Annotated in this window: 56 protein-coding genes, 1 tRNA gene and 1 pseudogene (1 of these 58 cut by a window edge); 20 read left to right on the top strand and 38 right to left on the bottom strand. The window is 66.0% G+C overall.

The window, feature by feature from the left end; all coding sequences use genetic code 11:
- Both QA609_RS09820 and QA609_RS09815 read left to right on the top strand, forming a co-directional pair.
- A protein-coding gene (locus tag QA609_RS09820) for a hypothetical protein (protein ID WP_278302426.1) crosses the window boundary here: on the top strand, positions 1–286 show its end. 536 nt of this gene lie to the left of the window's left edge; the window shows 286 of its 822 coding nt (coding positions 537–822); its start codon lies beyond the left edge, outside the window; its stop codon occupies positions 284–286.
- A 1230-nt stretch (positions 287–1516) separates the two neighbouring features.
- Complete coding sequence (locus tag QA609_RS09815) at positions 1517–2716, top strand: orc1/cdc6 family replication initiation protein (protein ID WP_278302425.1); 1200 nt, start codon at positions 1517–1519, stop codon at positions 2714–2716.
- A gap of 24 nt (positions 2717–2740) precedes the next feature.
- Here the strand turns inward: QA609_RS09815 and QA609_RS09810 are convergent, their stop codons facing one another.
- Together QA609_RS09810 and QA609_RS09805 are read right to left on the bottom strand one after the other, a co-directional pair.
- A complete protein-coding gene (locus tag QA609_RS09810; protein WP_278302424.1) occupies positions 2741–3097 on the bottom strand; it encodes a hypothetical protein in 357 nt (118 codons plus the stop codon).
- Positions 3098–3229: 132 nt separating this feature from the next.
- Positions 3230–3778: an S-layer protein gene (locus QA609_RS09805; protein ID WP_278302423.1), complete on the bottom strand. Its 549-nt coding sequence runs from the start codon at positions 3776–3778 to the stop codon at positions 3230–3232.
- Positions 3779–3920: 142 nt separating this feature from the next.
- Between QA609_RS09805 and QA609_RS09800 the strand changes: the two genes are divergently transcribed.
- From QA609_RS09800 to lrp, 4 genes are all read left to right on the top strand, one after another.
- A complete protein-coding gene (locus tag QA609_RS09800; RefSeq protein WP_278302422.1) occupies positions 3921–5036 on the top strand; it encodes a tRNA (guanine(26)-N(2))-dimethyltransferase in 1116 nt (371 codons plus the stop codon).
- A 111-nt stretch (positions 5037–5147) separates the two neighbouring features.
- On the top strand, positions 5148–6455 hold the full coding sequence (locus tag QA609_RS09795; RefSeq protein WP_278302421.1) for a YihY/virulence factor BrkB family protein: 1308 nt from the start codon (positions 5148–5150) through the stop codon (positions 6453–6455).
- Between the two features lie 52 nt (positions 6456–6507).
- Positions 6508–7416: a phosphatase PAP2 family protein gene (locus tag QA609_RS09790; RefSeq protein ID WP_278302420.1), complete on the top strand. Its 909-nt coding sequence runs from the start codon at positions 6508–6510 to the stop codon at positions 7414–7416.
- Between the two features lie 237 nt (positions 7417–7653).
- Positions 7654–8115 (top strand): HTH-type transcriptional regulator Lrp, encoded by a 462-nt coding sequence (gene lrp / locus QA609_RS09785; protein WP_278302419.1) that lies wholly within the window; start codon positions 7654–7656, stop codon positions 8113–8115.
- 11 nt (positions 8116–8126) lie between these two features.
- Here lrp and QA609_RS09780 read toward each other — a convergent pair whose 3' ends face one another.
- The 5 genes from QA609_RS09780 to QA609_RS09760 form a co-directional block, all read right to left on the bottom strand.
- Positions 8127–10055: an ABC transporter ATP-binding protein gene (locus tag QA609_RS09780; protein WP_278302418.1), complete on the bottom strand. Its 1929-nt coding sequence runs from the start codon at positions 10053–10055 to the stop codon at positions 8127–8129.
- Positions 10056–10134: 79 nt separating this feature from the next.
- Complete coding sequence (locus tag QA609_RS09775) at positions 10135–10275, bottom strand: hypothetical protein (RefSeq protein ID WP_278302417.1); 141 nt, start codon at positions 10273–10275, stop codon at positions 10135–10137.
- Between the two features lie 51 nt (positions 10276–10326).
- Positions 10327–10815 carry an isoprenylcysteine carboxylmethyltransferase family protein gene (locus tag QA609_RS09770; protein WP_278302416.1) on the bottom strand — a complete coding sequence of 163 codons (489 nt, stop codon included), beginning with the start codon at positions 10813–10815 and terminating at the stop codon, positions 10327–10329.
- A gap of 133 nt (positions 10816–10948) precedes the next feature.
- Positions 10949–12604, bottom strand: a complete 1656-nt coding sequence (gene thsB, locus QA609_RS09765) for a thermosome subunit beta (protein WP_278302542.1) — start codon at positions 12602–12604, stop codon at positions 10949–10951.
- 213 nt (positions 12605–12817) lie between these two features.
- Positions 12818–13573: an SOS response-associated peptidase gene (locus QA609_RS09760; protein WP_278302415.1), complete on the bottom strand. Its 756-nt coding sequence runs from the start codon at positions 13571–13573 to the stop codon at positions 12818–12820.
- A gap of 156 nt (positions 13574–13729) precedes the next feature.
- On the opposite strand from QA609_RS09760, the gene QA609_RS09755 reads away from it, so the two are divergent.
- Positions 13730–13855: a hypothetical protein gene (locus QA609_RS09755; protein WP_278302414.1), complete on the top strand. Its 126-nt coding sequence runs from the start codon at positions 13730–13732 to the stop codon at positions 13853–13855.
- A 226-nt stretch (positions 13856–14081) separates the two neighbouring features.
- On the opposite strand, the gene QA609_RS09750 is transcribed toward QA609_RS09755, so the two are convergent.
- The 6 genes from QA609_RS09750 to sepF form a co-directional block, all read right to left on the bottom strand.
- Positions 14082–14162: transfer RNA gene (locus QA609_RS09750), tRNA-Ser, on the bottom strand.
- 47 nt (positions 14163–14209) lie between these two features.
- On the bottom strand, positions 14210–14455 hold the full coding sequence (locus tag QA609_RS09745; protein WP_278302413.1) for a hypothetical protein: 246 nt from the start codon (positions 14453–14455) through the stop codon (positions 14210–14212).
- Positions 14456–14501: 46 nt separating this feature from the next.
- Entirely contained in the window at positions 14502–15713 is a 1212-nt protein-coding gene (gene ilvA / locus QA609_RS09740; RefSeq protein WP_278302412.1) for a threonine ammonia-lyase, read from the bottom strand.
- 246 nt (positions 15714–15959) lie between these two features.
- Positions 15960–16397 carry a gamma-glutamylcyclotransferase family protein gene (locus QA609_RS09735; protein WP_278302411.1) on the bottom strand — a complete coding sequence of 146 codons (438 nt, stop codon included), beginning with the start codon at positions 16395–16397 and terminating at the stop codon, positions 15960–15962.
- Positions 16398–16476: 79 nt separating this feature from the next.
- Positions 16477–17625: a citrate synthase gene (gene citZ / locus QA609_RS09730; protein ID WP_278302410.1), complete on the bottom strand. Its 1149-nt coding sequence runs from the start codon at positions 17623–17625 to the stop codon at positions 16477–16479.
- 147 nt (positions 17626–17772) lie between these two features.
- Positions 17773–18141, bottom strand: coding sequence for a cell division protein SepF (gene sepF, locus QA609_RS09725; RefSeq protein ID WP_278302409.1), 369 nt, complete (start codon positions 18139–18141; stop codon positions 17773–17775).
- A gap of 170 nt (positions 18142–18311) precedes the next feature.
- Here sepF and QA609_RS09720 point away from each other — a divergent pair, with 170 nt between their 5' ends.
- From QA609_RS09720 to QA609_RS09710, 3 genes are read left to right on the top strand one after another with little or no spacing between them, the layout of a single operon-like run.
- Entirely contained in the window at positions 18312–19841 is a 1530-nt protein-coding gene (locus QA609_RS09720) for a S8 family peptidase (RefSeq protein WP_278302408.1), read from the top strand.
- A 48-nt stretch (positions 19842–19889) separates the two neighbouring features.
- Positions 19890–20639 carry a DUF1028 domain-containing protein gene (locus tag QA609_RS09715; protein WP_278302407.1) on the top strand — a complete coding sequence of 250 codons (750 nt, stop codon included), beginning with the start codon at positions 19890–19892 and terminating at the stop codon, positions 20637–20639.
- Positions 20640–20641: 2 nt separating this feature from the next.
- Positions 20642–21109: a pyridoxamine 5'-phosphate oxidase family protein gene (locus tag QA609_RS09710; RefSeq protein WP_278302406.1), complete on the top strand. Its 468-nt coding sequence runs from the start codon at positions 20642–20644 to the stop codon at positions 21107–21109.
- Here the strand turns inward: QA609_RS09710 and QA609_RS09705 are convergent.
- Positions 21106–21585 carry an RNA-binding protein gene (locus QA609_RS09705; protein WP_278302405.1) on the bottom strand — a complete coding sequence of 160 codons (480 nt, stop codon included), beginning with the start codon at positions 21583–21585 and terminating at the stop codon, positions 21106–21108. The genes QA609_RS09710 and QA609_RS09705 overlap by 4 nt on opposite strands.
- Before the next feature lie 123 nt (positions 21586–21708).
- On the opposite strand from QA609_RS09705, the gene QA609_RS09700 reads away from it, so the two are divergent.
- Together QA609_RS09700 and QA609_RS09695 are read left to right on the top strand one after the other, a co-directional pair.
- Positions 21709–22002 (top strand): hypothetical protein, encoded by a 294-nt coding sequence (locus tag QA609_RS09700; protein ID WP_278302404.1) that lies wholly within the window; start codon positions 21709–21711, stop codon positions 22000–22002.
- A 49-nt stretch (positions 22003–22051) separates the two neighbouring features.
- Positions 22052–23335: a ribonuclease R family protein gene (locus tag QA609_RS09695; RefSeq protein WP_278302403.1), complete on the top strand. Its 1284-nt coding sequence runs from the start codon at positions 22052–22054 to the stop codon at positions 23333–23335.
- Positions 23336–23568: 233 nt separating this feature from the next.
- Here QA609_RS09695 and QA609_RS09690 read toward each other — a convergent pair whose 3' ends face one another.
- The 6 genes from QA609_RS09690 to mutL all read right to left on the bottom strand — a co-directional run bounded on the left by QA609_RS09690 (position 23569) and on the right by mutL (position 31656).
- Positions 23569–24021, bottom strand: a complete 453-nt coding sequence (locus QA609_RS09690; RefSeq protein WP_278302402.1) for an Hsp20/alpha crystallin family protein — start codon at positions 24019–24021, stop codon at positions 23569–23571.
- 82 nt (positions 24022–24103) lie between these two features.
- Positions 24104–25561: an NAD(P)/FAD-dependent oxidoreductase gene (locus QA609_RS09685; RefSeq protein WP_278302401.1), complete on the bottom strand. Its 1458-nt coding sequence runs from the start codon at positions 25559–25561 to the stop codon at positions 24104–24106.
- A gap of 46 nt (positions 25562–25607) precedes the next feature.
- Positions 25608–26564: a bifunctional 2-dehydro-3-deoxygluconokinase/2-dehydro-3-deoxygalactonokinase gene (kdgK1, locus tag QA609_RS09680; RefSeq protein ID WP_278302400.1), complete on the bottom strand. Its 957-nt coding sequence runs from the start codon at positions 26562–26564 to the stop codon at positions 25608–25610.
- Between the two features lie 91 nt (positions 26565–26655).
- A complete protein-coding gene (gene rtcA / locus QA609_RS09675) occupies positions 26656–27735 on the bottom strand; it encodes an RNA 3'-terminal phosphate cyclase (RefSeq protein ID WP_278302399.1) in 1080 nt (359 codons plus the stop codon).
- Between the two features lie 63 nt (positions 27736–27798).
- Positions 27799–29043: a S8 family serine peptidase gene (locus QA609_RS09670; RefSeq protein ID WP_278302398.1), complete on the bottom strand. Its 1245-nt coding sequence runs from the start codon at positions 29041–29043 to the stop codon at positions 27799–27801.
- Positions 29044–29466: 423 nt separating this feature from the next.
- Positions 29467–31656 carry a DNA mismatch repair endonuclease MutL gene (gene mutL / locus QA609_RS09665; protein ID WP_278302397.1) on the bottom strand — a complete coding sequence of 730 codons (2190 nt, stop codon included), beginning with the start codon at positions 31654–31656 and terminating at the stop codon, positions 29467–29469.
- Between the two features lie 186 nt (positions 31657–31842).
- Here mutL and QA609_RS09660 point away from each other — a divergent pair, with 186 nt between their 5' ends.
- Both QA609_RS09660 and QA609_RS09655 read left to right on the top strand, forming a co-directional pair.
- A complete protein-coding gene (locus tag QA609_RS09660; RefSeq protein ID WP_278302396.1) occupies positions 31843–32607 on the top strand; it encodes a hypothetical protein in 765 nt (254 codons plus the stop codon).
- Positions 32608–32697: 90 nt separating this feature from the next.
- Positions 32698–33534 carry a YihY/virulence factor BrkB family protein gene (locus QA609_RS09655; protein WP_278302395.1) on the top strand — a complete coding sequence of 279 codons (837 nt, stop codon included), beginning with the start codon at positions 32698–32700 and terminating at the stop codon, positions 33532–33534.
- Positions 33535–33540: 6 nt separating this feature from the next.
- Here the strand turns inward: QA609_RS09655 and QA609_RS09650 are convergent, their stop codons facing one another.
- Together QA609_RS09650 and mutS are read right to left on the bottom strand one after the other, a co-directional pair.
- Positions 33541–33948 carry a response regulator gene (locus QA609_RS09650; RefSeq protein ID WP_278302394.1) on the bottom strand — a complete coding sequence of 136 codons (408 nt, stop codon included), beginning with the start codon at positions 33946–33948 and terminating at the stop codon, positions 33541–33543.
- A gap of 151 nt (positions 33949–34099) precedes the next feature.
- A complete protein-coding gene (mutS, locus tag QA609_RS09645) occupies positions 34100–36757 on the bottom strand; it encodes a DNA mismatch repair protein MutS (protein ID WP_278302393.1) in 2658 nt (885 codons plus the stop codon).
- A gap of 208 nt (positions 36758–36965) precedes the next feature.
- On the opposite strand from mutS, the gene QA609_RS09640 reads away from it, so the two are divergent.
- Entirely contained in the window at positions 36966–37772 is an 807-nt protein-coding gene (locus QA609_RS09640; RefSeq protein WP_278302392.1) for a universal stress protein, read from the top strand.
- Between the two features lie 137 nt (positions 37773–37909).
- Here QA609_RS09640 and QA609_RS09635 read toward each other — a convergent pair whose 3' ends face one another.
- From QA609_RS09635 to QA609_RS09620, 4 genes are all read right to left on the bottom strand, one after another.
- On the bottom strand, positions 37910–38734 hold the full coding sequence (locus tag QA609_RS09635) for a hypothetical protein (protein ID WP_278302391.1): 825 nt from the start codon (positions 38732–38734) through the stop codon (positions 37910–37912).
- 92 nt (positions 38735–38826) lie between these two features.
- Complete coding sequence (locus QA609_RS09630; RefSeq protein ID WP_278302390.1) at positions 38827–39573, bottom strand: universal stress protein; 747 nt, start codon at positions 39571–39573, stop codon at positions 38827–38829.
- The gene (locus QA609_RS09625) at positions 39570–40985 is read right to left on the bottom strand and encodes an APC family permease (protein WP_278302389.1); all 1416 of its coding nucleotides are present in this window, start codon (positions 40983–40985) and stop codon (positions 39570–39572) included. The genes QA609_RS09630 and QA609_RS09625 overlap by 4 nt, the downstream gene beginning before the upstream one ends.
- A 72-nt stretch (positions 40986–41057) precedes the next feature.
- Entirely contained in the window at positions 41058–41393 is a 336-nt protein-coding gene (locus QA609_RS09620) for a tRNA-binding protein (protein WP_278302388.1), read from the bottom strand.
- A gap of 107 nt (positions 41394–41500) precedes the next feature.
- On the opposite strand from QA609_RS09620, the gene QA609_RS09615 reads away from it, so the two are divergent.
- Positions 41501–42697, top strand: coding sequence for a PQQ-binding-like beta-propeller repeat protein (locus QA609_RS09615; RefSeq protein ID WP_278302387.1), 1197 nt, complete (start codon positions 41501–41503; stop codon positions 42695–42697).
- A gap of 12 nt (positions 42698–42709) precedes the next feature.
- Here QA609_RS09615 and thiD read toward each other — a convergent pair whose 3' ends face one another.
- The 4 genes from thiD to QA609_RS09595 form a co-directional block, all read right to left on the bottom strand.
- Positions 42710–44014, bottom strand: coding sequence for a bifunctional hydroxymethylpyrimidine kinase/phosphomethylpyrimidine kinase (gene thiD / locus QA609_RS09610; RefSeq protein ID WP_278302386.1), 1305 nt, complete (start codon positions 44012–44014; stop codon positions 42710–42712).
- A 348-nt stretch (positions 44015–44362) separates the two neighbouring features.
- Complete coding sequence (locus tag QA609_RS09605) at positions 44363–44785, bottom strand: DUF2237 domain-containing protein (RefSeq protein WP_278302385.1); 423 nt, start codon at positions 44783–44785, stop codon at positions 44363–44365.
- Between the two features lie 136 nt (positions 44786–44921).
- Complete coding sequence (locus QA609_RS09600; RefSeq protein WP_278302384.1) at positions 44922–45713, bottom strand: PHP domain-containing protein; 792 nt, start codon at positions 45711–45713, stop codon at positions 44922–44924.
- 70 nt (positions 45714–45783) lie between these two features.
- On the bottom strand, positions 45784–47193 hold the full coding sequence (locus QA609_RS09595; protein WP_278302383.1) for an ATP-binding protein: 1410 nt from the start codon (positions 47191–47193) through the stop codon (positions 45784–45786).
- A gap of 109 nt (positions 47194–47302) precedes the next feature.
- Here QA609_RS09595 and QA609_RS09590 point away from each other — a divergent pair, with 109 nt between their 5' ends.
- Complete coding sequence (locus QA609_RS09590; protein WP_278302382.1) at positions 47303–47671, top strand: universal stress protein; 369 nt, start codon at positions 47303–47305, stop codon at positions 47669–47671.
- A gap of 2 nt (positions 47672–47673) precedes the next feature.
- Complete coding sequence (locus QA609_RS09585; protein WP_278302381.1) at positions 47674–48237, top strand: GNAT family N-acetyltransferase; 564 nt, start codon at positions 47674–47676, stop codon at positions 48235–48237.
- Positions 48238–48433: 196 nt separating this feature from the next.
- On the opposite strand, the gene QA609_RS09580 is transcribed toward QA609_RS09585, so the two are convergent.
- Together QA609_RS09580 and QA609_RS09575 are read right to left on the bottom strand one after the other, a co-directional pair.
- Positions 48434–48892, bottom strand: a complete 459-nt coding sequence (locus QA609_RS09580) for an ester cyclase (RefSeq protein ID WP_278302380.1) — start codon at positions 48890–48892, stop codon at positions 48434–48436.
- Positions 48893–49126: 234 nt separating this feature from the next.
- Positions 49127–49585, bottom strand: a complete 459-nt coding sequence (locus tag QA609_RS09575) for a universal stress protein (protein ID WP_278302379.1) — start codon at positions 49583–49585, stop codon at positions 49127–49129.
- 148 nt (positions 49586–49733) lie between these two features.
- On the opposite strand from QA609_RS09575, the gene QA609_RS09570 reads away from it, so the two are divergent.
- Positions 49734–50180 (top strand): universal stress protein, encoded by a 447-nt coding sequence (locus QA609_RS09570; RefSeq protein ID WP_278302378.1) that lies wholly within the window; start codon positions 49734–49736, stop codon positions 50178–50180.
- Between the two features lie 50 nt (positions 50181–50230).
- Positions 50231–51475 carry a phosphohydrolase gene (locus QA609_RS09565; RefSeq protein WP_278302377.1) on the top strand — a complete coding sequence of 415 codons (1245 nt, stop codon included), beginning with the start codon at positions 50231–50233 and terminating at the stop codon, positions 51473–51475.
- A 56-nt stretch (positions 51476–51531) separates the two neighbouring features.
- Here QA609_RS09565 and QA609_RS09560 read toward each other — a convergent pair whose 3' ends face one another.
- From QA609_RS09560 to QA609_RS09535, 6 genes and pseudogenes are all read right to left on the bottom strand, one after another.
- Positions 51532–52005: a MaoC family dehydratase gene (locus QA609_RS09560; RefSeq protein ID WP_278302376.1), complete on the bottom strand. Its 474-nt coding sequence runs from the start codon at positions 52003–52005 to the stop codon at positions 51532–51534.
- A 29-nt stretch (positions 52006–52034) separates the two neighbouring features.
- Positions 52035–52733, bottom strand: a complete 699-nt coding sequence (locus QA609_RS09555) for a hypothetical protein (RefSeq protein ID WP_278302375.1) — start codon at positions 52731–52733, stop codon at positions 52035–52037.
- Between the two features lie 140 nt (positions 52734–52873).
- A complete protein-coding gene (locus tag QA609_RS09550) occupies positions 52874–53302 on the bottom strand; it encodes a DUF5807 family protein (protein ID WP_278302374.1) in 429 nt (142 codons plus the stop codon).
- Positions 53303–53754: 452 nt separating this feature from the next.
- A complete protein-coding gene (locus QA609_RS09545) occupies positions 53755–54381 on the bottom strand; it encodes a hypothetical protein (RefSeq protein ID WP_278302373.1) in 627 nt (208 codons plus the stop codon).
- A gap of 114 nt (positions 54382–54495) precedes the next feature.
- Positions 54496–55074: an archaellin/type IV pilin N-terminal domain-containing protein gene (locus tag QA609_RS09540; protein WP_278302372.1), complete on the bottom strand. Its 579-nt coding sequence runs from the start codon at positions 55072–55074 to the stop codon at positions 54496–54498.
- Between the two features lie 3 nt (positions 55075–55077).
- A pseudogene (locus tag QA609_RS09535) lies at positions 55078–55294 on the bottom strand (flagellin); the annotation flags it as partial.

Below are 55294 nucleotides of genomic sequence, written 5' to 3'. Positions count from 1 at the left end.
GACCCACGTCGACGCCTTCCTCGTCCCGCTTTGCGATCCCGGCTACGGGACGAGCTACTGGGTCGAGTCGCTGGCCCGCGGATTCGCGCGTCGGCTCGAGGGACTCGAGGTCTCGCTGTCGATCCAGCTTTCGGGAGCGGAGATCGATCCCGGGCGACTCGCCGACGTCACCCGACGGGTTCGGCCCCATGCCGACGAGATCGTCTACGGCACGTACCCCGAAGACCTCGAGACGGTTCGGGAGGCGATCGAACGACTGCGCGAGGAGAAGGCGGCGCCCGTGTGAGCCGGGGCTGTGAGCGGAATCGCCGGGAACCGTGAGTGAGGTCGTCGCTCGGGGACGTCCGGAGATCGACGAATCGACTACGGACGTGGGTGGGCGAGCCGACTGCGGACGTGGGTGGGCGAGCCGACTGCGGACGCGGAAGTGGCAGAGACACACCCCGCGGTGCCGCTGTATAGCTCACGGAGAGGGGGCGGGGTGGAAGACCGGACGGTCGCTGCGTGGAGCCGAAAAACTCCTCTCGAGCGGTTGTGAGACCTACAGCCGATGAGTTGGGTTGTGAGTTCCCGACTGAAGATGTCGATTCGTTCGACCGAACTCTTCTCTACGGATATCACCATACATAAATACTATTACTGAGTCAAAGTCCATTAGCAGTATCGAACGAGACTGCGTTCGATCGTATCGAACGGGGAGACGACTCGAGTCGAATCCGGGGTTCGGAGTCGATCCGGTTTCCGTCTCGGCCACGTCCTTCGGTTCGTCGCTCGAGTCCGGGGCAGAAGTCGCTGTAAGGTTCCTCGCGGTCGAGTGGGTGGTTCCTCACAACCGACTGGGTAGTTCCTCGCGGTCGGACGGGTTTTTTGTTGTGTGGCTATCGACGGCCGTTTCGAGGCATCTGTGATCCGTTTCGGAGGCTGTACAGCATCTCTCGCCAGCATCCCTCGATAATATCGTGCAAGAGTCGAAGTCGGCGTCGGCTATCGCGTCGTCGCGGACGCCAGTTCCCGATCACCCTCCGTTTCGACTCCCCCACCTCCGCCCCGTTACAGCGGCACTGTGGGGTGTGTGTGTATCTATACAGCGGCACCGAGGGGTGGGAGACGAACGAATACGGCTTTCTACCGAACAATTTGTCCACATACAGCGGAACTCCGGTGTGTGCCGACTCCTCGAGCGTTGTCGGCGACAGTTCAGGTTCACCCATCCACTCGCCGATACAGCGGCATCGAGGGGTGTTCTCGACTCCACCTCGCACAGCGCCTCGCTGTGAGAGACCCGTTTATACAGCGGCACCGAGGGGTGTGTCCTGAAGCGCAGTTCGCGGCCGACCGACCGCGAGAGACACACTCATACAGCGGCACTCCGGAGTCCCCGAACGGCCTATACAGCGGCATCGAGGGGTGTCGTTCCCGTTTCTCAGAACGCGACGCAACGAAACCGAGGGAATTACAGCGGCAATCCGGTTCCGAACGTTTACAAGCCACCCCTCCCGATAGTCGGAGTAGCTGAATGTCGGATTCGATGGACTACTTCGGCAGCGAAACCGAGATCTTCCGAAACAAGGAGCTGCTGCAGGTGTCACACCTCCCCGACGGCGACCGCATCATCGGTCGCGAGGACGAGCTGACGAACCTCGCGAACGCGATCAAACCGGCCACGCGGGGGAACACGCCGAACAACGTCCTCGTCTACGGGAAAACCGGGACGGGCAAGTCGCTGTGTTCGAAGTTCATCACGAACCAGGCGATCGACCGCGCCGAGGGCAACGACGTCTCGATCGGGGTCGCCTACGTCGACTGCCTCCAGGAGTCGACCGAAACCCAGGCCGTCCAGTCGACGGCCCACCAGCTCAACGACCAGCCCGAGACGGGGATCTCGATCCCCCACTCGGGGCTGAGCACCGCCGAGTACTACCGACGGCTCTGGCGGATCGTCGACACCGGGTACGACGTTGCGCTGATAATCCTGGACGAAGTCGACAAGATCGAGGACGACGACATCCTGATGCAGCTCTCGCGGGCGGTCGAATCCGGCAAACTCACGGACAGCACCGTCGGCGTCATCGGCATCTCGAACAAAGTCCGGTACAAGGACTCCCTGGACGAGCGGATCAAATCGAGCCTCTGTGAACGCGAGTACGTCTTCTCCCCGTACGACGCCTCACAGATCCGTGAGATCCTGCGCTCGCGATCCGACGCCTTCCACGACGGCGTCCTCGAAGACGGCGTTGTTCCTCGCGTCGCCGCTCTGGCCGCACGCGAACACGGTGACGCCCGGAAGGCGATCGACATCCTCCGTTTTGCCGGCGAGATCGCCGAGGAGGACGACCTCGAGAGGGTCACGGAGGCCTGCGTCGACCATGCCCACGAGCGCGAGGAGACCAGCCGACTGGCCGAGCTCATCTCGAAGAGCCCGAGTCACGCGAAACTCGTCCTCGAGGCGATGGCGCTGCTGACCCAGCAGAAGGAAGGCGAGGACGCCCCGGTGACGACCAACGAGGCCTACGACCTCTACAAGCGCCTCTGCGATCGGGATCGCTCGGACCACCTGAAGCTCCGGCGGGTACGAGACATCCTCTCGGAGCTCGAGTTCCTCTCGATCATCGAACAGGAGCGCAAGTGGGCGGGGAAGGGAAAGGGCAACTACATGGAAAACCGGCTGATCGACGATCCGGAGGTCATCATCGCGGCCTGCAACGAGTCCGACTAGCGCCTCGGCTCCGACGAACGGTTCTCAGAGCAGTTCGCGAACGTCGGAGTACCACATATCGTGGTAGTCGACGTGACCCACCCGGCGGGCGATCGCCACTGCGAGGGAGTGCCAACAGAGCTCGGTCGGATCGTCGTCGTTCAAGTTGTACTCGCTGTCCTTGCAGGTACAGCCACCGTCCTCGACGATGTACTCGTCCTCGTAGCCGACGACGATCGTGAAATCGCGGTAGGACTTGACGCGATGTTCGCCGACCGCCTCGATGGCGCGAACCCCGCGGTCGCCGTGGAGCGTCGAGATCCGGTCGACGATCTCCGGCGTGAGCTCGCCGGTCTCCTCGAGCCGGGCCTGCCAGCGCTCGACGGGGTTCGCTTCCGACACGTTCGAGACTCGGGAACGGACCGTCAAATCGGTTTGGTTGTTCGGCCGACGAGAGAACGCGGGTCCCGGCGGAGGCGTCGCTCGGCGCCCGAAAGACCTCGAGAAAGAGCTTCGGCGCGCGGGACGGACGTGCTACTCGTCGTTCTCGTCGTCCGCTTCGTCCTCGTCGTCGGCTTCACCGTTCTCGTCGTCGGTCTCCCCCTCTTCGTCGTCGGCTTCCTCTTCGCCGTCTTCGTCGCCCGGTTCTTCCTCGTCCTCGAGTTCGGAGTCGGGCGTCGCGCCCTCAAGGACGAGCGTCTCTTCCTCGTCGTCGTCCTCCTCGAGCGTGACGGTCTCCTCGACGTCGTCGAACTCGCCGTCCTCGCTTTCGACGGTGATCGTGTACTCGCCCTCGTGGATGAGGTTGATGTCGGCGAGTTCGCCGTCCTCGATTCCCTCGGCGTAGGTGGAGCTGTAGTCCTCCTCCTCGTGTTCGATCAGGACGCTGAACCCGGTCGAAACCGGTTCGCCGTCCTCGGTCTCGAAGAAGAGCGTGAGCGCGCCGGGGTCGTCCGTCTCGAACGTCTCGTCGTCGCCGTTCTCGTCGTCGCCGTCGTCGTCCGAACAGCCGGCGAGCCCGACCGCGGTCAGGGCTGCGGCGGTCGTCGCGAACTGTCGGCGGGAGAGCGGTTGTCGTTCCATACGATATCACGTTCGGTCCGTGTGATAAAATTTTCAGATTCCCTACCTATTGAGTCTCGATACCATTCGCCACCCCATACGAAAGCCGATGGACCGAACGGAAGATCACGCGCTTTTTCGACCTCCGCCGACGAGAGACGGTATGCGCGTCACCGAGGGCGAGATCGAACTCGAGGTCCCCGGCGAACAGACCGAGGGGATCGAGGAGTCGGTGTTCTACAACCCGCGACAGGAGCTGAACCGGGATCTGACGATCGCGACGCTGCGGGCCTACCGCGAGCGCGAACCGCGTGCCGAGTCCTATCTCGACGCGATGACCGCGAGCGGCGTTCGCGGGACGCGAGCCGCCACGGACGGCTGGGACGTCACCTGCTGTGACGTCGACGAGGAGGCGGTCTCGCTCGCCCGCGGAAACCTCGAGCGAAACGGCTGTGAGGCCACCGTCGTCAACCGCGACGTCAACGCCCTCATGCACGAGGACGTCTTCGACGTGATCGACCTCGACCCCTACGGGACGCCGATGCCGTTCGCCGACGCCGCCTTCGCGAACTGTCGGGATCTGGTCTGTGTCACCGCGACCGACACGGCACCGCTGTGTGGCGCCCATTTCAACAGCGGCGTTCGATCGTACTCCGCGGTGCCACAGAACACCGACTACCACGCCGAGATGGGCGTCCGGATCCTGCTGTCGGCGCTCGCGAGAAGTGGCGCCCGCTTCGACGTCGGCGTCGAGCCGATTCTGACCCACGCGACGAGCCACTACGTCCGAACCTACCTCGAACTCGAGCACAAACCCACCGCGGCCGACGCCACCCTCGAGGAGCTGGGCTACCTCTCTCACTGCGAGGACTGTCTCTACCGCGAGGCGAGTCCGGGACTGATCGCCGACCCGCTCGAGCGCTGTCCGCACTGCGGCGGCACCCGGATCCTCGTCGCCGGCCCGCTCTGGCTCGGCCCGATCCGCGATCGGGCGTTCGTCGCCGACGTTCGCGAGCGCGTTCCCGAGTCGTTTGGCACCGCCGGGAAGGTCCGCGAACTGTGCGAGACGCTCGAGGCCGAACTCGACGAGCCGACCCACTACGACCAGCACAAGCTCTGTCGCAACTGGGGGCTGCCCGCCAACGCGATGGACGATTTTCTCGAGGATCTGCGGAAAGCCGGCTACGACGCCTCGAGAGCACACTACGGTGGCACGACGTTCAAGACCGACGCCTCGGTCGGCGAGATCCGGGCGGCGACCGCGGACTCCCTCGAGTAGCCGATCCCGTCCCGGTTCGCTCTACGAACCATACCCAAACCATCCGCCCGACGAGCGCTGCAGGCCAGTGCCACACAACCGCATATTTGAGTCCGACCCGAACGTACACTCGTGCTCGACTACAGCCGCGCGCTCGAGCTCGGAACACGGCTCGTCCAACTGGCCCGACAGGAGCAGCTGACGCTTCTGGCGGCCGGAGTCGCCTTCTACGCGTTTCTCTCGCTCGCACCGCTGGCACTGCTCTCGCTGGCGATTGCGGCCTCGATCGGCGGGGAGACGCTGGCGGCGCAGGTGACCGACACGACCGACGACGTGCTGACGCCGTCGGCACAGGCACTCCTCACGGAGACGATCGTCGACGAGACGGGCCAACAGGGAGCGACCGTCGTCGGGGCGCTCGGCCTGCTCTGGGGCTCGAGTCGCGTGTTCCGTGGTCTCGATCGTGCCTTCTCGTCGGTGTACGGCACCGTGGCTTCGAAGTCGCTGGTCGATACGTTCTGGGACGCGACGATCGCCGCCGCCGCGATCGTGATCGGACTCTCGATCGTCGCCGGTATCGAACTGGTGGTTCGATTCGTCCCCTTTACCGGACAGCTCGTCCTCGGCCCGCTGTTCGTCCTGCTTGGACTGATCGCTGCCTTCCTGCCGCTGTACATGATCTTTCCCGACGCGAACGTCGACGTTCGTGAGGCGCTTCCAGGAACGCTCCTCGCGGCGGTGGGATGGTTCGTCCTCAGTCGCGTGTTCTCGCTGTACGCGGACCTCGCCGGACAGTACGCCGTCTACGGCGCGCTCGGTGCCGTCTTTCTCGTTCTCGTCTGGCTGTACGCCGGGGCGATCATCCTCGTTTTCGGGGCGACACTCAACGCGGTGCTCGCGGATCGCGAACTGGATCGGCAGCTACAAAGTCCCCGCCCTCGACAGCTTTCGACAGAAGCGATGACTGATGACGCCACGGGTGCCGACGAGGGGACCACGAGAGATCGTCCGGATCCGGACGACACGGATCGGACGAGGACGGACTCGAGCGCCCGCACTCGGGATCGGGCGGACGACGCCGACGCGCTCCGCGAGGAGATCGAGCGGCTCCGCGACCGAATCGACGAGTTCGAGACGTCGGTCGAGCGACGCACCGTCGAGAAGGAGTCGCTCCAGGCCGAACTCAAGCGGTACGTCCGCCGTCGGGTACGACGCGGTCACGCCCACGGCTGGGGTCCGTACCTCGTCTTACTGTACGGAACGGCGATGTCGATCGCGGCGTTTTACTTTCTCAGCGGCGGCTGGGCGATCCTGGCGCTGCTGGTCGTCTTTACCTCGACGCTCGGACTGTACGTCCTGATGGTGTTGCTCGGTGCCGGACTCACACTGCTCGGCGTTCCCGGCCGCCTCCGAAACGTTATCGGAGAGCGACGCTCCTAACCTATTGGACAGAGCGTTGACTATATCCTCGCACCCGCCGTAGTGGCTTCCGATGTGGTTCGAGTCCGCCCAGGTCGAAACCGTCAGGGACGCGTTCCCCGAGTGGTTGGCGTTTCTCGTCGCCTTTCTCTCCCATCTCGGCAGCGTCTGGTTCGTCGCGCCGGCGGTCGTCCTCGCGTTCTGGTATCTCGACCCCCGTCGGTTCGCCTCCTGGATCGGCATCGTGCTGGGGTGTTATGCCGTCATGATCGGACTCAAGGGGTTCTTCGAGACGCCACGTCCCGGCGTCGATCCTGCAGTCGCGGTCGAGTCGCTGCCCCTGCCCGTCGCGGTCGTCTACGCCCCTGCCGTCGAGATCAGCACCTCGAGCTTTCCGAGCGGCCACGCGATGGCCGCGGTAGTGATCTGGACGATGCTCGCGCTCGAACTCGACGTCGGGACGCGACGCCAGCGAGTCGCGACCGCGACCGCGGTGGTCGGCCTCGTCTCGCTCTCGCGGGTCGTCGTCGGGGTCCACTTCCCGATCGACGTCGTCGTCGGTACGCTGGTCGGCCTGGGGTACGTCGCGGCGATGCTGGCGATCCGAAGCCGGATGCGAACTCGAGGCAACCACGCGGCCACGACCGCCGTCTTCGCGGTCAGCGTCGTTCTATCGTTACTCGCGTTAGTGACCGACGGACGGGTCGATACCGCGGCCCTGCTCGGCGGCTCGGTCGGCAGCGTGCTCGCGTGGCGGTACGCGACGCCGCCACGGGAGCCCTGGGACCGCACGCTTCGGGGGTCGCTCCCGGCCGTACTCGGGACAGGGCTGCTCGGCGGGATCGCGCTGACGCTGCTCGTCGTCGACGGCCACCTCGTCTGGTTCCTCGTCGGCCTGGTCGGCGGCGCAGTCGTCGTCGGCCTCCCCGCAGTCGCCGCGGCGCGGTCGTCGGTCGCCGCGTTCCGGCAGCCGGCGAGCTAACGTCGCGTTCCCCGTTCTGCGCGACGAGACGCCGTCTCTCCGTTCGACCGACCTCCGAGCGACGTCGCGCAGTGCGTTCGAAACGAGCAGCGTGGATGTTCCCGCTTGTTAGCTTTCTCGGCTCGCTCCCCGAGCATCCCCATTACTAATTCTCACTGGTTCGATCAAATCACTCGTCTACGGCCCGCAGTTGGATGTTCGTAAACTTCTAAAGGGCGGGATGTGAGGAATTATGTGATGACGTACGAAAATCTCGACGCAAAGCTAGTAAACGCCCTGCTGGGCGACGGGCGGGCGAGTCTCCGGAGCCTCGCGGAGGAGCTCGACGTCTCGGTGACGACGGTCTCGAACCACCTGTCGGACCTCGAGGACGAGGGCGTGATCCAGGGGTACACGCCGCGAGTCAACTACGACGCGGTCGGCTACGACGTCACCGCCGTCATCCAGCTGCAAGTCGAGGGGAACGCACTCCCCGAGATCACGGACACGCTCCGGGATCACCGACAGATGACCAGCGTCTACGAGGTCACCGGCGACTACGACGTCATCGCCATCGGTAAGTTCAGGGATACCGACGGGATGAACGACCAGATCAAACAGCTCCTGACCGATCCGGACATCAAGGCGTCAAACACGAGCGTCGTCCTCAACGCCGTCTCCGAGAACGAGCAGTTCGAACTCGAGATCGAGGACGCCTGACGGACTCGTTTTCAGTCGTCGCCCTCGAGCAGCGCCTCGGCCGCTCGCTCGCGGTCGCCAGCCTGGGCCGCCCAGAGCCGCGCGTACGTGCCGTCTCGCTCGAGCAGTTCCTCGTGGGAGCCTCGTTCGACGACCCGGCCGTCCTCGAGGACGAGGATCAGATCGGCGTCCTTGATCGTCGACAGCCGGTGGGCGATCGCCAGCGTCGTCCGGTTCTCGGTGAGCCTGTCGATCGATCGCTGGATCTCGAGTTCGGTCTTCGTGTCGACGGCGCTGGTCGCCTCGTCCAGGATGAGTACCTCCGGATCGGCCAGCACGGCCCGGGCGAGCGCGACTCGCTGGCGCTGGCCGCCCGAGAGCTTGATACCGCGCTCACCGACGCGGGTCTCGTACCCCTCCGGAAGCTCGCTGATGAACCCGTGGGCCTGCGCTGCCCTCGCTGCGTCCTGAACGGCCTCGTCCGACGCCTCGAAGTGACCGTACCGAACGTTCTCGGCGATCGTCCCGTCGAAGAGGAACGTGTCCTGGCTGACGTAGCCGACGGCCGACCGCAGGTCCGCCAGCGCGACGTCGCGAACGTCGTGACCGTCGATCCGCACCGCTCCCTCCTGGACGTCGTAGAACCGAAGCAGGAGCTTCAGCAGGGTCGACTTTCCGGCCCCGGTCGGCCCGACGAACGCTACCGTCTCGCCCGGCTTCGCCTCGAAGGAGACGTTCTCGAGGACGGGTTCCTCGAACGCCGCGTCCGAATCCCCGTCGGCGTCGGCGTGTTCGGTGTCGGCGTAGCTGAAGGAGACGTCGTCGTACGCGACCCGCCCCTCGACGGGCTCGAGGGCGACGGGATCCTCCGGGTCGGCGACGTGGACCGGGATGTCCATCAACCCGAAGACCCGTTCGCTCGAGGCCTTGGCGTTCTCGTACTGGTCGACGATGTTCGATACCTCGGCGAGCGGGTCGACGATCCGCTGGGTCAGAAAGAGGAAGACGACGAAGTCGCCGACCGAGAGCGTTCCCGTCAGCGGGCCGGGTGCGGTCCCGGTCGTGAGCCAGAGCCCGCCGACGAGGAAGGTCCCGGCGAAGGCGATCCCCGCGAGCAGCTCCATCCCCGGCCGGTAGATGTAGCTCAGCTTCAATACGGCCATCGTGCGATCGAAGAAGTTCCGCGAGGATCGGCGCACCCGATCGACCTCGTGGGCCTCGCTCGAGGTCGCCTTCGTCAGCCCCATCCCGGAGATGGCGTTCTCGAGGCGCGTGTTCAGCCGGCCGACGGCCGAGCGCTGGCTGACGTACCGGGGCTCGGCGGCCCGCATGAACCAGATCGTAAAGGCGACCATCGCGGGCACGGCGAACAGGGTGACGAACGCCAGTTGCCAGTTCAGGTAGAACAGGACGCCGGCGATGCCGCCGACCATCACCAGCAGCCGCGCCGAGTTCATCAGCGCGTCGTCCAGAAACCGCTCTAAGTTCTGCGTGTCGTTGTTCAGGACGGCCATGACCTCCCCGGTCTGTTTCTCGTCGAAGAAGGCCGTGTCGAGCCGCTGCATCTTCTCGAAGCTCTCGACCCGGACGGCGTGCATCACGTCGTGGGCGAACAGGTTGGCCGTGACACCGTAGATCCAGGTGAAGACGGCGACGACCAGAAACGAGCCCGCGATGGCGACGACCGTGAACTGGAACTGCTCGGCGTTCCCGGTCGGCAGCCAGGCGTCGGGAACTACCGGGAGCGAGAACGGCCCCTCGTCGAGGAAGATCGCGTCGATGGCGACCCCGAGGATCAGCGGCGGCACGAGACTCGCCATCCGCGCGACGAAGTTGGCGAGCATCCCCGCCGAGAACCAGCCGAGGCGGCCGGGAGCGTACTCGCGAAAGAGCCGCGAGAGCGGTCGGTCGACCGCCTCCCGATAAGCGTCGAACGGGGTCTCGTCGTCGTGAGTACTCACTGGCGGTGCGCTACCGTTTCGAATCGTAAACGTTCACCGGTTCGAGTCGCGGTGACGCGTCACGTCCCTCCCCAAACCGTCACCGAATATAGAGGACTATCGCCCCGAGTGCGAGCAACAACAGCCCCCACCACAGCGAATCGCCGGGCATGACCTTGAGGATGAGCGTGACGATACCCGAGGAGAACAGCGACCAGCCGATCGTCGTCTGATATGCCATACCCGTCGTACGCCGTCAAGATCAATAGTTCACCGGCCTGCCACCCGCGTCTCACGGTGGTCGCGGGATCCACCGCGGCACCCGCCTCCGGTACTCGTCGTACTCCGCACCGTGTTTCGCCGCCAGATGAGGCTCCTCGTACTCGAGGACTCGGTTGTGGAAACCGAGCCAGCAGCCCGCGGCCCACCAGGCGACCAGCACCGACCGGTATAACAGCGCCTGTCCACCGATACACAGGAGGACGGCAACGTACATCGGATTCCGAACGTAGCGGTACACCCCGCCGGTCACCAGTTCGGGCGGCTCGTCGGCGGGCGACGGCGTCCCGCCACCTTCGTCCGAGAACCGCCACGCGGTGTGGGCGTACAGCGCGATGCCGGCGAGGAGCGACCCGAGGCCCGCGGCTCGAGCGACACTCGACGGAATCGGAAGCGTGAGCTGATCGCGCCGGGCCAGAAACCACGGGACGAGTCCGGCGACGGTTCCCGGAACGAGCGCCGAAAAGAGGCCAGTCTTTAGCAGGACGAACGGTGACGCCATAGTGGACCCTCCACGCGTTGCAGTATAGGGTTACGTACTCACCGGTTCGGAGCGCGACGACACAAAAAACGGGCGTTCGATTGATAATCGGACGGGACGGTCGTTTTCGGGTGTGGGGGCTCGTGAGCCTACTTCACATCGCGCCGCCCATGCCACCCATACCGCCCATGCCGCCCATGCCGCCGCCGGGGGCGCCTTCCTCGTCGCCGCCCTTGTCCGTCGAGAGGTCGCCGGCGGAGATGATGTCGTCGATTTTGAGCACGAGGTTCGCGGCCTCGGCAGCGGAGGTGACGGCCTGCTCCTTGGCGTGAGCCGGCTCGACGACGCCAGCCTCGAAGGTGTCCTCGACGTCGCCCGAGAGGACGTTCAGGCCGGCCGTGATGTCGCCGTCGTCGTGGGCCGCACGCAGGTCGACGAGCGTGTCGATGGAGTCGAGACCGGCGTTTCCGGCGAGCACGCGCGGAACGAGCTCGAGCGAGTCGGCGAACGCTTCGACTGCGAGCTGCTCGCGTCCCGAGACGCTGTCGGCGTAGTCACGGAGTCGCGAGGCGAGCTCGACCTCGATGGCGCCGCCGCCGGCCAGCACGCGGCCGTCGGAGACGGTCTGAGCGACGACGTCGAGCGCGTCGTTGACGCCGCGCTCGAGCTCGTCGACGACGTGGTCGGTCGAGCCCCGCAGCAGCAGCGTGACGCCGTGGGCGTCCTCGCCCTCGACGTAGAACAGCTCGTCCTCGTCGTCACGGGTGACGTCGCCGTGCCCGAGGTCGTCGCTGGTCGCGTTCGCCAGATCGGAGACGATGTTTGCGCCGACGACTTCCTTGAGGAACTCGAGGTCGGACTTCTTCGCGCGGCGGACCGCGAGGATGCCCTCCTTCGCGAGGTAGTGCTGGGCGAGGTCGTCGATGCCCTTCTGGCAGAAGACGACGTCGGCGCCCAGATCGGCGATCTGGTCGACCTTCTCCTTGAGCTGTTTCTCCTCGCGGTCGAGGAACTTCTGGAGCTGGTCGGGGTCAGTGACGGAGACCTCGGTGTCGACGTCGGCCTCGTCGACCTCGATCGGCGTGTTCAGCAGGAGGATGTCGGCGTCGGTCGCCTCGGTGGGCATGTTGTCGTGGACGGGGTCTTTGTCCACGATGCCGCCCTCCAGCAGATCGGACTCGCCGGCGCTGCGGCCGGTCTGGGTCTCGATGTTGAGGAACTCGAGGTCGACGACGTTCTCGCCGGCCTCGTTCTCGACGGTGACCTGGCTGATCGCGTCGATGATGAGCTGGGCGAGGTGCTCCTTGTTGACCTCGGTACCCTTGCCCGTCATCGAGGTTTCCGCGACCGAGCGCAGGAGCTCCTCGTCGCTGGTGTCGACGTCGGTGGCGATGTCGTCGATCTCCTCGCGGGCCTGCTCGCTCGCGAGGTGGAAGCCCTTGATGATCGCCGTCGGGTGGATGTCCTGCTCGAGGAGATCCTCGGCGTTCTTGAGGAGTTCACCCGCGATCGCGACCGCAGTGGTGGTGCCGTCGCCGGCCTCGTCCTCCTGTGTCTCGGCGACCTCGATGATCATCTCGGCCGTCGGGTTGTCGATGTCCATCTCCTGGAGGATGGTGACGCCGTCGTTGGTGATCGTTACCGATCCCATCGAGTCGACGAGCATCTTGTCCATCCCTTTCGGGCCGAGTGTCGAGCGAACGGCCTCGGCGACCGCTCGAGCGGCGCGAATGTTGTAGTCCTGCGCGTCCTGGTCCTTGACGCGCTGGGAGTCCTCGCTCATCACGATCATCGGCTGTCCCTGCTGCATTCGCTGGCTCATAGTCAGCTGGTTCATTGATTGTCCTTCTATATAAGAACACCGTTATCGATCGTCGGCGCGATCTCGAGCCGTTCGCCGAGCGACGGCTGAAACCACGGTACTGCGGACCGGTACCGCCCAGTCATGAGACTGAATATCATAGCTACCGACGCCGGAACGGTCCGATCTCGCAACTATATTTAAGTGACTTCGCGCCGGTCCTCACGACTCGATCGGTTCGACCAGCGACGGCTCGTCCGTGCTCGGATCGTTGACGGCCGTCGACACCGGATAGGCTCGCAGCTCCTCACCCGGGTACGGTTTCAGACACGACCGCGGATCGTCGGCGGTCAGCCACTCCCGTTCTCGGCCGGGCTCGAGGATGACCGCCATCCGGTGGTGGAGCTCCGAGACCAGGTCGTTTGGCTCGGTCGTGACGATCGTAAACGTCTCGAGCGGTCCGTCGTCGGACTCGTCCTCGAGGCCGCCGCCGAACGCGTCGAGCCCCGACTGGGTCGTCTCGGGCTCCCAGCGCTCCCACAGGCCCGCCATCGCGAACGGGCGATTGTCCTCGAAGGCGACCCGATAGGGCTGTTTTCCGCCGTCAGATCCGAGAGCTGACGAGGATTGCGACTCTCCGGTTCGCCCACCGCCGTCCGTCTCGACCCACTCGTAGAACCCGTCGGCCGGGACGAGACAGCGCCGAGACTCGTAGGCCGCCCGGAAGCTCGGCTTCTCGTCGACCGTCTCGGCGCGCGCGTTGATGAGCCCGCCGCTGTCGTCGTCGGCCCACGACGGAACCAGCCCCCACTCGAGGCGGTGGAACTCCTCGGGCGCCTCGTTCGTGATCACCGGCAGCTCCTGGCCCGGCGCCGCGTTGTACCGCGGCTCGAACGGCGCCGTCGACTCGGGGAAGCGGGCGTCGAAGCGTTCCTCGAGCTCATCTCGGTCGACGAACAGCGTGTAGCGACCGCACATACGAGCGATTACGTGTCGGACGGGCAAATACACCCCGCTCGAGGCTCGATCGCCGATCGTTCCACTCCGCGAAACGGTCGCCCAAGCGTCGGTTTCCGGACGATCAAACTCGGTACGTCCCTCGTACTCATCACGCCGTCCGTGCTCGAGACGGATATGCAATCGAACGAGGATTCGGAGTACGAAGCACGGTTCAGCGAGGACGGGTTCTTCGAGGTCCGCGAGCGTTCGGAGCCGGACCGCTGGATCGCCTGCGACAGCCCGGTCGAAATCGAGCAGTAGAGCTCGATGGGGGCTCGAGAGGGGGTCGCTCGAGGCGTCCGCGTCGCTGGTCGCTCGCGAGCTTGCTTGCGACAGAATACGCCAGGACTGGGATTTGAACCACGTCCGAGAACCTGTTCGCGTTGCTCGCAGAACCTCGGCCTGATTCAAATCCCGCCGTTGTCGCTTTTCGCGTTCGATTGGCTCGCGTCGCTACGCGCCGCTCGCCGGTGTGAAACGCAAAAAACGCCAGGACTGGGATTTGAACCCAGAATCCCAAAGGGAACACGCTTTCCAGGCGTGCGCCTTACCGTTCGGCCATCCTGGCTCGAGTTATCTTAGCCGCGTCCGTCGTTTAACTGTTACGAGATAGGGTCACTCCGCGCGTCGGCTCGTCCACGCAGCGACGCGGTGCTCGAGCAGATAGCTGCCGATCCCTGCACCGATACCGACGAGGACGGCCACGAGCGCGCCCTGGGTGATCGTCACGAGCGGTTCGACGAACAGGGCATACCCCTGGACGAGCACCAGAAAGGAGAGCGCGCCGACGACTCCCCACAGCAGCGCGGACTTCGCCCGCCGCGAGAAGCCGAGAGGGTCGTCGTTCGAGTGGCCGGTCATCGCTTCTCACTCGAGAGTCCGTCCGACCGTTCTTAACGGCACCGTCCTACGCGAGGACGTCGACCTCGTACCCCTCGTCGCGCAGATCCGCGAGGAACCGCTCGACGTGGTCGGTGCCCCGCATCTCGAGTTCGATCTCGACCTCGGTGTCGCTCATCTCGACGTCTCTCGAGGTCCGATCGTGGTGGATCGCGTAGATGTTCGCCTGGTGGGCGGTCAGGATCGCCAGCAGCTCCTCGAGCGAGCCCGGGCGGTCCTTGAGTACCGTCCGGATCTTGAGGTAGCGACCAGTCTCGACGAGCCCGCGGACGATGACGTTGCTGAGCGTGTTGAGGTCGATGTTGCCGCCACACAGCGCGGGGACGATCGTCTCGCCCTCGTCGTAGTCGAACTTCTCGAAGAGGACGGCTGCAAGCGGCACCGCACCCGCCCCTTCGACCACCGTCTTCGATCGCTCGAGCAGGTGGACGATCGCCATCGCGATCTCGGGATCGGAGACCGTGACGACCTCGTCGACCCGCTCCTGAATGTAGGGGAACGTCCGCTCGCCGACGCTGCGGGTGGCAATCCCGTCCGCGATCGTGTCCACGCCGTCCAGCGAGATCCGTTCACCCTTCTCGAGCGAGGGAGCGGCGCTGGAGGCGCCCTCGGCCTGGACACCGATCACGCGCGCGTCGGGTTTCTTTCCCTTGACCGCCGTCGCGATCCCGCTGATGAGTCCACCCCCACCGATCGGGACGACGACGGTGTCGACGTCGGGACAGTCCTCGAGAATCTCGAGGCCGATCGTCCCCTGGCCGGCCATCACGTCCTCGTCGTCGAAGGCGTGGAGGTAGGTCCGGCCCTCCTCGCGTTCGATCTCGTGGGCTCGGTCGGCGGCCTCGCTGTAGTCAGTACCCTCGAGAACGACCTCGGCGCCGTAGTTTCTGGTCGCCTTGACCTTCGAGATCGGGGCGTGCTGGGGCATGACGATCGTCGCGTCGACACCGGCCCGGGTCGCGGCGAGGGCGACTCCCTGGGCGTGGTTGCCCGCGCTTGCGGTGACGACGCCAGCCTCCTTCTCCGAGGGCGACAGCGTCGCGATCCGGTTGGTCGCGCCGCGGATCTTGAACGCGCCCGTTCGCTGGCTGTTCTCGAGTTTCAGGTGCACCTCGGCGTCGGTCATCGACGAGTAGGTGTAGGAGTACTGCAGCGGCGTCCGCCTGGAGGTCTCGCGGACCCGATCTTCCGCCTCGAGAATATCCGATAGCTGAAGCATACGCTCGAGTAGTGGGTACGTACTGTAAGGATTTACTATCGGGAATCGGTGTGTCGGCTACCCCCTCAACCCGATAGTCTGTGTTGCCGGTGGGGCAACACGACAGGGAATACAGGATTGCACGGCGTGTGACCTGCGACTGTAGTCGCGGGTGGAGACACCATAAAACCCATGCACCCGGAGCGGAAGTGAAACCGCAAGACGGCGCCGCGGTCTATCGGCCGTCAGACGCTGGACAGACGTCCGTCATTCGCTCGCTCGTATCACGACACCCCGGTTCGAAACGTACGTTCGAACCCGCTCCTCGAGCGAGGTGCCGTCGGGCCAGTCGATCCGTTCGGCCACTCCGAGTCGGTCCGGGTCGCCGACGTAGACCCAGACCTCACCGGCGTCCGGGTCCTCGCGGGGTACCGCGACCCGTTCGTACAGCCCGCGGTCGACGCCCTCGTACCGGTCGAGGGCCTCGAGCCCGCGCTCGTCGACCGCGAGGAGTTGGCCCTCGGTGTGGTCGCCGGGTGCCAGCGTCGGGTACTCGCCTTCGACCCGACGAAGCCCCTCGAGGACGGCCGTCGAACCGAGCTCGTAGTCCGCGTTCGGGAGGGTTCTGAGAACGGCCTCGACCCGATCGGGGTCGGTCAGCGTTCCGTAGACGAACACCGTCTCAGTCGTACGCGTCGTTGCCATGAAACCGTCACTCTCGCGTGTCGCAAAAAGTAGCGCCGGTTTCCCTTGACCGATGAGTCCGTTCGGCCGCTTGGCCGCCCTATCGTTCCTCGAGGGGGACGAACTCCTGATCCTCGGGACCCGTGTACCGGGCGCGCGGGCGGATGAGGCGGTTGTTCTCCTGGTACTCGACGACGTGGGCGATCCAGCCGGGGGTGCGGCTCATCGCGAAGATGGGGGTGTAGAGATCGATCGGGATCCCGAGCTGGTAGTAGACCGAGCCGGAGTAGAAGTCGACGTTGGGCGCAATTCCCTTCTCGGCGAGTCCCTGCTCTTCAACGAGGTACTGCTCGATGGTCGTGGTGTAGTCGTACCACTTGCTCTCGCCCTGTTCGGCGAGTTCCTCGCTGCGCTCCTCGAGGATCTTCGCGCGCGGATCTTTGACGTTGTAGACGCGGTGACCGTAGCCGGGGATACGACGCCCCTCGTCGATTGCCTGTTCGATCCACTCACGGTGGTCGAGGTCGCTCTCGTCGATCTCCATGAGGACCTCCATAACGTCCTGGTTGGCGCCGCCGTGAAGCGGTCCCGAGAGGGCGCCGATGCCGCCGGTAACCGCGCTGTAGATGTCGGCCATCGTCGACCCGATCACCATCGAGGTGAACGTCGACGCGTTCAGCCCGTGGTCGGCGTGCAGCGTCAGCGCCTGGTCGAACGTCTCCGCGGCCAGCTCGTCGGGTTCCTCGCCCGTCAGCATGTAGAGGAAGTTGGCCGCGAGTCCGAGATCGGGATCCGGATCGACCGGTTCCTCGCCGAGGCGGTAGCGCTCGAACGCCGCGAGGACCGTCGGGATCTTGGCGGTGATCCGTCGTCCCTGCCGGCGCGTCGCCTCGAGGTCGTCGGGCTCGGCGTCGGCTTCCGGCTCGTACGCCGAGAGCATCGACACCGCCGTCCGCAGCGCCGCCATCGGTCGTTCGTCCGCGTCGGCGAGCTGCTCGACCGTCTCGAGAACGTCGTCGTCGACCGACCGCTCCTCGGTTAGCGACGCGGTAAACGACTCCAGCTCGTCTTCGGTCGGGAGTTCGCCGTGCCAGAGGAGGTAGACGACCTCCTCGTAGCTCGCGCCGCGAGCGAGATCCTCGATCGAATAGCCGCGGTAGATCAAGCGTCCGGCATCACCGTCGACCGAGCTGAGCCCGGACTCTGCGACCAGAACTCCCTCCAGCCCTTTCTCGAGATCGTCAACCATACTCGGGCTTTCGTATAGTAATGGAAAAGTATTATCGTTTGCAGGCCGCGGGAACGGGGCTCTCGACCGTATCAGAGATTACACTCGTCGAACAGGGAATCGACGTCTGTCGACAGACGCTGGATCAGGGGTCGTGGAGTTCCGGGATCAGGAGTCCTGGCCCAGCTTCGTCCGGTTGATCCGTACGCCCGCGGGTGTGACGATGATCTGATCGTCGCCCTTGCGGACGATGTCGCCGTCGACCTCGTGAGCGACCTGCCGCAGCTCGTCGACGATGTGTTCGACGGTGCTGTCGTTGGTCCGCAGCCGAGTGATATCCGCGAACACGACGTCACCGTCGTAGACGGCGTCCTTGATGGCGACCGCGTCGGCCTGACCGCTGATCTCGGCGATCCGAACCTGCATCCGCGCCTCGGCCGACTCGGTCGAGATGTCGTCGAGGTCCAGTTCGACGTAATCGTCGGTGGTGGTCGTAGACTGTCCACCGGTGCCGACGATCTTATCCATGAATCCCATTGACGATATCCTGCGTGGCCGCCAGTATAGTTCTTACGTCAGACGACGCGGTAGATCGACGCCGCTCCAGAAACCGCTTGTCTCCATTCTTCTGCAGACATATATTATGTATCTCACTAGTCAGCTATTTATACTATGACCTGTACGAGTATCATGTGATTTGAACACACATGCCCAGTGAAGATTTCTCACGACGGACGATTCTTCGTGGCGTCGGCGCAGGTGTCGCCGGGACGGCCCTCGCCGGACAGGCGTCGGCGGCCGACGTCCGGAACGACGAGTACGTCGTCGGCGTCGATCCTGACCGAGGACTCGATCGGGCCCGCGAGGCCGCCGACGAGGTTCGCCGGGAGTTCGATTTCGGCTCGATCGGTCGCGCAGTGTCCGGCCGGTTCTCCGAAAACGCCGTCGAGAACCTGCAGAACAACCCGAACGTTCGCTACGTCGAGCGAAACGGACTGATGCGGGCCCTCGAGCAGGAGACGCCGTACGGGATCGAACAGGTCGACGCGGACCTCGCCGTCGACGATGGCGAGACGGGCGACGGAGTCAGCGTCGCGATCATTGACACGGGGATCGACGCCCAGCACGAAACCCTCGAAGCGAACCTCGGCGAGGGGTACGCGACGGAGGACGCTGCGTGTACGACCGACTGCGGTGGCGGTCCGTTCGGCGGCGGGAACGACATCGACGACTGTCTCGAGGAGTGGGACGACGACAACGACCACGGCACCCACTGTGCGGGAACCGCGGGCGCGGCCGACGACGGCACCGGCGTCCTGGGCGTCGCACCCGACGCGACGCTGCACGCGGTCAAGGTGTTGCAGTGCGACGGCGGTGGTACCCTCGACGACATCGCCGCGGGGATCCAGTGGTCCGCCGATCAGGGCCACGACGTCCAGAACATGAGCCTCGGTTCCGACACCGACTCCGACGTGGTCAGGGACGCGGTCCAGTACGCCGACGAACGGGGGGTCGTGATGGTTGCAGCCGCCGGTAACGACGGTCCGTGTACTGACTGCGTCGGCTACCCGGCCGCCTACGACGAGGTCATCGCCGTCTCTGCCACCGACGAAGACGACGACCTCGCGGACTTCTCCTCGACCGGCCCCGAAGTCGACATCGCGGCGCCGGGCGTCGACGTGCTCTCGACGATCCCGCGGGACGACTACGACGAGTTCTCCGGGACGTCGATGTCGTCGCCCCACGTGGCCGGCGCGGCCGCGACGCTCATCGCGGCGGGAACCGATCCCGCGGACGTCCGAGGCGAACTGATGGCGGCTGCCGACGACGTCGGCCTCGATGACAACGAGCAGGGTGCGGGTCGGCTCAACGTCGCCGACGCGCTCGATATCGAGGACGACGGCGATGACGATGACGAGGACGACGATGATGGTGACGACGACGAGGAACCGTCGAGTCCCGACATCGACACCTTCGGCGTCTCCACGCAGACCACCGGCCGCTGGAACCGGGCGGACGTCGACTGGGCGGTCTCCGACGACGACGGTGCCCTCGAGTCGGTGACGAGCGAACTGCTCGCCGCCGACGGGACCGTCCTCGATAGCGAGTCCTCGAGCGTCGGTGGTTCGAGCGCCGACGGCGAGCACGAACTGCGCTCGGACGACGATCCCGAAGAGGTTCGCCTCACCGTCGTCGACGAAGAGGGCAACGAGACGAGCGACACTCGTTCCTACTAGGCTGCCGGGAGCCACTCTTTTTTGCCGGATCGGTCTCTGGTCTCGCGTATGACGTTCAGCATCTGCGTCCGCGAGGCATACGAGACGCCCGACGGGGAGACCCACGACCGCTTCGGTGTCGCGGTCACGACGCGTCTTCCGGGAGTCGGCACGCTCTGTCCGTTCGTCAGCGAGAACGGCGCCGTCGCGACCCAGAGTCTGGTCAACGTCGACCTCGGACGGGACGGGATCCGGTACGTCGACGACGGGCTCGCCGTCGACGACGCGCTCGAGGCCTTGCTCAACGCCGACGACGGCGCCTCCCAGCGCCAGCTCCACGGCGTCGACACCGACTCGACGTTCGCCTTTTCGGGCGAGGACTGCGAGGGCTGGTTCGGCGACCTCGAGGGCGACCACTACACCGTCGCCGGCAACATGCTCGTCGGGGAGTCAGTGCTCGAGGCGACCGCCAACGCCTACGCCGAGAGCGCGGTCCACGAGACGACCGACGAGACCGCGGGCGCAGGAGTCGGCGCCGACCCGCTCGCGAAGCGGCTGATCGACGCCCTCGAGGCGGGCCACCGCGAGGGCGGTGACAAACGCGAGGAGCTCCCGATTCAGAGCGCGGCCGTCGTCGTCGAGACGACCGAGGACTACGAGTTCACCCCGCCGTACAACGACCTGCGGGTAGATGCGACGGAGTCGCCGATCGAGGACCTGCGGGAGACCTACGAGCTAGCACTCGAGGGGTACGAGGACACCCTGGGCCGGTACGCGGATGCCTTCGAGGAGGACTCCCTCGAAGAGGCCGCAGAGTAACCGTGGAGCTACTCGAGGACACACTCGAGGTCGATCTCGAGGCGTTTCTCGCCCGACCGCTGTTCTGTTTTCTGGCCCAGCGCTCAGATAGCGGGCCCCGAGTCTCCCCGCTCTGGTTTCTGTGGGAGGACGAAACCGTCTGGATCATCGCCCAGCTCGAGGGGCGTTCGTACCCGGATCGGGTCCAACAGCACCCCGAGGCCGCGCTCGCGGTCGTCGACTTCGACCCCGCTACGGGCCGGGTCGAACACGTCGGCATGCGGGGCACGGCGTCGCTCGAGCCGTACGACGAGGCGGTTGCTGGACGGCTGCTGGAGAACTACCTGGGGACGCGCCGCGAAGACTGGCCCGCGGCGTTCGTCGACCTCGACCCCGACGCGTACCGGCTCCTGGAGTTTTCGCCCGAGACGGTCGTCGCTCGGGATCAGTCGTATCCGTCCCCGGCGACTCGAGAGCGAAACGACGGCTAGCCCGCGAACTCGTAGAGTTCGTCGCCGACGTGGTGCAGCGAGTCGACGACCTTCCCCTCGTTGCCGACCATCTCCGACCCCTCGACGCGGGCTCGGCCGACCGCCAGCACCTTCCCGTGGGACTCCTCGGCGATCAACACGAGGTCGTCGGGCGAGATGTCGTCGGTCGCCTCGGTGATACCGGGACGCATCACGTCGGCGCCGTCGCTGACGAACGAGATCGCGCCGCTGTCGACGGTGACCACGTGTTTTTCGGGATCGTACGCGTTCGCGCCCCGGACCGTCAGGAACGGCTCCTCGTCGAAGAAGGCGACCTGCGGTTCGCCGTCGATCAGGACGACCTCCCAGTCGTTCTCCTCGAACTCCACGCGTTCGTAGGTGTCGCCCTCCGGGGAGACACCCAGCTGCGCCGACAGCATCTCCTCGATCTCGGAGATGGCGTCGCTGCGGAGGTGATGGCGAGACTTGACCTGCATACCCGTGGGGAGGACCGGTCGGAGTATAAAACGCCCGTTCCCGCGACCGACCGCCTCGACGGAGACTCCGGTCGAACGCCAGGTGTGCCAATCGCTAAGTAGGTTCATGCGCTGGTCGGTAGTATGTGGTTCTCTCGGAACCGCGATCCGTCCGTCGTCTGCCCCGCGTGCGGATCCGAGGTCCCGCGCTCGAGCGCCCGCGAGTACGACAAGTACGGCGACCGGTGGGACCGCGAGAACAAGCGCTTCGAGTACCTCTGTAAGCCCTGTTACGGCGAGCTGTGTCACCTCCCGCGCGAGGGGCTCGAGGCGCTGCTGGTCGAACTCGAAGACGACGACTACCCCTGGGAGACGTTCCTCGCAGAGTACGTTGCCGCCATCGAGAACCAAGATGGGCCGCTCGAGGAGGAGTCCTGATCGTAGCCGTCCCGACACGACTTTCACCCCGACGTTCGTAGGCCAGCCTATGAGCGACGACGCACAGGCCCAGGCCGGTACGGCCGAGGGTCAGGGCCCGGTCGAGATCTCCGAGGAGGTCGCGCGCCACCTCGAGAACAAGCGCGAGGAGCTGTTCGAGAAGTTCGAGATCCGCGACGAGTTCCCCGAGGCGGTGCTCGAGGAGGCCCGCGAGCGCACCGAGGGCGTCCAGGCCGAGATCGAAGAAGAGGTCGACGAACGCGAGGACCTCCGGGAGCTGACGACGTGGACGACCGACCCGATCGACGCCCAGGACTTCGACGACGCGCTCTCGATCGAGGAGCGCGAGGACGAGTACGTCCTCTGGGTCCACATCGCCGACGTCACCCACTACGTCCACCCCGACTCCGAGATGTGGGAGGAGGCCGTCGAGCGCGCCAACACGGTCTACCTGCCGGGGTACACCATCCACATGCTCCCACCCGTCCTCGCGGAGACGGTCTGTTCGCTCGTCCCCAACGAGGACCGACTCGCCCACACCGTCGAGATGCACCTCGACAAGGAGAACCTCGGCTACGAGAACATCGAGATCTACAAGTCGGTGATCCAGTCCGACGAACGGCTCACCTACACGCAGGCCGAGAATCGACTCGAGGATCCCGACGCGCCGTTACACAAGGAGAACGTTCTCGTCCACGAGGTCGCCGATCAGATGCACGAACAGCGCAAGGAGGACGGCTCGCTCGTCCTGAACCCCGCCCGCGACCGCGCCCACACGATCATCGAGGAGTGCATGCTGAAGGCCAACAAGGCCGTCACGCACGAGCTCATGTGGTCTCGCGGCGTCGAGGCGATGTACCGGGTCCACCCCCAGCCCAGCCCCGACGAGTGGTCGGAAGCCCTGCGGGAGATCCAGGACCTCGAGGGCGTCTCGATCCCCGGCGACAAGTGGGACGATCCCCGAAAGGCGGTCAACGCGACCCTCGAGGAGGCCCCCGGCCGCCAGCTCGACAAGATCCAGTGGGCCGTGATGAAGGTGATGCCCCGCGCGAAGTATATGAACGACCCCTTCGGCGGCCACCACGCGCTGAACTTCGAGATTTACGGCCACTTCACCAGCCCCATCCGTCGCCTGTCGGACCTGATCAACCACTGGATCGTCTACCAGAACGACGTGCCGGAGAACCTGATCGAACTCTGCGATCGGGCCAGCGACAAACAGAAGGACGCAGAACAGTGCGAACGGGAGTACAAGCAGTTCCTCCAGGAGGTCGGTCTCGACCCCGCTGCGGTCAACAACCGCGGGATCGAAGTGGTCGACGACCCAGAGTAGCGCTCGAGCGGTTTCGAAGCGGCCGACGCGGTCTCGAGGGACACGACTGGCGGTTCGATTTACAGCTATCGGCGAACTTCAAACGCTGAGAAATTGACAACATATTTTATTAGATAGTATATAAGTACGGCTGGAGTCTGGATCCCTGTCACACGCTCCAGGACTCCGTTTACCCGTTGTCGTGAGCCGACGAGTCGGCTCGCTTCCCGGCAAAAGGAGTGCCGTCGACGCCCTCACTCGATCTCGATCCGGTGGTCGTCCTCGCGCTCGTCGTCGACGATCGGGAGGCGAACCTCGAGGACGCCGTTGTGGTACGTCGCCGAGATCTCGTCGTCGGCGATACTCTTCGCGATCGGAACCTGTCTGGCGACTCGTCGGGAGCGACGCGCTCGGTAGCTCTCCGCCCCTTCCTCGGCGTCGGCGTGGGCCCGAACCGACAGCACGCCCTCCCGGAAGGAGAGGTCGATGTCCGCCTTCTCGAACCCGGGCAGGTCCATCACGAAGACGTACTCGTCGTCCATCTCCTCTACGTTCGCCACCCCGTGGTCCGTCGCGGTCGGTTCGACAGTGCCGGCGCCCTCGAGGGACGGGCGACCGACCCCTCGGTCATCGGCCGGGAACTCCTCGGGCCAGCTCGAGCGGAACTGGTCGAACGCGCGGTCCATCTCGCGAAACATGCGGTTCATTTCGTCAAAGGATCTCATAACTGATCGAGATATATAGGCCATAGTTAATAATAAAGATTGCGAGAACCGAGATAGCACGCCGCTACAGCGCCAGATCGCGGGCGTCGGTGTCGTCGACGCAGTCCTGTTCGTCGCCGAGTTCCTCGCAGGCCTCCCGGAGCAACCCGTCCAGAATCTCGGGCGTCGTGGGGTGGTAGGCCCGCTTTGGAACCTCGCGGACGTCGACTTTCATCTCGACGAGCACCTGCATCGTCTTGGCCATCACGTCGGCGTGGAGGTGTAGCCCCTGGAACCCCAGCACCGTTCCCCCGTCGGCCTCGACGACGATCGTCGCCCGCCCCTCGGGGTGGCCCTTCGTCTTGAACACGCCGTCGCCGCTCGCCTCGCGGGTGACGACGATCGTCTCCATCTCGGTCTCGGCTGCGGTCTCGGGCGTGTGACCGATGCGGGCGAACGGGTACGTTCCCAGTCCCGAGAATATCACGTGGTGGGGAATGTTCGCGTACGGCTCGCACTCCTCTTCGCGAGCGTGGCTGACGATGTTCTGTGCCGCCGCAAAGCCCTGTTCCTTGGCGACGTGGAGGATCGGTTCGCGGCCGTTTGCGTCGCCGACGACGAAGACGCGGTCGTCGTCGGCCGCCTGCATCGTCGGCTCGACCCATCCCTCGCCGGACTCGAGCCGCGTCTCCTCGAGGCCGAGCCCGTCGAGGTTCGGTCGCCGTCCCGTAAAGCAGTAGAGCTGGTCGGCCTCGACGACCCGTTCCTCGCCCTCCTGGTCGGCGTACAGCCGAACCCCGCCGTCGTCGGTGCGCTCGAGGCGCTGCTCGTCGGCGTTGGTCAGCACCTCGATCCCGAACTGCTCGCGGTAGAGCTCGAGGATCGTCTCGCCGTACTCGGACTCGAACTCGTCGAGGGGATGGTCGTCGTGTTCGATCACCGTGAGGTCGACGCCGCCGGCCTCGCTGAGGTAGGGTGCAAGCTCGAGCCCGACGTAGCCAAAGCCCATGACGATCCCCGAGTCGGGAAAGGTGGTCGCGTCGAGAACGTCGGCGCTTCCCATGAACTCGACGTCGTCGATTCCCGGCAGATCGGGGACGTTGAGCGTCGATCCCGTCGCGACGACGACGTAGTCGGGCTCGAGCCGTCGGCCGTCGACTGCGAGGACGCGGTCGTCGACGAACCGTGCGGGCTCGCGGAGGAACTCGACGTTCTCGCGCTCGGCGAGGTCGTGAACGTGGTCTCGACGGTGTTCGGCGAACCCCGAGATATGGTCGTCCTTACGGGCGACGACCGCCTCGGGATCGACCTCGGGAACGCCCTCCAGACGGTCGTCGTGGCGCGCCCGGAACCGGTGGTCGGCAGCCGAGAGGACCTCCTTCGACGGCATACAGCCCCGCAGGATACAGAGCCCGCCGCCGGGATCCCCGTCGTCGATCAGCGTCAGTTCGAGGTCGGACAGCTCCTCGGCTCGCTCGAGTAACCCGTCGGCGACGGCGACGCCCGCGCTCCCGTACGCTCCGACGATCGCGACGTGAACCATACCTGGGATACGGGCGACGGGCAAAAAGAGATTCTGCAGGCCGACCCTACCGCGAGATCTCGCTTTCGTCCTCGGCGACGACCGCCTCAACCTCCTCGCGGGTGACCAGGGCGACGTCGCCGGGGATCGTCCGCTTCAGCGCGGCCGTCGCCGCGGCGTACTCGAGGGCGGTCGCCACGTCGTCACCCTCGAGCCGGCGGGCGAAGAAGGCGCCCGAGAAGGCGTCGCCGGTACCGATCGGGTCGAGCGTCTCGGTCTCGTAGCTGGGCTGTTCGACGACCTCGCCGTCGTTCCAGGCGAGGGCGCCCTCGGCGCCGCGGGTGACGATGACGGTCTCGAACCCGAACGTCTCGGCTAGCTCGTCGGCCAGCTCGCGGGCCTCGCCCTCGAGACCGAGCACGTTCCGGGCGTCCCGGGCTGCGACGACGAGCACGTCGATCGACGGGAGCAGCTCGCGCAGACACTCGTTGGCCTCCTCGGGCGACCAGAGTTTCGCCCGGTAGTTGAGATCGAAGGCGGTCTTCGTCCCGTTCTCGACGGCGGCCTCGAGCAGCTCTGCCGTCGTCTCCTGCAGCGTCTCCGACAGCGCGGGCGTGATCCCGGTCGTAAAGAAGAGGTCGGCGTCCTCGATCAGCTCGGTATCGAGTTCGGCGGTCTCGGCGGTCGTGACCGCGGCGTCGCTCCGGTCGTAGATGACGTTCGTTCCGCGGGGTTTGCCCCCGTGCTCGAGGTAGTACGTTCCCTGCCGTCCCTCGTCGCTCCAGACGACTTCGGTATCGATCCCGTACCCCTCGAGCTCGCCGACGACGCGCCGACCCAGGGGCGAGTCCGGCAGCTTCGAGGTCCAGGTCGCCGACGCCGATCCAAGCCGCTGGGCGGCGATGGCGACGTTGCTCTCCGCGCCTGCAGCACGAACCTCGAGCTCGGCCGTCTCCTCGAGCCGTCGCTGATCGGGCGGCGAGAGCCGCAACATCGTCTCGCCGAAGGTGACGATCTCGCTCACTGTGCCGCCCCCCGATCGCTCCCGTCGGTACTCGCTGGTGTGTTCATGTGCGGATGATCGATCGGCTGTGGTTAAGGTGTGTCGTTCGACGCTACGGCGGATCGGGCGACCGCGAGACGACGGCACTCTCCTCGCGGGGATCGAGATCGATCCCCCGGTCGAACGCCTCGAGCAGTGCTCGGCTGGTTTCGACGTGGTCGGTTACCCGCGGGATCCGAACCTGTCCACCGGCGAGCGCGAGGAAAATCAGGAACTGATCCCCCATGTGGCGATCGACGACCGCCTCCCCCTCGAGGAACCGGTTCGCCGCGTTGGCGGCGTCCTCGCCGACGCGCTCGGCCGGCTTCCCTCGCTCGCCCAGTGCGTCGAACCCCGCGATCCCGGTACCGTGATCGACCCTGATCACCAGCGCGGAGCCCGGCGACGGGCTCTCGGCGGTTCGCTCCTGGCGTTCGAGAACCTCGAGCCCTCCCTCCCCGTCGCTCCCGCCGTCGGCGTTTCCGTCGACGTTCGTGAGATCGAGTCGTTCCAGGGCGCCCTCGAGCTGGCGGTGGGCGACGTCCCGATCCGCGAGTGACGCCGACTCGGTCGAATAAAGTCGGAGGCCCTCGAGTTCGCCCCGTCGCTCGAGCGCCAGGGGCTCGAGACTCGAGGGGGCGATCCGCAGCGTCGCTCGTCCGCCGCCGTCGGGGTAGAATCCGCGGCGATCGACCTCGCAGGACGCCACGAGCCCGTGGGCTCCGAGCAGCGGGAGCTTGACCTGCCGGAAGTAGTCCAGCGGCGGCGACCACTCAACGTCCGTCCCGCCCGTCGCAGTGACCGACAGCGGCGCCTCGAGAACCGTCGCCAGCGGCAGGAGGGCGTCGAACAGCAACGTGACGCTGCCCGCGGTTCCGATATCGACGGCGTAGGAGCCGCCCTCGAGTCCACCCGTACTCGAGTTACCGGGCTCGAACTCGACCGTCTCCGCGTCCAGTTCGGCCCCCGAAACCTCGGCGTCGGCGACCGCGGCGAGGGCCTCGAGGACGGCCAGGTGCTGGTTCGCCAGTCCCGGATTCGGTCGGTCGCCGCGGACGTTCTCCAGCCGAACGGGCTCGTTCTCGAGAACGGACAGCGTGAGTGCGGTCCGGAGGAACTGCCCGCCGGCGTCCGAGCCGTCGAGTTCGCGCATGGCTCGGGGTACGGGCTCGAGTTACCTACCGTTGCCGAACGAAAAAAGTCGCCCTGGAACCGTTCAGATTCGCTGGACCGTGTTCAGCGCGTTGATGCGTCCGGCACCGAACTCCGAACTGCTCCGACCGCTGGCCAGCTCCGCGCCGTGGGCGATGTTGTTCTCGACCTGGTTGGCGTTCATCTCGGGCTCGAGTTCGCGGACGAGGCCGACCAGACCCGCGACCTGCGGGGCCGCCATCGAGGTACCTGCTTTCCAGCCGTACGTGCCGTCGGGCTCGGTCGAGTAGACGAGGTCGTCCGGGATGGTTGTCTCCTCGAGGGTCGCGCGGCCGCCGCCGGGCGCGCCGACTTCGATCTCGTTCGTCCCGTAGTTCGAGTAGAAGGCGAGTTCGTCGTTCGGGCCGCTCGCGGAGACGGTCATTACGCCCTGAACGGTTCCCGGTAGATAGTACATTCCACCCTGCTGGAGGTTCGTCTCGGCGTTCCCGGAGGAAACCGTCTGGACGGTGCCGCGACGAGCGACGTCCTGCATCACTTTTTGAGTGGCGACGCGCAGACCGTCGCTGTTCGCCTGTGGTGGATACGGTCCTGCGCCGAGGCTGAAGTTCGCGGCGTCGGCACCGATCTCTGCGGCGTGATCGGCCCCAGCGAGAATGTCCGCGAACGTCCCGCCGTCGTCGAGAACCTGTACTGAAACGATCTCCGCGTCGGGAGCGGTACCTGTCACGCCTTCGGCACCCGTCGCTGCTGCGGTTCCTGCAACGTGAGTTCCGTGGTCACCGCTATCTCCGTCATACGGGCTCGGGGTCCCATCTCCATCGACGAACGCGAGACTCTCATCCTCGTTGAAGTTATCTTTCAGATCCGGATGGCTACCGTCGACGCCCGTGTCGGCGATGACGATTCGGGAGCCCTCGCCCGTGGCGTAGTCGTGGGCCTCGAAGGTGTCGGTGATCTCCTTGTCCCACTGGAGGTCGGTGTAGTCGGCGTCGTCGGTCGTCTGCGGATCGGCGCTCTCGACGGGGTCTGCGAAATCGACCTCGAAGTTCTCGGTTACCCCACTGACGCCCGATACCGCCTCGAGGTCGCCCTCTGACCCGTCCGGACCGGAGACGATCGAAACCGACCCACCCGCGAGTTCGCGGGTAACCGAGAAGCCGGCGTCCTCGAGCCGTCCCCTCGAGCCACCCGTGACGACGTAGGTCGTTGACGAACCGGCGCTTCCAGCCCCTACCATTCCGACCGACAGCCCCGCTGCCGTAATTCCCTGCAGCACCCGCCGCCGAGTTTTTGTATGTCGTGTCATAGCGACACAAAAGTCGATCATGGTTAGTAATGTAATCGTTGTGGAACCGGTGATCGAGAGGGGATAAACTATCCGCGGTAACGATCGAATTTTGGAAAGTTTCGACGGGGAGTCGCGTCGTCACTTCCCCTGCTCGAGGAGCGGTCGCCGACGGCACGATCGGTTGACGGCGCTACCGAGAGCCGCGACGGCGCTGCGCGTAGTCGGGTTCCCGACGATCGCTTTTCGGGACGCTCATCCCGACGAAGAACCCAAGGTACAGGCAGAGCACCACCAGCCACCCAACGAGTATGAGTAACACACTCATTTTCAACAATACTTTCATTGCTGTATTAATATAAGTGCTTTCTGCTCGAGCGGACGATGCTGGCGCCGACCGGTCCAACCATCGACCGCGGTGGCGAGTACGGCTCCGAACGGAAGTCAGCCGTGATGACCGGGGTAGTCCCGCTCGAACCGGTCCTCGATCTCGCTCTCCTCGAGGCGGACGATCACGGGTCGGCCGTGCGGACACGAGTAGGGGTTCTCGCAGTCGTCGAGCGCGGCGAGCAAGTCGACGACCGAGCCTTCCGTCAGCGAGGTGTTGCCCGTGATCGAGGGGTAACACGCGAGGTCGCCGAGGAACTCGTCGGCCAGCGCGTCGATCGTCTCCGCGCCGGCCTCGCGGTCGCCCTCGACGAACGAGGTGAGGACGTCCCGCAGTCGCTCGGGCTCGAGGGTCTCCTCGAGCACCGCGGGAACGGTCGTCACCGCGACGGTGCGGTCGTCGGTCCGGTTCGCGTGAAAGCCGAGCCGGGCGAGGGCCTCCCGGTAGCTCTCGAAGGCCTCGGCCTCCGTGGCGGTGAGCTCGAGTTCGACGGGCGAGGCCAGCGACTGGGCGGCGGGATCGTCGGCGAAGGCCGCGCGCAGGCGCTCGTAGTTGACCCGCTCGTCGGCGGCGTGCTGGTCGATGAGGACGAGCCCGTCGGGAGACTCACAGACGAGGTACGTGTCCCGGTACTGACCGAGGACCTGCAGCGAGGGCAGGGAGTCGAACTCCGAGGCCTCGCCGTTGGCGGCCTCGCCGCCGAGCGTTCGCTGCTCGGTCGGTCCGGAAAAGCGACGACTCGAGTCAGCCTCGTCTCGACGTGCGGGGCCGTCCGAACTCGAGTCGGGATCGGCCGCCGGTTCGGCTGCCTGGTTGTTCGGCTCGACTGTCGCTTCGGCGCCCGGCGCGGGGGAGTCGCGAGGCGTGCTCGCGGCGACATCTTCGGCGTCGTCGGTCGTCGGGCTCCCGTCGGCGGTCGAGTCGGTTGCTCGAGCGTCGTCCGTTCGCGTCTCGTCGTCCGAACCCGACGACGCTGGGGCCGGTTCGACGTCGGCCGTCTGCGAGTCGACCGTGTCGGTGTCGTCCGACAGTGAGTCGGACGCTTCGGCGTCGGCCTCTCGAGACGTCGACCGATCGCTCGACGGGCTCGAGTCCCGCCGTCCCGGGCCCGCAGTAGCCGGCCGTCCTCCCGATCCCGATTCGCCGGGCTCGAGCCGGGCCTCGTCGGGCGCCGATCGACCGCGGGGCGCCCGGGACCGAAGCAGACCGTGCTCGAGCAGCGCCGACTCGACAGCCGCGTCGACCTGCCGTCGTACGGCGTCGTCGTCGTCGAAGCGCACCTCCCGCTTGCGCGGGTGGACGTTGACGTCGACCGCCTCCCCCGGAACGTCGAGAAAGCAGACGACGAAGGGGTAGCGATCGCCGCCCAGTTGGGTGCCGTAGGCGCCCATGATCCCCTCGCGGACGGCGTCGGCCGAGACCGCGCGACCGTTGACGTACGTGGCGAGGTACTCCCGACTCGAGCGGTTCGTCTCCGGGTGCGAGATCAGCCCGGTGACCGACTCGAGCGGTCCCACGGGAAGCTCGTCGCCGTCGGCCTCGACGGGGATCATCGCCGAGGCGACCTCGCGGCCGTACACCGAGAGGACCGCGGCCTGCAGGTCGCCCTGGCCGGTCGTCGCGAACACCTCGCGGCCGTCGTGGGTCAGCGAGACGGCGACGTCGGGGTTCGCCAGCGCGTACCGGGTGACGACCCGGTTGACGTGGGCGAACTCGGTCGCGGTCGTCTTGAGGAACTTCCGGCGCGCGGGGGTGTTGTAGAAGAGGTCCGCGACCTCGACGACGGTTCCGGCGGGACAGCCCGTCGGCTCGACGCGTTCGACGTCGCCGCCCTCGTAGACGAGTTCGGTGCCGGCGCCGTCGGCCTCGCGGGGCCGACTGCGGATGGTCAGCTTCGAGACCGAGCCGATGGTGTGTAAGGCCTCGCCCCGGAATCCGAGCGTGGCGACGCCCGACTCGAGGTCCTCGAGGCCGGCGATCTTGCTCGTGGTGTGCTGGCGGACCGCGGCCCGAAGATCAGCCTCGCTCATCCCGTGGCCGTCGTCGGCGACCCGGATCAGCTCGGTACCGCCCGCCTCGACGGTGACGTCGACGCTGTCGGCGCCGGCGTCGAGACTGTTCTCGAGGAGCTCCTTGACCGCGCTGGCGGGCCGTTCGACGACCTCGCCGGCGGCGATCCTGGCGACGGTGTCCTCGTCGAGCTGGCGGATGTCTGTCCCCTCCGGGGTGGTGGTGTCGTCGCTCATTGTGGTGGTCCGGAATCGGCGCGCTCGAGGCTTCGGCCGCGTCCGCGGATCATCAGTAACTCGTACTCACAGCGGCTGGTTAGGTCTTACGCGTCCGGAGCGAACGTAGTCGCCTGTCGTCGCGTCGGCGACGCAGGCGGCTCCCAGCGAAAGAACGAGCACGTCGGGCGCCGAAGACGGAGATGGATGCCCGTCGCGCTCGCACTTGCACTCCTCGGCGGCGACTCGCTCCTCGTTCCGGCGCTCGTCGTCGCGGTAGCGCTCGTCCACCTCCTCCCCGACGAGCTGCCGCTCTCGAGCGGGCTCTCGCGTCACAGCCTGCTCTCGGCGGCGGGCGGGGTCTCGATCGTCTACGCCTTCCTCCACCTGTTTCCCGAACTCGACCACCGGCGCGAAGCGCTCGAGGGCGTCGACCTCCTCGTCGGGTCGCTCGCGGGACACCACATCTATGGGCTTGCGTTCGCCGGCCTGGCGCTGTTCTACGGGCTCGAGCGCCTGGCCGCGATTTCGCGCTCACACGAGTTCGAACGCGATCTGGGGCCGTTCACCGATGCGCCGGTCCTCTGGATCCACGTCGGCGGCTTCGCCGTCTACAACGCGTTCATCGGGTACGTGCTCGTGCAGGGAGAGACAGGGACCGAGAGCACCGCGTTGTTCGCGGGCGCGATGGCGCTGCACCTGTTCGGCAACGACGCGGCGATGGAACACCACCACCGAGAGCCCTACCGTCGGATCGGACGCTGGGTGCTCGCGGGCGCGGTGTTGCTCGGCGGCGGGCTCGGCGCGGTTTACGCGATCGACGACGCCGCGTTCACGGTCCTGCTCGGTCTGCTGACCGGCGGGATCGTCTTCAACGCGATCAAGGACGAACTCCCGCGGACGGAACAGAGTCGGTTCTGGGCGTTCGCGGCGGGAGCCGTCGGCTACGCCGCGATTCTGCTCTCCCTGTAACGGTCCGGCTCGGCCCGTCGTCTCCCCGTCGACCGGAGCGACGGCAGCTTCCGGCTCCGTCCTTTTTGATCCAGCTGTCGTTCGTCCGATATGGACCTGCGACGGGCTGGCTCCGTCGCTCGAGACGTCGCGAACGTGATCCGCGAGCACAACGTGACGTTCATGGCGGGCAGCATCGCCCACGCCGCTTTCCTCTCGATCCTCCCTCTCCTGCTGTTGCTGTTCATCCTCGTCGGGGCGGTCGGCAACGACTACCTGACCGAGCAGATCACGGTGCTGGCCCGTCAGCATCTGAGTCCCGCGGGCGAAGGGCTGGTGTTCGAGGCGCTGACCCACGCCTCCGAGCGCGCCGGCGCGTCGCTGATCGGCGTCGCCTCCCTGCTGTGGGGGATGCTGCGGATCTTTCGCGGGCTCAACACCGCGTTCGACGAACTCTACGGCGGCGGAGAGAGCTCGTTTGCCGAAAAGCTGCTCGACGGTGTCGTCGTCTTTACCGTCATCCTGATCGCGACCGTTGGCGCCGGCGCGGTCGCGGCGACCCTGGCCACGGTCGACAGCGCGCTCGTCGAAACGCTCTCCCCGCTCGCGTTGCTCGTCGGCCTCTCGGTCGCCTTTTTCCCCATGTACTACGTCTTCCCCGACCCCGATATCGGCGTTCGTGAGGCCCTGCCGGGGACACTCGTCGCCGCGGCGGGCTGGGTCCTGCTCGAGGTCGTCTTCGGAATCTACGCCGGCATCGTCGACACCGTCGGCACCTACGAGACCCTCGGGGCGGTCATTCTGTTACTCGTCTGGCTCTATGGCAACGCCCTCGTCCTACTCGTCGGGGCGGCGATCAACGTCGTGGTCGGCGGCCACCACACCGACGGATCGGACCGGAGTTCGGGCGAGGAATCGGAGACGACGGAAACCGTTCGCGTGTCGTGATCCGTGCTACGCGAGCCGCCGAGCCCCACCCAGTCGTTCGGCGAACTGCCGTAGCTCGTCGGCCTCGAGGGGCTTGACGGCGTAGGTGTCAGCCCCCTCGGATTCGGTCCGGAGCGACTCCGCCTCGAGTCGCGACCCCGTCATTACGACCACCGAAACGTCGGCGAGGCGTCCGTCGGCTCGCAATTCGGCTAACACTTCCCGACCGTTTTTCCGCGGGAGATGCCAGTCGAGCAGGACCAGATCCGGACGCGGCGCGTCGGCGTACTCGCCGCGCTGGCGGAGAAACCGCAGTGCTTCGACACCGTCTTTCACGACGTGTCGATCGCTCTCCACCCCCGCCTCCTTCAGCATCTCTTCCGTGTATCTGACGTCAGCTGGATTGTCGTCGACTATCAGTAGATTTCGTAGCACCCGTTCCACCTCTCTTACAATCACTGAATATCCAGTAGCTAATAAATGTATTTCAATATCTCTGATTGTAGAACGTTGCTACTAGTTAGATAGGTTATAAATACAACCAACAGTAAGAGAATCGAGAACCGAGAGTGGACGCGATCGCCGTCTACTCTTCGAGGGTTCGTTGCCACTCCTGTACCTTCGAGAGCAGTTCCACGGGCGAGGTCTCGTTCACGTCGACGTCGGCGAGATCCTCGAGCACCCGCTCGGTTTCGGCGTCGATCGCTCCCGCGTCGTCGTCCTCGGCGCGCGATTCGGGCGATCCGCCGTCGGTGTTGGCCGCACCCCTGAACTGGCCGCTCGAGACGTCGAACACCGTCTGGACGGGCTCGCTCGAAGCGCCGCCTTTCGCCTCGATCGCCTTCTCCTCGCGCAGGCGCTCGAGGACGTCACGGGAGCGGTCGACGACGGGTTCGGGGACGCCCGCAAGGTCGGCGACGTGGATCCCGTAGCTGCGATCCGTGGGGCCGTCGCGGACGGTCCGCAGGAAGGTGACGTCGCCGTCGCGCTCGTCGGCCGCGATGTGGACGTTGGCGACTCGAGGGAGTCGATCGGCCAGTCCCGTTAGTTCGTGGTAGTGAGTGGCAAACAGCGTCTTCGCTCGGACCTCGTTGTGGAGGTACTCCGTGGCGGCCCAGGCGATCGAGATCCCGTCGTAGGTCGCGGTTCCGCGACCGACCTCGTCGAGGACGACCAGCGACTCTTCGGTGGCGGTGTGGAGGATGTTCGAGAGTTCGCTCATCTCGACCATGAACGTCGAGCGTCCCTGTGCGAGCTCGTCGAGGGCTCCGACTCGCGTGAAGATGCCGTCGACCAGCCCGATCTCGGCGCTCTTCGCGGGGACGAAGCTGCCGATCTGGGCCAGGAGCACGATCGCGGCGACCTGGCGCATGTACGTCGACTTCCCGGACATGTTTGGCCCGGTGACGACGAGAAAGCCCCGGTCATCGTCGAGTCGGACGTCGTTGGGGACGAACTCGGTCGTCTGCTCGACCACGGGATGACGGCCCTGCTCGATATCGAGGCGACCCCCCTCGTGTAGCGCGGGGTTCACCCACCGGTTCTCCGCGGCGTGGGTCGCCAGGCTCGCCAGCGCGTCGACGGTCGCGAGCGACCGGCCGACGTCCTGCAACAGTTCCGCGCTGGCGGCGACGTCCTCGCGGAGCGCCTCGAACAGCCCGTACTCGAGGTCGCCCCGGCGCTCCTCCAGCCGCAGCATCTCGCGTTCTTTCTCCTCGAGTTCGTCGGTCGTAAACCGCTTGGAGTTCTTCAGCGTCTTGATCTGCTCGTAGTGGTCGGGAACGCCGTCGGCTGCGGACTTGCCGACCTGGATGTAGTAGCCGTCGGTCTTGTTCCGGTCGACGGTGACGTGGCTCAGGCCGTGCTGGCGCTTCTCCCGGTCGGCGAGCCCCTCGAGCCAGCCTCGGACCTCCTCGTGGCGCTCGATCACCTCGTCGAGCTCCGCGTCGTACCCGTATCGGAACAGTTCGCCCTGGGTTACCGTCGACGGCGGCTCGTCGGCGATGGCGTCCTCGAGGATCTCGCGAAGCTCGCGGGCAGCATCTCGATCAGGACGCTCGAGAATTTCGGCGAGCGGCGAGTCGGCGAGATCCGGGTTCGCGGCGACGACGTCGGCGACTGCCGGCAGCGCGGCCAGCGTCTCACGAACCGCGACCAGATCCCGCGCGTCGGCGCTCCCGTGGCTCGCCTTCGAGGCCAGCCGCGCCAGGTCGTACGCCTCGCCGAGGACGTCCTGGAGCTCGTCGCGAGCCAGCGCGGCCGTCGACAGCGCGCCGACGCTCTCCTGGCGGCGCTCGAGGACCTCGATCGACCGCCGCGGTCGCTGGAGCCACTCCTTGAGCAGCCGACCCCCGGCGCTGGTCGTGGTGTGATCGATCGTCGCGAACAACGACCCCTCGCGCTCGCCCTGCATCGTCTCGGTCAGCTCGAGGTTGCGCTGGGTGGTCGCGTCGAGTGTGACGTGGTCGTCGCCGCGGTGGGCCTGGATACGGGTCATCGAGGCCAGCACGCCGGCGCCGGTCTCCTCGACGTACTCGAGGACGGCGCCCGCGGCCGCGACCGCGGACTCCCCGACGTCGAGGCGGGCGACGGTGCCGTCGCCGAACTGCTCGCGGACGGCGTGGTCGGCCCGCTTGGGCGCGAACGCCTCGGTCTCGTGAAGCGTGAGTGTCGCCTCGAGGCGCTCGCGAACCAGTCCGAGCAGGTCGTCGTCGGCCCGGACCTCGGGGCCCGGCAACACCTCGACGGGGTCGAACCGATAGAGTTCGGTGAGCGCCTCGTCGGCGTCCTCGGTCTCCGCGACGAGGAATCGTCCAGTGGTCACGTCGGCGAACGCGAGGCCGTACGCGGGGTCGTCGCGCCCGCCGGTGTCGGCGACGATCGCGGCCAGGTACTGTGCGTCGGCGTCGCTGGTCTCGAGTAAGGTGCCGGGCGTGACGACGCGGACGATCTCGCGGGCGTGCCCGGAGTCGGTTTCGTACTGGTCGGCGACGGCGACCCGGTAGCCGCGCTCGACCAGCGCCTTGAGGTAGGGTGTCAGATCGTCGAGAGGCACGCCCGCCATCGGGTACGACGAGCCGTGCGACGACTTCTGGGACACCTTGAGATCCAGTTCGTCGGCGACCATCTCGGCGTCCTCCGCGAAAAATTCGTAGAAGTCACCACACTGCATCGCCAGCAGGTCGGCCTCCGTCTCCTCCTTGAGCGAGAGAAACTCCCCCACGATCCCCGTCGCCTCGGTCATACGCGGAGCCTGGCGTTCCATCGCAAAAACCCTGCGGGATCCGCGGCGAAAGTGATCGGCGGGGCGACCGGAGTCGTGAGGGCTCCGGCTACCACGCGTTCCGCGGACGACTCGGTTCCGCGCTCGCGACGGTTCCGATCTCCTGACTGTCCTCGGCGCTTCGACGGAATACTATTACCCTCGCTGTCGTATGGTACTTACTCCTAGTATGGATCCGTCTCGCGACCACCGCGTGCTCGTCCCGGTCGACGTCCTCGGCGGAGAGAACGTCCCGCAAACGGTCATCGAGGCGTTCGCATCGGTCCCAGTCGTTCTCCTCGGCTACCGTGAAATCCCCGACCAGCTCGGGCCCGACCAGGCCCGCGACCAGTACGGGGCCCGCGCCCGCGACGAGCTCGACGAGCTCCACGGCGTGTTCGAGGACGCGGGCTGTCTCGACGTCTCGTCCCGACTCGTGTTCACCCGCGATCGCCTGAAGACGTTCGAACGCGTCGCCGTCGACGCCAACTGTGACGCGATCCTGCTGCTCAACCCCGCACCCGTGCTCGAACGGGTCCTCGTGGCGATTCGCGGCGACGTCAACCTCGAGTACATCGCCCGGCTGCTCGGCGCGTTGCTCGCCGGGACCGAACTCGAGGTGACGTTCTTCCACGTCGCCCCCGACGAGAGCGACCGGGAGCGCGGGACCGACCTCCTCGACGAGGCGATCGAGGAACTGGTTGCCGTCGGCGTCGACCGCGCTCGGATCGGGACCGACCTCGTCGTCGACGGCTCGCCGACGGGGGCGATCCTCGAGGCCGCGGGCGAGCACGACATGCTCGTCGTCGGCGAGAGCCGCCCATCGATCCGTCGGTACATTTTCCGCGACCGGGCGAAGAAACTGGCTAGAGAAACCGTCGACCCGGTACTCGTGATTCGTGGGGAGTACCTCGAGACGGACGACGGTGACGACGAAGACGCGAGCAGTGAGACGGTCGAGACCGACGATGTCGACGTGATCGAAGACGGGTCCTGACCCGTTTTCAACTCGGCGTCGGCAGGACGAAGGCGCCGACGGGCGGAACAGGCCGAGAGCGCCGTGTCGCTCGGAAGTGGGTGTCTTCCTCAATCACGAGCGGTGTGGCCTCTCGACCGACTCGACTCCGGACCGGTTCACCGGAAGAACCAGGGATAGCTGCCCTCCCCCGAGTGGAACTCGCCGGAGACGGTTTGCCAGTCGTCGTCGACGGATCGATCGACCGCCGAAACGCGCCCCTCGTAGTAGTTTCGGCTCCACCCGCCGGACCACCAGCTGTTCTCGCCGGTGTGATCGACGACGAGATCGATCGACGCGTTCTCGGCACCCATTCCGTCGATCATGACGCGGCTGTCGAACGCGTAGCTTTCCGCCCGGTCCGCCCAGCCGTCGTGGCCCGTGTAGGGGACCTCCGTCAGGTTGTAGGCGGGTGCGATGACCGGTTCGGAACCGCGAGGAGATCGGGTTTCGACGGGATCGTCCGATTCGACGACGGTGTGTACGGATATCGTCCCCGTCGTCCGCTCCGGGAAGGCAGCCTCGTCGTCCTCGAGGTCACCCGGTCCGGGCGGGACGCCGTCGTCTGCCGGTCGATCGGCCGGACGGTCCTCCAGCGTCACCCTCGAAAGGTGGACCTCGAGCATCGGCCCGTGTTCCGTCTCGGTCACGTCGACCGTCCACGAGTCGACGGACGCGCCGTCGCTGAAGACGGAAAACTCGTCGACGACGACACCGTCCTCGCCGACGGGAGCGGGGAGGTGAAGCGTTAGCTCGTCGACCGACTGGTCCGTCGTGACGCTGGCGTCGTACCGATACTCGCTCGAGTAGGAGTTGTACGCCATCGCCGTCGCCGCTGTGAAGACCACGCCGGCCAGGAAGACGACCACGAGTGCGATCACGAGCCCAACGACGCCGACGAGTTTCACGACTCGACGAACGTCAGTCTCTTCGGAGAGAGCCATGGGGGAGAACGGCACCGAGAGCACATAGGCTCGCATGGAGCCATGGTGACATCGGGAACGGGCTGTGGTAGGCCGCTGGAGCGCGTCCTCGGCTACGACTCCTCGGTGTTCGCCGTTCGATCGTCCGGGTCCTGGTCCGGATCCTCGTCGACTTCGTCGACGTTCCGGACGACGAGGACCGGGCCGACCGACTCGGCCGCGACCCGTTCGGCGTCCTCACCGAAGACGAGCGTCAGCAGTGACGGGGCTCGCTCCCCCATCACGACGGCGTCGTGGTCGACCGCCGCGTCGACGAGCGCCTCGAGCGGCGGTCGGTCGGCGGCGAGTTCGGTACCCACATCGATGCCGCGAGCGGCGAGGGGGACGGCGGCCGTCTCGAGCAGTTCTCGGCCCGCGGGCTCGTCGTCGGTCGCCAGAAAGAGCGTGACGCCGATCTCCCGGTCGCCGACCAGTTCCCCGACGAACGAGACGATCCGCTCGACGGCGACGTCGCCGGTGAGCGCCACGAGCAGTCGGTCGATCGGGCCGGTTGCGCCCGGAATCGCGTAGACTTCCGATCTCGTTTCCGCGGCGATCCGATCGAACGTCTGCTCCCGGTCGTGGGTGAAGACGAGGCGGTAGTCGGCGGTCCCCTCGGCCGCCCCGAACTCCGTCGCGAGATCCTCGAGCGCGTCGGTGGCACGCTCGCCGTACTGGTCGCGGGCCTGGTCGGGCGGCGTCTGCTCGGGCAGGACGTGATAGCCGAGTACGGTGACGTACATCGGCTCGAGCAGCGCCGTCAGCCCGGCCGAGACCGATTCGCCCTCCAGTACCGCCAGTGGAACGAGTATGCGTGTCATAGTGCACCTTTCAGGTCGACGTCGCGAGCGTAGTAGAAGTACCATCCGGCCGTCGCGATCATGATTCCGACGCCGACGAGCTGCGAGGTGGGCTGCATGAACCCGATCAGCGCGAAGCTGGCGACCGCCCCGATCGCCGGAACGATGGGATAGCCCGGCACCCGGAAGTCGGGATCGTACCACTCGGGCTCGTCTCGTCGCAGCGCGATCAGCGCGACGCAGATCAGCCCGTACATGATGAGATGCAGGAACGAGGCGACCTCGGCGAGCAGTTCGACCCGTCCGGTCGCGGTCAGGACCAGGATCGGCCCGCCGGCCATCCCCAGCGCGACGTGAGGGGTCCCGTACCGGAGGTTGATCCGGCTCGCGCCCCGTGGTAGTAGAGCGTCCTTGGAAACGGCGTAGATGGCCCGCGACGTGCTCAGTACCGACGCGTTGGCACTCGACATCGTCGCGAGCAGACCGCCGAAGACGATCGCGAACGCGCCGACTGCACCGAGGTAGTGGCGCCCGACTTCGACCATCGCGGTCTCGCCGAACCCCGCGAGCTGCTCGCTTCCGAACGCGCTCGTCGCGACGAAGATCGTCGCCACGTACAGCACGCCAACGATCAGCACCGAGCCGACCATCGCCAGCGGCAGGTTTCGCCCGGGGTCTTTCATCTCCCCGGCGACGGTCGCCACCTGCGCGAAGCCGAGGTAGGAGGTGAACACGAGCGCCGCCGTCGTCATTACAGGGACGGCCCCGAAGGGGGCGAACTGCTCGGGCGCGGTCGGCTCGCCGACGAGTCCCGCCGCGTCGAGCCCGCCGTAGCCCAGAAACACGACGAGGATCGACAGCAGCAGCGCGACGATCCCGTTCTGGAGCTTTGCCGCGTTCTCGGTCCCGGTGACGTTCAGGACGGTGAACGCTGCGCCGAACAACAGCGCAAGCGGGATGACGAGTCCCTCGCCGACGGCGACGCCGAGTTCGGCGAGCGTATCGACGGCGTAGTAGCCGAAGCCGACGAGGTAAAACGCCGTCGCGAACACCAGCCCGAACCACAGCGAGAGGCCGACGACCGCTCCGGCGAGGGTGCCGAGTCCCCGCGAGATGAAGTAGTAGCCGCCCCCGCTTTTGGGCATCGCCGTCGCGAGCTCCGAGGCCGGCAGCGCGACCAGCAGGGCGACGACGGCTCCGATGGCGAACGAGGCCGCCGCAGCGGGGCCGGCCTGCCCGGCAGCCAGTCCGGGAAAGACGAAGATACCGGCACCGATCATCGTCCCGATACCGATCGCCAACCCGCCGGAGAGCCCGAGCGTTCGCTCGAGTTCGGCGTCGTCCGTGATCGTCACCTCCTCCGTCTCGACGGTCTGCTCGACCCGCGGGGACTCGCCTTCGATGTTGGTTCCTTCGTGCGACGGCTCGTCCATGAACGTCGATATTTTAGCGGGACGTATATTTCTGCCGCGAGCGATCGCAACCGCTTCGATCCGCTCGTGCGTTCAGAACAGCAGCCCGCCGATCGGGACCGCTCTCTCCCGATCGGGCTCGACGAGGATCGGATACCCCTCCTCGTCCGGGACGCCGACCGTCAGCGCCTCCGATTTGAACCCCGCGATCCGAACGGAGCCCAGGTTCGTCGCACACAGCACCCGTCGTCCCTCGAGCTCGTCTGGGTCGTAGTGGTGATCGAGCTGTGCGGCGGACTGGATCTCGCCGCCCTCGTCGCCGAGGTCGATCCACAGCTTGGTCATCTTCGGCTTGTTCGCCTCGGGGAACGACTCGGCCTCGAGGACTTCGCCGACGCGGATCTCGACGTCGAACGGATTCTCGACCATACCCCGACGGCGACTCGCGATCGCATAGTTCTAGGGCCGACAGCAGAATCTGCCGACGAGCTGTTGGTGGTCCGAACGTTCAATATCGTTGCTACGAATGGGGACGTATGGATCGCCGTCGACTTCTCCGTTCGGCCCTCGGCACCACGTTCACAGCAGCGCTGGCCGGCTGTGCGGCCTCGCTCGAGGACCGATTCTCGGATCCGGGCTCGATCGACGGCCGCGATCCCACCCCGCTGACAGACGGGACGAACGCCTGGCCGAGTGAGGGGTTCGACGCCGAGAACACGGGGTACAACCCCGATGCCGAACTGCTCGAGGTACCCCCGGACGCGACGGCGATCACCGGCGAGGGGTCGGGGATCGAGACCTCGCTGGGCGGCGGCGTCGCGGTCGCCGGCGACCGCTGTTACTTCGGCTCCGGGGGCGACGTCGTCTGCTACGCGACGACGGGACGACGTCGCTGGGCGTACGAGGCCGACACCGCAGCGGGGGTCCGCTCGGTCCCGTCGCTCGCGGAGGACGTCGCCTACGTCACCTCGGACAACGGGACGTACGCGCTCGACGCCGCCGACGGCGAGGAGCTGTGGACGACCGACGCGTTCGTCCGCTGGGGATCGCCCGTCCTGACCGAAGACTATCTCTACGCGCTGGGCGGGTCGGGTATCGTTGCGCTCGATCCCGAAACCGGCGCGACGGCGTGGGAAGCCGATCCGCCGAATCCGCGGGCGCTGGCGGTCGCCGACGGAACCGTGTACATGACGAGCACGAGCGACGACGGCGGTGCGGCCGCGGTCGCCGACGGCGAGGTCGTCTGGAGCCGCGAGGACGTCACCGACTGCTTCGAACCCCCCGTCGTCACGGACGAGTTCGTCCTGGCTAGCTCGAGGGACGGTCGACTCACAGCGCTCGACCGCGTGGACGGGACGACGGTCTGGAGCCACGACCGCGGCACGACGGGCACCACGCAGCCGGCCGTCGGGCACGGTCGGGTCTACCTACCGAGGGAGACCCGGTCGCGAACGGTCTGTCTCGACCTCGAGTCGGGCGAGTCGCTGTGGACGCTCGAGACGGACTTCTACAGCGACCAGCCAGTCGCCGTCGCCGACGGCGTCTACTTCGGGACGCCGAACGAGGGACTGTTCGCGGTCGAGCCCGACGGCACGGTCCGGTGGCACGACACGGAACTGCGAACCGATGGGCGGATGGCCGCCGTCGGCGAGACCCTCTATGCGGTCTCGTTCGGCGGTCCCTTCGGCAGCGGCGATCTCCACGCGCTGACCCCCGCCGAGGGAAGTGACTGACCTGGCGGCGACTCACTCGAGGCGATCGCGCAGCTCGAGCGTTCGCTCGGTTAGCACCTCGGCGTCCTCGGCGACGAGCTTCACCGTCGCCTCCTGCCCGACGTCGGCGGGGTCGACCACCGCGTCCGGCGACGTCTCGCGGTCGGCGAAGACGTCCTCGTCCGAACCGTTCTCGACGACGAGCCAGCCCAGTTCCTCGAGCGCGTCCTCGATCCCCCCGTCGAACCGACAGTTGACGGCGAACCGGAGCTCCGGCGCGGATTCGCGGGCTGCGAGCAGGAACGCGGCGAGGTGGCTCGAGGCGCCGAAGCGAACCCCGCGGTTCGGCTTGACGCCCTCGAGCGTGCGCGCGATCCGGCCCTCGACGGCGGCCGTCTCGGCGACCGACTCCGCGTAGGGGGTCGCGCCGACGACGTTCATCCCGACCTCGGGGACGAGCCCCGAGACGTCGCGATCGACGAATCGATCGACGACTTCCTGAACTGCCTCGGCGGTCGGCTCGCGGGCGGCCGCGTTCCGCAGATCGACGGCGTGGTTGACCGCGCCGTGGCCCTCGCCGACGTCGTAGTAGTACCGGACTGCACGGGCGAGGAAGTCGGTCGCACCCTCGACGGCCGGCTCGAGGGACTCGCCCTTCGACAGCCGTGCGGCGATCGCCGCGGCCAGCGTGCAGCCCGAGCCGTGGGTCGCCTCGGTGCCGATCCGCGGGTGTTCGAACGTCCTGACCCCCTCTTCGGTGACGAGGCGGTCCCGAACCGTCTCGCCGGGGACGTGACCACCCTTCACGAGAACGGCGTCGACGCCGGTCTCGAGGATCGCTTCGCCGGCCTCGCGAGCGCTGGCGGCGTCGACGACCTCGATACCAGTCAGCACTTCGGCCTCGTCGGCGTTCGGGGTCGCGAGCGCCGCCTCGCCGAGCAGGTCCTCGTAGGCCTGCTCGGCCTCGGGCTCGAGCAGCCGATCGCCCGAGGTCGCGACCATCACGGGGTCGACGACCAGCGGGAACTCGAACTCGGGTGCCCGGTCGGCGACCAGCCGGACGATTTCGGTGGTCGCGAGCATGCCCGTTTTCGCGGCGCCGACCGCGAAGTCGCCGGTGACCGCGTCGAGCTGGGCCTCGACTTCCTCGAGCGGGAGCACGAACGACGATTCGACGCCGCGGGTGTGCTGGGCGGTGACCGCGGTGATCGCCGACGTCCCGAAGACGCCGTGGGCAGTCATCGTCGCGAGATCGGCCTGAATCCCGGCGCCACCGCCGGAGTCGCTGCCCGCGATAGTCAGTGCCACGGGACGGGAATCGGGTGCTGGCGTTCTCATAGGTGTGGCTATCGCTCCGTTGTACTAATCGGTAGTGGTCGACACGGGGGGAGTCGACGTCGAGGGAGTGGTCGATCCGGCATTACCAGTTGTTGGGTGTGATTTCTGTATCGTGCGAATTTGCTACGTACAGGTGCCCACGTACCTTTTTCCGCCTCGGGATTCCTCGCTGCGCTCGGAACCGCTCGGCGCAAAAATCTACGCTAAAAAGGCCGCTCGCTCCCGATGGTCGCTCGCGGGTGCTACGCTTGCACTCCGCCCGCAGCGATACCGCCTTAGCCTATACGTAACGGGTTCCTGGAACGAGATCCCTATCGAAAACAAGAAGCTGGTAGACCGTGTCCCCGATCAGTTCGCCGAGCCCGAGACCGAATCGGAACTCGAGCCCGACGGATCGTCGTCCCGCGGGTCGTACTCGTGTTCGCGGAGCAGATCCGGCTCGACGTCCCGGAGGACGGCTTCGTGGGTTGACTCGAGTACCACTGGGGGCGCACAGCCTTCCTCCTCGGCCTCGAGCCAGCGCCCCAGGCAGAGACACCAGCGGTCGCCGGGCTCGAGCCCGGGGAACTCGAGTTCGGGCCGAGGCGTCGTGAGGTCGTTGCCGCGGGCCTTGCTGAACTGTAAGAACTCCTCGGTGAGGACGGCACAGAGTTCGTGACGGCCCCGGTCGCCCTCGACGCGTCGACAGCAGCCATCCCGCAGAAAGCCGGTCATCGGGTCGGTGCTGCAGGGCTCGAGTTCGGTGCCGAACACGTTCCGATCGGTGGTCATACCGAACCGTCGGACGGAGCGCGGAAAAACGTGGTGTCGACAGGACCGTGCGTCGCGGTCGGTTACAGTGGTTCAAGGAGGAAGCCAACGACCTCAGCCGTGGGAGGAAGTCAGCACGGCGGTCGCAGGGAGACCGTCATTCCCGCGTGTGTGACTCCAGGCTCGGCGGGCTCACCGGTTCGAGGTCGCGCTCGGTGAGATACTTCTCGAGGAAGGTCGTCCGCTCGCGGACCTCCTTTGGTGCGTGGGCGTCGGTGCCGAGTGTTACCGAGACGTCGTACGTCTGGAGGGCCTCGAGGAACTCCTCGGATGGGTGGACGATCGACTCCTCGCGGGTCGCCCGGCCGGCGTTGATCTCGGGGACCGTCCGCGAGTCGTCGAAGGCCCTCGCGACCCGCTCGTAGTGGTCGGTCGTCGTCCGTCCCTGTAACGGTGGCGTACGCTCGATCAGGTCGAGGTGAGCCGCGACGTCGAACAGCTCCGAGTCGATCAGCGCGACCAGCCGATCGATGTAGTCGTCGACGACAGTGTCCCGGTCGGATTCGGAGAGCCCCTCGAAGTTCGAGGCCACCTGGACGTTCTCGCCCTCGATGGCGTGGACGCTGCCGATCGCGTACTGGAACTCCGCCTCCTCGAGGAAGCTCTCGATCTCGGCCTCGTCCCGGGGGTCGTAGTCCATCTCGACGGCGTCGTAGACGTCGATCCCGGTACGCTCGCGGACCTGCTCGATCGCGTCGCGGCGTCGCTCGTAGGTGAGATCGAGGTTGAACCCGTAGCGGTTGCGGGTGGCGTTGGCTCCGTCGCGTGCGCTGATCGAGCAGTGGTCGGTCAGCCCGATCCCCTCGAGCCCCGCCTCCTCGGCGGCCCGCACCATCCCCGGCAGAAAGGAGCCGTCGGAGTAGTTCGTGTGGGCGTGGAAATCGTACATACCGGGTCGACGGAACCCGAATAGTTGGTCGTTGCGCTCTCGATACCGGTGACGGGTCCGACCGACGTCGTCAGTGGTCGTGATCGTGGTCGTGGTCGTGATCGTGACTGTGACCGTCGCCGCTGTCGCCGACGTCGCCGCCCGCGACGAGCGCGTCGTGGTCGCCGTCGATCATGTCCATGTTCTTCAGGTTGTCCCGCTCCTCGAACTCCTCGACGGCGTTGAGCAGATCCTCCTGAGTGAGCATGGTGCGATCCTCGGTCAGCGCCTCGAGGACGGCCTCCCGGAGCACCATCCGGAGGTCGCTGCCGGTCATCCCCTCGGTGGCGTCGGCGATGAGTTCGGGGTCGAACTCGTCGATCCGCATCTGTCGGGTGATGACCCGGAGGATGTCGGCCCGCATGTTGTAGTCGGGTTTGGGGAAGTTGACGATCTCGTCGAAGCGCCGCCAGGCCGCGGCGTCGAGCTGGTCGGGGTGGTTCGTCGCCCCGATCAGGAGCACGTCGTCCTGGATCAGCGAGATGTTGTCGATGCTCTTGAGCAGCGTATTCACAGCGCGCTTCAGGGCGGCGTGTTCGTCGCTGCGCCGCGTCTTGGCGACGAAGTCGAACTCGTCGATAAAGAGGATACACGGCGAGAGTCGCTTGGCTACCTCGAAGGTCTTGTCGACGTTCTTGGCCGTCTCGCCGAGGTACTGGCTCGTGATCATCGAGAGCTTGACCTCGACGAACGGCAGGTCCATGTCCTGGGCCAGCGCCTGTGCGGTGGAGGTCTTCCCGGTGCCCGGCGGCCCGACGAACAGCAGTTTCCCGATCTCGCGCAGGCCGATCTCCGCGAGGTAGTCCCGATGTTCGATCGCTTTCGCGATCTTGTCGATCTCGGCCTCCTGGCCCGCAGTCAGCACGAGGTCGTCGAGCGTAACGTCGACCTCCTCGGGGGCGCGGACGTCGACGAGGTCGAGCATCTCCTCGTCTTCCTCCTCATCGAAGTACTCCTCGAGCAGGCCGTCGATCCAGACCCGGTCGGCCTGAATCGGCCGGTTGCGCTCGCGTGCGTCCTCGTGGCTGACGCCGACGTCGTACTCCTCGTGTTCCGCGAAGTGTTTCGAAAGCGTCGGGTTCTCGAGCAGCCGTTCGTCGTCGGCCCGATCGAGGTACCACTGTTCGGCCATCCCCTCCTCGGTGAACGTGATCGTTCCGGAGAACTCGTCGCGATCGGTGAACATCAGCCCCGAGACGGCCTCCCAGGGTCGGTCGACACCCGTCGCCTGTCGTATGGTAGTGTTGGTCGCGGACAGCGGACGGGTGATCCCGCCTCGGGTTCGACCGCCATCGTCGTCGTCCTCGCTGTCGTCGCTCCCGCCCGTCCAGAAGACACGGCGGTACGACGGCGGGAGATCGTTCTCGTCCAGCGTCCTGTCGTCCGAATACACGCTCGTCGTGAGCACGAACTCGACGACATCGAGCGCTGCGTCACTCATTCCGTCAACGTATTCTCTACGCACCCTTAACGTCGTCGTCACGCGGCGACGCTCGCGACCCGGCTCGAGCGGCACAACGGTTTTCGTCCATTAGCTCACACACGTACGCATGAACGTGTTGCTGGGACTGGCCGGAAGCGACGAATCGATCAAGGCGTTGCGCCGAACGATCGAACGTACCGACGACGTCGGCGACGACCTCACCGTCGCGGTCCTCGAGAAGGGCGACACGGATCGCTCTCAGGAGGAGATGTACCGCCAGGCCGAGAAGCTGCTCTCGGAGGCCGACCTCGACGCCGAACTCGAGCGCCTCGAGGGTGATCCGGGTGCTTCGCTGGTCGACTACGCCGAACAGGGCGAGTTCGACCAGCTGGTAATCGGCGGCGGCACCGTTAGCCCGATGGGGAAGATTCAGCTGGGGTCGATCACGGAGTTCGTTCTGCTGAACGCCCCGACGACGGTCAAGCTGGTGCGATAACGATGCCCGATAGAGTGTATCCCGACACGGCGTCGGGGTCGTTTCCCGCCCCGCCGTCGACCGCCGAGGATCAGTCGGGTCGGGAGATCGAGTTCCGGCCCGTCGACGAGTTCGAGGGCGAGGTGCTCGACGACACCGTCCAAATGTACGTCGAGTTCGATCCGACCGACCGCGCCCAGGGGATTCCGCCGACTGGCGAGGAGCGGATCCGCAACTGGCTCGAGACGATCGCGGAACACAGCGTCAACGTCGTCGCTCGACACGGCGAGGACGTGATCGGCCACGCCGTGCTCGTCCCCGACACCGACGACCCCGGCTCGATCGAGGACGTCGACGGCGTCGAGTGGGAGCTGGCGATCTTCGTCCTCCAGGCCTACCAGCAGTCGGGTATCGGCACGCAGTTGTTGAAACAGCTGCTCGGGCACGCGATCGAGCTGGGGATCACGCACGTCTGGTTGACCGTCGAGCGCTGGAACACGCCCGCGATCGCGCTGTACGAACGCGTCGGGTTCGAACCCACCGGCACGGAGAACTTCGAACAGGAGATGGGGATCCTGCTCGACTGACGACGGTCGTGCGTTCGGCAGTCGGAACGAGTGCGATAGCACACAGCGATTCGTTCCGTATAGTTCGAGCAGGCAAGGAGCAGCGATCGATTCCACCGATAGCTGTCAAGAGCAGCCTGCTGAGTATAGAGAACGTATTCATCAGCCAGAGTTTCCTCCAATTTGCCGCTATTGAAGTGAACGAGGAGGAAGAGCGCTAGTCGGTCTGTGGTCCAATGAGGCCGAGCTGTTGCATCGCCCCGAGGTAGTCAGCCTGTCCGTGCTCTTCGGTGATTTTACCGTCTTGAACCGTGAATACTGTTGTTCCGGTATACTGTGCTTTTTCACCGGAAGCCTCTGGGAGAGTTCCTATTGGAAGCTCCCAAGAGCGGCCGGAGTGTGTTCCGCCACCTTCCCAGAGCGCGACCACGCGATCACCCTCCGCGATCAGTTCGTCGGTCAGTTCGAACCCTCCTTCTGGGAACCTCTCTTTGTATCCAACAATGCGCTTCTTGACTTCCTCACACCCCCGTACTTCACCGGCTAGCGGGTAGCACCATCGGATGTCGTCTGCGGCGAGTTCGTCAACAACGTTGGGATTCAACTCACCCCAGAACTCACTCCACCAACGGGTGACGATCTCTTTGTTCGTTTCAGTCGCCGAGGCTTCTGCCATTAGTGGGTCACCCTGATCTACTACGGGACACGCTCAGATAGACTCATCTGGTGAAAATCCGGCAGAGAGTGAACGGAAAGACAAGAATCTCCAAGGAATTGCTCAGTGAGCAACATGCGCTCCGTATTCAGCACGACCACCGATAGCTGATAGAAGCGACAGCGTTAGGTTCGCCTACCGACGCAACGGCCGAATCGGCGGGGTCCGGAAACGAAAACGTGCTGCGCTCTTTCGCTACACCGAGAGCACGGGCTGGCTGGCGTAGGAGAGGACGTACTCGGCGGCCTTCTCGAGGATCTCTGCTGAGGCCCCGGTGACTGGCTCTCGCGGCAGGACGATGAAGTCGGCGTCGACGGCGTCGGCGGTGTCGAGCACGACGTTACCCGGGTGACGTGTCTTGCGCGTCGTCGAGAACCCGTGATCGACCGACGTCGACAGCGAGACCCCCTCGCTGTCGGCGATGTGGCTGATGTCCTCGAGAAAGCCCCGCGTGCTGTCGGCGACGGCCTCCTCCTCGACGGTGCCGGCGTCTATCCCCTGTACGACGCCGCGGCCGAGCACGAACAGCGCGTGGACCGACGCGTCGTAGCGGTCGGCGACGGCGACGGCGTACTCGACGGCGGTCGCGGATTCCTCGCTCCCGTCGACCGGTGCGAGAACCGTGTCGACGGTAAACGACTCGCTGGCGTCCATACGCGGCAGTGTGTGTTCCGGCGTCAAAAAGACTCCCCACGGCGGCGGGTTCGCGAAGCCCCGCGTCCCGGGTGCGGGTCGGTCGTTCTCCGGGATCGGCTCGAGCGCGACGGGAGCGTTTAAGCCCTGGCGCCCGTACGTGTCGGCTATGTTCGATACGGTCGTCGTCGCCACGGACGGCTCCGACAGCGTCAACCGCGCGGTCGACGTCGCGCTCGATCTCGCCGAGAAGTTCGACGCCGAGATCCACGTGCTCTCGGTGATCGACGCCAGCGAGGTCGACGCCTCGCCCGAACAGCTCCGCGAGGAGCTCCGAACGGCCCTCGAGACGACCGCCGACGCCGCGCTCGCGTCCGTCGAGGAGCGAACCGACGGAGCGGTGACGACCGCAGTTCGGGAGGGCCGACCCGCCTCCGAGATCTGCGAGTACGCCCGTGAGACCGACGCCGACGTCGTCGCCACCGGGACCCGCGGCCGCCACGGCGAGAACCGCCTCCTGCTGGGCAGCGTCGCCGAGCGCGTCGTCCGTCGCTCGCCCGCGCCGGTCCTGACGGTCCGCCAGCTCGAGACGGCCGACGACGGCGCCGCGGCCTGATCTGCCTCTCGATCGGCGGTTACTTCCCGCCAGCCCCCTCAGTGGGTGGCATGTACGAGGATCTCATCGACAGCGCCGACTTGCCGACCGCTCGCAAGTCGGTGCTCCCCGGAACCGGTTTCTTCCTCCCCGACGACCTAGAGGAGGATCTTGAGGACGAACAGACCAAGGCCGCCCTCGAGGGCGCCGAGGTCGCGGTCGTCGCCGACGCCGACGCCGACGGGCTGGCCTGCGTCGCCCTGCTCCGGGAGGCCTACGACGACGTCCGGAACGTTCCCGAACCCGACACGGGCGAGGACGAGGTCGACGCGGACGCCGAGACCGCGGACGACGCTCACGAAGAGAACCTCGCGCTCGCTGCGGGGGAAGCCGACGACCCGCTCGCCGAACCCGAGCCGACGCCCCACGGCGTCGCGCTCATCCCCGCGAGTCCGCACAACGTCGAGGACGCTCTCGCGCGGGTCGCCGAGTACGGCGACGAGGGGATCGATCTCTTCGTCTGTGACCTCTGTCCCGATCGGTACGAGTACGTCGACGAGGAGCTCGATGCAGCCCTCGAAACTGCTGAACGGGTCTCGTGGTACGACCACCACCAGTGGGGCGACGACGTCGCCCAGGCGGTCCGCGACGCAGGGGTCGACCTCGTCGTCGGCGACTCCGAGGAGGAGTGTTCGGCCGACGTCGTCTACCGCTCGCTCGAGTACGACTTCTCGCCGATGTACGAGGAACTCGCGGCGGTGACGCGGGATCACGACCTCTGGCTTCGCGAGGACCCCCGCAGCGACGACCTGGCGGACTACGCCTACTGGACCGACCCCGCCGAGTACGTCGAGGTCGTCCGGGAGTACGGCGTCGACCTGCCCGAGTGGGTCCAGGAGTTTCTGACCGAGCGCCGCGTCGAGAAGGAGGCCCTGATCGAGCAGGCGGTCGGTCGCTCGGAGTTCCGCGAGATCGGCGGCTACACCGTGGGGATCACCTACGGACGCTGTTCGCAAAACGAGGTCGCCGAGACGATGCGCGAGCGGGGGGCCGACGCCTCGATCATCGTCAAACCCGCCGGATCCGCCTCTATCCGGGGAACCGACGAGTTCGAGCGCTGCCACGAGGTTGCGGGCCAGGTAAACGGCGGGGGCCACCCCAAGGCCGCGGGCTGCAAGCCCGACATCTACGACGACATGCTCGACTACGCGATGCACTGGACCTCTCGGGGCGCGGTCGCGAAGCAGGTGTTGCTCGACGCGTTCCGCGACGTCGCGGAGTCGGCGGACGAAGACGAGCCGTCCGACGACGCGTAGTCCCTCGAGAGCGATCGGGACCGAGGACGCGTTCTCGCTTTCGGCGTCGGAGTCGACTACGTCGTGGCGTCCCGTCGCCCGACGACGTTCGACGAAGTGATCGACAGCACGGTCGCGTCGTCGACGACGACGCTCCGACCGAACGTGACGTAGCCGCGATCGGATCGGCTCTCCGACGGGGTCTTCTCGAGCACCTCGACGCGAACGCGGAGCGTCTCCCCGGGACGGACCGGCTCGTGCCACCGCAGGTCGTCCATCCCGAGCCCACCCATGTTCGCGACGCCGTTTTCCCCCTGAACGACGTCGGTGACGAACAGCCGAACCGACAGGCAGAGCGTGTGCAGCCCGCTGGCGACCAGTTCGCCGAACATCGACTCCGCCGCCGCCTCCTCGTCGACGTGGAACGGCTGCGGATCGAACTGTTCGGCGAACTCGACGATCTCGTCTTTCGTGACGGTGTAGCCACCGGTTTCGAAAACGTCGCCGACCGTCAGATCCTCGTAGTAGCGTGTCACGACGAACGGTTCCACGAACGGGGACCTAAATCGGCCGGTGAGAGCTACTCCTGGGAGAGGACGTAGGCCCGGACGAGCTGCAGGACGTGGACGAACACCCCGGCGACGGCGACGTAGACGCCGATGGTCTGCAGGCCGACCGAGGCGTTGTGATTGTCCCGGACCTGCCAGATCTCGTAGCCGAGCCGGAGGACGAAGCCGAGGAAGAACAGCGCGAAGCCGACCAGCAGCAGCTCCGGGAGGACGAAGCTACCGACGAGGATCGTGAGCAGCCCGCCGATGAAGGCGTACGTCGAGAACCGCCCCCAGTGCTCGAAGGTGATCGAGCGGGCGTAGACGTACCCCGAGATCAGGGCCATCATGATCGCGGTGATGACCGCCGTGATACCGAGGATCGTCACCCGGAGATCGGGCGGGGCGAACGCGATCACGCCCGCGCCGAAGGCGGCGAACGCGACCTGGAGGATCACCATTCCGAAAAACGCCGTCCCCATGTTGTCGTTCTTGACGCCCCGTTCGGCGATCAGGTCGCCGATCGTGATCGCCGCACCGTAGACGATGACGCCTACGATCGGGACTGAGAACACGAGCTGGTTGACCTCGGCGATCGGGGTCATCGCGAAGGCGTACATCAACGCGATCGTGACCGCCATCAGGCTGCTCGCGCCGCCGACGACCGTCACCTCGCGGCGCGACAGCCCGAAGCCGCGATCGGTCTTCTGTGGCGTCTCGAAGGAGCTCATTGCGCTCGAGTAGCCGGGCCGTCAGGAAAAGGCTGCTCCTTGGCGCTGCTCGTCGCCGTCCAGGTCGTCGGTCGGTGTGCGTCCTCGAGTTGCGGGTCGGGACGGCGAGAGTCGGTCGCGACTCGCGTCGTGGCTCGTCCCTACGAGTCGGCGACGTTCCAGCGATCCGAGTAGGCCGTTCCGCAGGCACACTGCGCGTAGGCGTGGACGACCGCGCCCTCGGCGTAGATCCCGCCGACGTCCTCGTTCTGTTCCTCGGCGAACGCGAAGACGAACTGCGGCTCGTGGTCGCCGTCCTCGTCGGCGTCGGGACACTCGCCGCTGGTGAGGTCGTCGTTGATCTCCCCCTCCTGTTGCATCGCGGTCTTGGCGAAGCCCATCGCGTCGGTGTCGGTCGCCGCCTTGAACGCGTTCCGGCCGCTCTCGCCGTCGACGATCATCACGATCCCGTTCTCGACGGGGTCGCCGAACTTCTCGAAGCGCTCGTCGGCGACGTACGAATCGGCCAGGAACAGGGCGACGTCCTCGGGTCGCTCCCCTGCCAGAAACTCCTCGCGTGGATCACTCATACGGCGCTATCGACGCTCGAGCGGGAAAAAGGACGCGTCATCCCCTCGCCTCGAGGTCGGCGTGCTCGAGCATCAGTCGCAGCGTCTTCTCGGGCGAGAGCTCGTCGTCGAGCTGGGTCGCGTACCAGGTCAGCAGCTCGGCGAACACCTCGCGGACGTCGCTCGAGGCCGCGCGGTGGCGCGCGACCTCGCCGTCGACCTTCAGCGCGATGTCGACCGCGTGGGGCTGGGGGGGTGTCGGCGAGGCCGGATCCGACGTCGGAACTCGAGTCCACGGTTCCGCCGCGGCCGTCGGTCACCACCGTGTTGGAGAACTCGCTCGAGGGATCGTCGCCCTCGGAGCGAACCAGAAAGCGGTTCTCGCCGAGCTCGTCGACCGCGTCGGTCTCGAGCGAGAGCTCCTCGGGGGTGAGCACACCCTCGTCGTACGGGAGGTCCTCGCTCATGGCTGGTCAGTCGCTCTCGTTCTCGAGGACGTCGTCGCTCGCGTTGGCCGCGGTCTCGTTCGCGTCGCTCTCGTTGCCGACGGCCTCGACGTCGTCCTCGTAGACTTTGGTGTTCATGATGTTGCTCCAGAGGGTGATCTGGTCCATGTCCAGCTCTTCGGATTCGTTGCCCACGCTCGAGTTCGTCGACTCGTTGGCGTCGGTCTCGTCGCCCTCGCCCTCCTCGTCGTCGAACCGGTGGACCCACTCGCTGTCGATCCCCCAGCCAAGCGCCTGCTCCTCGAAGGGGTCCGCGATCTCGCTGTAGAGGTACTCGATCTCCGAGCCGCGGTGGATCAGCGCCAGCTTGTACACCTCGTAGATCACCATGATCTCCTCGTCCGACTCCTCGATCGTCTCGGCCTCGGAGTCGTAGGTCAGGAACAGTTCGTCGTCCTCTCGAGCGAGTTCCTCGACCGCGACGTCGTTGTCCTCGAGGAAGTAGTAGAACTCCTCGGGGGAGCCCTCTCGAGGCTCGGACGGTTCTTGTGGCGTGATCTGTCCGGTGGAGCCGGTACAGCCTGATAGCCCTACCGCTGTTACAGTGGCGGTAGTGGTGAGGAAGCGGCGTCTCGAGGTGCCGTCGTCGATCATACTCTCAGTGGTTAGTATACGTGTAAAAATCTCTGGACGATATCGAGCGGTGAGTCGTAAGAAACCGCTATTCCACGCGAAAGAAATCGAGAATACCATGCTACGGAGAGCCGATTAGACGTCAGCGATCGTCTGAGAGTCGCTGACCGTCTGTGGCATCGTCACTCCGTAGCTGAACTGCGCACCGGACTGGTCGACGAGCATAACGGTTGCACTGTCTCCTGGTTCAAGCGCATCCGTCTCTACGTCTGCATCATCGAAGTCAATCTGGAGTTCGATCCGGTCGCTGGTTTCCGTCAGCGCATCAGCATCGCTATCGTCAGTACCCGCTTCGGTAGTGAACCCTTCCCCGTGTGCTAACGTCAGGGAATCATCCGAATCAGTATACTGGACGGTGACCGACTCCATGTCGATCACATCCGATCCAGCGGACTTCTTCACGATGAGATTGAGGTCATCGAAGTCACCCTCATCATCGGTGTCTTCCGCATATGCGTGAACGACTTCGATCTGGTTCGCTACTGCCTGCTGGGTTTCTGTACCGGTGTCGGAGGCCTGGCTCTGGAGCGAGCCGGCCGTATTAATTAGAACCCCGGCCGCGATCGCTGCGACCAGGACCATCGCGATGAACACGATGAGCGTTCCGATTCCGACCTGACCTCGATTATCGTCGTTTGCGATTGTTTCGAACATTGGTTAGACCTCCACAACGTCACCGTCGAAGGTTGCTGGCACGGTCACTCCGTAGGAGAACTGCGCACCGGACTGATCGACGAGTTCGATCGTTGCACTATCTCCGGACTGGAGCTCGTCTGCATCTTCAAGGTTAGATTCCATATCAATGGTTATTTCAATTCGATCACTGGTGTCGGTGAGCGCTTCTCCGTCACCATTTGTATCAGCTATAGTAGTG

It is taken from the genome of Natronococcus sp. A-GB7 (assembly GCF_029688865.1).
Classification (GTDB): Archaea; Halobacteriota; Halobacteria; order Halobacteriales; family Natrialbaceae; genus Natronococcus.
This window is presented reverse-complemented; position numbering and strand designations above follow the sequence as displayed.

Coding starts and splice junctions, on each gene's coding strand:
- QA609_RS09570 (WP_278302378.1), top strand. CDS start 49,734: ATGTTCGATACGGTCGTCGTCGCCACGGACGGCTCCGACAGCGTCAAC.
- QA609_RS09670 (WP_278302398.1), bottom strand. CDS start 29,043: ATGACACGACATACAAAAACTCGGCGGCGGGTGCTGCAGGGAATTACG.
- QA609_RS09695 (WP_278302403.1), top strand. CDS start 22,052: ATGAGCGACGACGCACAGGCCCAGGCCGGTACGGCCGAGGGTCAGGGC.
- citZ (WP_278302410.1), bottom strand. CDS start 17,625: ATGGTTGACGATCTCGAGAAAGGGCTGGAGGGAGTTCTGGTCGCAGAG.
- QA609_RS09605 (WP_278302385.1), bottom strand. CDS start 44,785: ATGACCACCGATCGGAACGTGTTCGGCACCGAACTCGAGCCCTGCAGC.
- QA609_RS09790 (WP_278302420.1), top strand. CDS start 6,508: ATGTGGTTCGAGTCCGCCCAGGTCGAAACCGTCAGGGACGCGTTCCCC.
- QA609_RS09550 (WP_278302374.1), bottom strand. CDS start 53,302: ATGAGTGATCCACGCGAGGAGTTTCTGGCAGGGGAGCGACCCGAGGAC.
- QA609_RS09655 (WP_278302395.1), top strand. CDS start 32,698: ATGGACCTGCGACGGGCTGGCTCCGTCGCTCGAGACGTCGCGAACGTG.
- QA609_RS09720 (WP_278302408.1), top strand. CDS start 18,312: ATGCCCAGTGAAGATTTCTCACGACGGACGATTCTTCGTGGCGTCGGC.
- QA609_RS09620 (WP_278302388.1), bottom strand. CDS start 41,393: ATGGTCGAGAATCCGTTCGACGTCGAGATCCGCGTCGGCGAAGTCCTC.
- QA609_RS09600 (WP_278302384.1), bottom strand. CDS start 45,713: ATGTACGATTTCCACGCCCACACGAACTACTCCGACGGCTCCTTTCTG.
- rtcA (WP_278302399.1), bottom strand. CDS start 27,735: ATGCGCGAACTCGACGGCTCGGACGCCGGCGGGCAGTTCCTCCGGACC.
- QA609_RS09715 (WP_278302407.1), top strand. CDS start 19,890: ATGACGTTCAGCATCTGCGTCCGCGAGGCATACGAGACGCCCGACGGG.
- QA609_RS09685 (WP_278302401.1), bottom strand. CDS start 25,561: ATGGTTCACGTCGCGATCGTCGGAGCGTACGGGAGCGCGGGCGTCGCC.
- QA609_RS09630 (WP_278302390.1), bottom strand. CDS start 39,573: ATGACACGCATACTCGTTCCACTGGCGGTACTGGAGGGCGAATCGGTC.
- QA609_RS09735 (WP_278302411.1), bottom strand. CDS start 16,397: ATGGCAACGACGCGTACGACTGAGACGGTGTTCGTCTACGGAACGCTG.
- QA609_RS09705 (WP_278302405.1), bottom strand. CDS start 21,585: ATGCAGGTCAAGTCTCGCCATCACCTCCGCAGCGACGCCATCTCCGAG.
- mutL (WP_278302397.1), bottom strand. CDS start 31,656: ATGAGCGACGACACCACCACCCCGGAGGGGACAGACATCCGCCAGCTC.
- mutS (WP_278302393.1), bottom strand. CDS start 36,757: ATGACCGAGGCGACGGGGATCGTGGGGGAGTTTCTCTCGCTCAAGGAG.
- QA609_RS09565 (WP_278302377.1), top strand. CDS start 50,231: ATGTACGAGGATCTCATCGACAGCGCCGACTTGCCGACCGCTCGCAAG.
- lrp (WP_278302419.1), top strand. CDS start 7,654: ATGACGTACGAAAATCTCGACGCAAAGCTAGTAAACGCCCTGCTGGGC.
- thsB (WP_278302542.1), bottom strand. CDS start 12,604: ATGCAGCAGGGACAGCCGATGATCGTGATGAGCGAGGACTCCCAGCGC.
- QA609_RS09555 (WP_278302375.1), bottom strand. CDS start 52,733: ATGAGCTCCTTCGAGACGCCACAGAAGACCGATCGCGGCTTCGGGCTG.
- QA609_RS09590 (WP_278302382.1), top strand. CDS start 47,303: ATGAACGTGTTGCTGGGACTGGCCGGAAGCGACGAATCGATCAAGGCG.
- ilvA (WP_278302412.1), bottom strand. CDS start 15,713: ATGCTTCAGCTATCGGATATTCTCGAGGCGGAAGATCGGGTCCGCGAG.
- QA609_RS09700 (WP_278302404.1), top strand. CDS start 21,709: ATGTGGTTCTCTCGGAACCGCGATCCGTCCGTCGTCTGCCCCGCGTGC.
- QA609_RS09755 (WP_278302414.1), top strand. CDS start 13,730: ATGCAATCGAACGAGGATTCGGAGTACGAAGCACGGTTCAGCGAGGAC.
- sepF (WP_278302409.1), bottom strand. CDS start 18,141: ATGGGATTCATGGATAAGATCGTCGGCACCGGTGGACAGTCTACGACC.
- QA609_RS09800 (WP_278302422.1), top strand. CDS start 3,921: ATGCGCGTCACCGAGGGCGAGATCGAACTCGAGGTCCCCGGCGAACAG.
- QA609_RS09805 (WP_278302423.1), bottom strand. CDS start 3,778: ATGGAACGACAACCGCTCTCCCGCCGACAGTTCGCGACGACCGCCGCA.
- QA609_RS09540 (WP_278302372.1), bottom strand. CDS start 55,074: ATGTTCGAAACAATCGCAAACGACGATAATCGAGGTCAGGTCGGAATC.
- QA609_RS09615 (WP_278302387.1), top strand. CDS start 41,501: ATGGATCGCCGTCGACTTCTCCGTTCGGCCCTCGGCACCACGTTCACA.
- QA609_RS09625 (WP_278302389.1), bottom strand. CDS start 40,985: ATGGACGAGCCGTCGCACGAAGGAACCAACATCGAAGGCGAGTCCCCG.
- QA609_RS09690 (WP_278302402.1), bottom strand. CDS start 24,021: ATGAACCGCATGTTTCGCGAGATGGACCGCGCGTTCGACCAGTTCCGC.
- QA609_RS09595 (WP_278302383.1), bottom strand. CDS start 47,193: ATGAGTGACGCAGCGCTCGATGTCGTCGAGTTCGTGCTCACGACGAGC.
- QA609_RS09635 (WP_278302391.1), bottom strand. CDS start 38,734: ATGGCTCTCTCCGAAGAGACTGACGTTCGTCGAGTCGTGAAACTCGTC.
- QA609_RS09585 (WP_278302381.1), top strand. CDS start 47,674: ATGCCCGATAGAGTGTATCCCGACACGGCGTCGGGGTCGTTTCCCGCC.
- QA609_RS09545 (WP_278302373.1), bottom strand. CDS start 54,381: ATGATCGACGACGGCACCTCGAGACGCCGCTTCCTCACCACTACCGCC.
- QA609_RS09760 (WP_278302415.1), bottom strand. CDS start 13,573: ATGTGCGGTCGCTACACGCTGTTCGTCGACCGAGATGAGCTCGAGGAA.
- QA609_RS09745 (WP_278302413.1), bottom strand. CDS start 14,455: ATGACCGGCCACTCGAACGACGACCCTCTCGGCTTCTCGCGGCGGGCG.
- QA609_RS09775 (WP_278302417.1), bottom strand. CDS start 10,275: ATGGCATATCAGACGACGATCGGCTGGTCGCTGTTCTCCTCGGGTATC.
- thiD (WP_278302386.1), bottom strand. CDS start 44,014: ATGAGAACGCCAGCACCCGATTCCCGTCCCGTGGCACTGACTATCGCG.
- QA609_RS09575 (WP_278302379.1), bottom strand. CDS start 49,585: ATGGACGCCAGCGAGTCGTTTACCGTCGACACGGTTCTCGCACCGGTC.
- QA609_RS09815 (WP_278302425.1), top strand. CDS start 1,517: ATGTCGGATTCGATGGACTACTTCGGCAGCGAAACCGAGATCTTCCGA.
- QA609_RS09640 (WP_278302392.1), top strand. CDS start 36,966: ATGGATCCGTCTCGCGACCACCGCGTGCTCGTCCCGGTCGACGTCCTC.
- QA609_RS09580 (WP_278302380.1), bottom strand. CDS start 48,892: ATGGCAGAAGCCTCGGCGACTGAAACGAACAAAGAGATCGTCACCCGT.
- QA609_RS09770 (WP_278302416.1), bottom strand. CDS start 10,815: ATGGCGTCACCGTTCGTCCTGCTAAAGACTGGCCTCTTTTCGGCGCTC.
- QA609_RS09660 (WP_278302396.1), top strand. CDS start 31,843: ATGCCCGTCGCGCTCGCACTTGCACTCCTCGGCGGCGACTCGCTCCTC.